This is a genomic window from Thiomonas sp. FB-6, assembly GCF_000377645.1.
In the GTDB taxonomy this organism is placed as follows: Bacteria; Pseudomonadota; Gammaproteobacteria; order Burkholderiales; family Burkholderiaceae_C; genus Thiomonas_A.
This window is the reverse complement of the sequence record NZ_KB898488.1, coordinates 1-55,162: the sequence shown is the minus strand read 5'-3', so window position 1 is coordinate 55,162 and position 55,162 is coordinate 1. Positions and strand designations below refer to the sequence as shown.

The following is a 55,162-nucleotide window of genomic DNA, read 5'->3' as shown; positions in this document are numbered from 1 at the left end:
GGCGATGGCCAGGTCCATGTCGCCGGCGAAGCTCCAGTAGCCCACGGCCCCGCCGTACAGGCCGCGGCGCGTGGGTTCGAGTTCGTCGATCACCTCCATGGCGCGGATTTTCGGCGCCCCCGACAGCGTGCCGGCGGGGAAGGTGGCGCGCATCACGTCCAGCGCGCCCAGGCCGGGTTGCAGCAGGCCCTCGACGTTGCTGACGATGTGCATGACATGGGAATAGCGCTCGATGGCGAAGGCCTCGGTCACCTGCACGGTGCCGATGCGCGCGATGCGCCCCAGGTCGTTGCGCGCCAGGTCGATGAGCATCAGGTGCTCGGCGCGCTCCTTGGGGTCGGCCAGAAGTTCGCGCTCGTTGGTCAGGTCCCGCTCGGCGGTTTCGCCGCGCGGGCGCGTGCCGGCCAGCGGGCGGATGGTCACCTTCTGCCCCTCGGGCGTGGCCTCCTGCCGCACCAGGATTTCCGGCGACGAACCCACCACCTGGAAGTCGCCGAAGTTGTACAGGTACATGTAGGGCGAGGGATTCAGCGTGCGCAGCGCCCGGTACAGCGACAGCGGCGACTGCCCGAAGCGCTTGCGCAGGCGCTGGCCGACCTGCACCTGCATGAAGTCCCCGGCGGCGATCAGTTCCTTGGCACGCTCCACCGCGCGCAGGTAGTCGGCGTGCTCGAACTCGTGCTCCACCGGCGTCACCTCGGCCGCGGGCATGGCCGGCGCCTTCACGCTGGCGCGCAGGCGTTCGCGCAACTCCAGCAGGCGGGCGCGGGCGCGCGCGTGGGCATCGGGCTGGGTCGGGTCGGCGTAGACGATGAAGCTCAGGCGGCCCGCCAGATTGTCGATGACCGCCAGTTCCTCGCATTGCAGCAGCAGGATGTCGGGAAGCTCCAGCGGGTCCGGGCGCGGGTTGCGCTGCGCCGAGGCCTGCAGGCGCGGCTCGATGTAGCGCGCCGCGTCATAGCCGAAGTAGCCGGCCAGGCCGCCGCAAAAACGCGGCATGCCCTGGGGCAGTGCCACCTTGTGGCGGGCGCGGAAGGCCTCGATGAAGGCCAGCGGCGGCTGCTCGGAACGCTCGACCTCGACGCCGTCGCGCAGCACGCGCGTGACGCCGGCCTTCACGCGCAGCTCGGTGCCGGCGGCCAGGCCGATGAAGGAGTAGCGTCCGAAGCGCTCGCCGCCGACCACGGATTCGAGCAGGAAGGTGTTGCGCGCCGCGCCGCCGTCGGTGAGCTTGAGATACAGCGACAGCGGGGTCTCGAGATCGGCGAAGGCCTGCGAGACCATCGCGATGCGGTTGTAGCCGGCGTCGGCCAGGGCCTGGAATTCGGTTTCGGTCATGGGTGGACTCACTGGCGGCCCCGGGGCCGCCGGATGTTCATGGGCCGCCCGCGACGGGCGGTCTCTCGGCTGCGGCGCGTGGCGCCGCCGGTCACGCCGCGCAGCGGCGCGAGCAGCAGCGGCGCCAGGGCCAGGCTCCCCGGTCCAGCGAACCCAAGGTGTGCTTGCGAGAGAGGAACATCGACGAGGACGAAGACAGGGCCCGCGGAAAACGGACAATACCCAAGCTGCGCGAACTTTAGCAAATCCCCACGGCGCGCAGCATGTGGGCGCGGGCCGATTGCCAAGCCGTCGCGATGCAGGCACACTGCCGCCCCATGCGAACGGTCGTTCGCTTTTCAACCGTCGAGGAGCCCCGATGCGTCTGCCCCGCCCGTCCAGACCGCCGCGCCGCGTGCCGCTGCCGCTGCTGAGCCTGCCCTCGTGCCTGGCACTGTGCCTGGCGCTGGCTCCAGGCGCCGGCGCCGCGCAGGCGTCCCAACCGGCCTCCGCACCCGCCGCCCCCGGCGCGTCGGCGCCGGCCGCGCAAGCGCCCGGCGCCTTGCGCCTGCACGGCGTCAGCGTGCCGCCGAGCGCGCAGGTGGGCAGCACCCGGCTCATGCTCAACGGCGCGGGAACACGCTACTTCCTGATCTTCAAGGTCTACGTGGCCGAGCTGTACCTGCCGCGGCCCGCGCACAGCGCCAGCGCCGCGCTGGGCATGCCCGGGCCCAAGCTGATGCGCCTGGTCATGCTGCGCGACGTCAGCGGCAAGGAACTGGGCGACAAGCTGACCGAGGACATCAAGAACAACGTGCCCGCGGCCGACTTCGCCACCATGATCACGGGCCTGGCGCGCATGGGCGGGCTGTTCGCCGACCGGCATGAGCTCCACGAGGGCGACGTGGTCGAGCTGGCCGACGTGCCGGGCCAGGGGATGCGCATCAGCATCAACGGGCAGGTCGAGGGCGCGCCCTACGCCGACGCGCACTTCTTCGACAACCTGCTGCGCGTGTGGCTGGGCCCGCGCCCCGCCGCGCAAGGCCTGAAGAAGGCCCTGCTGGGCGACTTCGACGACTCGAAGTGAGCGGGCGCGGCGCTCAGGCCAGGGGCAGCTGGTCCAGGCGGTCGAAATAGGCCAGCGCCGGCGTGGCGCGAATCGGCTCGCCGTGGTTGTAGCCGTAGGTGGCCAGCACCGCGGGGCAGCCGGCGGCCGCGGCGGCGGCGGCGTCGTTCTGGGAGTCCCCCACCATCAGGGTGCGCGCGGGTGCGTGCCCGAGGCGCTCGCAGGTGCGCAGCAGCGGAAGCGGATCGGGCTTCTTGCGCTCGTAGGCGTCACCGCCGGCGATCTCGGAAAAGAACTCCAGCAGGCCCTTGCGTTCGAGCAGTGCGCGCGCGTGCATCCCGGGCTTGTTGGTCACGCAGGCCAGTGCCAGGCCCGCGTCGCGCAGGCGCCGCAGGCCCTCGAGCACCCCGGGAAAGAGTGCGGAATGCCGGCCGTTGGCCTGCGTGTAGTGCTGCTGGTACACGCGCAGCGCCCGCGGGTGCAGCGCGTCGGCCTGCTGCGCCGGCAGGTGCAGGCGCAGCACCTGCGCGACCAGATGCTCCGAGCCCTTGCCCACGCGCTGCGCGACCTGCTCGGGCGTGATCTCGCCCAGGCCGAGTTCATGCAGCATGCCCCGCAGGGCCACCAGGAAGTCGCCCAGGGTGTCGACCATGGTTCCGTCGAGGTCGACGATGGCCGCGCGCACGGGCACGCCGGCCACCGAGACCGCGGCGGCCCCGGCGGGCGCCGCCGGGCTCACTGGACTGCCCTCCTCGCTACGCTCGACTCCCCGAGGGAGTGGAGCGCCGCTTCGGAGCGGCCGTGCACGGCGCTCATGGGACGACCCTCCTCGCTACGCTCGACTCCCCGAGGGAGTGGAGCGCCGCTTCGGAGCGGCCGTGCACGGCGCTCATGGGACGACCCTCCTCGCTACGCTCGACTCCCCGAGGGAGTGGAGCGCCGCTTCGGAGCGGCCGTGCACGGCGCTCATGCCACCCTGGCCAGTTCGCCGCGCATCGCGTCGATGACGGCGCGGTAGTCCTTGTGGCCGAAGATCGCGCTGCCGGCCACGAAGGTGTCGGCGCCGGCGGCGGCCACCGCGGCGATGTTGTCGGCCTTGATGCCGCCGTCGACCTCCAGCAGCACCTCGCGCCCGCTGTGCGCGCGGTAGGCGTCCAGGCGCTGGCGCACCATGGCGGTCTTGCGCAGCGCCTCGGGAATGAAGCTCTGCCCGCCGAAGCCGGGGTTCACGCTCATGATCAGCACCAGGTCGACCTTGTCCATCACGTGGTCGAGCACGTCCAGGCTGGAAGCCGGGTTGAACACCAGCCCGGCGCGGCAGCCGGCGTCGCGGATCAGCTGCAGCGTGCGGTCCACGTGGCGGGTGGCCTCGGGGTGGAAGCTGATGATGTCGGCCCCCGCCTTGGCGAACATCTGCGCCAGCGCGTCCACGGGCTCGACCATCAGGTGCACGTCCAGCGCCACCGGGGTGCCGTCGGCGCGCTTGCAATAGGGCTTGATGGCCTGCGCCACCAGCGGCCCCACCGTGAGGTTGGGGACGTAGTGGTTGTCCATCACGTCGAAGTGGATGAAATCGGCGCCGGCGTCGATGACGCTGCGGACCTCGTCGCCCAGGCGGGCGAAATCGGCCGACAGAATGCTGGGAGCGATGCGGTAGGTCGTCATGGTGCGCACATTCTAGGAGGGGGCCCCTTCCCCCGGAGCGCGGCGTGTCTACAATCGTCGCCACCATGGATGCGTATCAATTCTCGGTGTCGGTGGAGCCCGCGTTCCTGCCCGACGAGTCCGATGTCCAGCAGGGCATGTGGGCCTACAGCTACACCGTGCGCATCCGCAACAGCGGCAGCCGCGCGGCGCAACTGATCGCCCGGCACTGGATCATCGTCGACGAATCGGGCCGCACCGAGGAGGTGCGAGGGCTCGGCGTGGTGGGCCACCAGCCGCTGCTGCGCCCCGGCGAGGTGTTCGAGTACACCAGCTGGACGCGCCTGCGCACGCCCAGCGGAAGCATGCGCGGAAGCTACCTGTGCGTGGCCGAGGACGGATCGCAGTTCGACGCGCCCATCCCCGAATTCGCGCTGATCCCGCCGGGCGTGACCCTGCATTGAAGCCGCTGGCGCGCATGACCCGGCCCGCGCAGTCCCCGAGTGCCGCGCCCCGTGGGCGGCGCCTGGCCCGGCTGAGCGCGCTGCTGCCGGGCCTGCTGGGCGCCTGCGTGCTGCTGGGCTCCTGCGCGACCACCCCGCTGCCGGGCTCGGGCCAGGCGCCGGTGAGCGCCGGCTCGTCCGCGCCGGTGGCTTCGTCGCCGGCGGCGCCCGCCCTGCCCCCCGCCGCTGCTTCCGCGCCCGTGCCGCCCGCCGCCGCGAGCCCGCTGCCCATGCGCGCGACGAGCTTCGCGCAGCTGCCGGGCTGGAACGCCGACGACTTCCAGGACCTGTGGCGCGCCTGGCGCCGCGACTGCGGCGCCCGCGTGCCCTTGCTGGCGCGAGCCTGCGCGGCCTCCGCGGCGATCGGCGAGTCCGACCTCGCGGCGCAACGGACCTTTTTCGAGCAGTGGTTCCAGCCCTGGCAGCTGCTGTCGCCGGGCGGGGCCGACGATGGGCTGGTCACCGGCTATTACGAACCGGTGTTCGCGGGCTCGACCACGCGCGGCTGGCCCTACGTGGTGCCGCTGTGGGGCCTGCCGGACGACCTCGTGGACCTGCCCGCCAGCACCGCCGGCGAGGTGCGACGCGGCCGCACCGTGGACACCGGCGACGGGCCGCCGCGGGTGGAGCCCTTCTGGAGCCGCGCGCAGATCGAAGGCGACGCGCAGGCGCGGCGCCAGCTCGACCGCAACGTGGTCGCCTGGCTGAGCAGCCCGGTGGACGCGCTGTTCCTGCAGGTGCAGGGCTCGGGGCTGCTGCGCCTGCCCGACGGCTCGATGCTGCGCCTGAGCTACGCGGGGGACAACGGCTGGCCCTACAAGTCGGTGGGGCGCTGGCTGCTGGACCAGGGGGACCTGCGCGGCACCGTCACCATGCAGATCATCCGCGCCTGGGCGCAGTTGCACCCGGAGCGCGTGCAGCAGATGCTGGACGCCAACCCGCGCGTGGTGTTCTTCCACGCCGCGCCGCTGCAGCACGCCGGGCGCGGCCCGCTGGGAGCGCTGGGCGTTCCGCTGACGGCGCTGCGCAGCGTCGCGGTGGACAAGAAGCTGCTGGCGCTGGGCATGCCGCTGTGGCTGTCCACCCGGGTGGCCGGCCAGCCGCTGCGGCGCCTGGTGTTCGCCCAGGACGTGGGAGGGGCCATCCGCGGCCCGCTTCGCGCCGACCTGTTCTTCGGCACCGGCGACGCAGCCGGCGACGCGGCCGGGCGCATGCAGTCGCCCGGGCGCATGTGGATCCTGCTGCCTCGCGCGCAGCCCGACACTCCCGGCACCGCGCCCTGAGCGATCTGGTGTAATGCATGTCATCCGCAGCCAAGGAGTCCGCCTCGATGCCCGCCTCGACGTCCCCCATGCGAATGTCTGCTGCGCTGCGCGCCCATCTGCGACTGCCGCGCAGCGCCCTGGCGCTGGGCGCGGCGGCCGCGCTGGGCCTGCTCGGCGGCTGCGAGACCGTCTCGCTCAACGGCCCCGCGCCGGTGGTGGTGCTGCATCCGGCCGCGTCCGCGGCTTCCGCGCCGGCTCCCGCTGCCAGCGTGGCCGCGCAACCGGCGGCGCAGGCCCAGGGCCTGCAGCCCACGCCGGGCGTGGAAGTCCAGCCGCTGGCCCCGGCCAGCGCCGCCAGCCTGCCCGCGCAGCCGGGAGCCTCGGCTCCGGCGGCGGCCTCGGCTGCGTCCTCCGCGTCGGCCCCGGCGGGTGCCGCGGCTTCCGCTCCCGCCGCGGCTTCCGCCCCCTCGCCCATGGCTTCGGCGCCGGCCCCCTCGGCCTCGCAACCCCTTGCGCTGCCGCCCGGCGCCGTGCGCTACGTGTGCAACGACGGCACCTCCTTCCTGGCCAGCTTCGGCGACGTCAGCGTGACCATGAGCACCGCGCTGGGCGTGCTGCAACTCGAGCAGACGGTCGCCGCCGACGGCGCGCGCTATGCCAACGGCGAGGTCCAGGTGTGGTTCAAGGGCCGGCAGGCCACGATCTCCAACCTGCGCAACCCGGGCAGCGCGGTGCTGTGCCTGGAGCAACGCTGAGCACCGCTGAGCAGCGCCGGGCAGCGTCGTACGCGGCTCGCCGCGCATAGGTAGCCCTGCTGTTGGCAAGCGCCGGGCGCCCGACTAGGATGCCCGCTGAGAGACGACCGCAGGGCGGGCCCACGAAGCCCGCCCCGTGGCGGGCGCGGCATCACCCTGCCGTGCCGGTCGCGAACCACCTGCCACCACCGTGGCGGGGGACGGCCGTTGCGCATCGAGTCGCACATTGAGGAGATAGGCGCCATGAACGCAGCGCTGCCCGAAGCCGTCCGTCGGGCCCTGGAGACGATCCGTCTCGACGACAAGTACACCCTGGAATCCGGCCGCGCCTTCATGAGCGGCATTCACGCGCTGGTGCGCCTGCCCCTGCTGCAGCGCAAGCGCGACCAGCTGGAGGGGCTGCGCACCGCCGGCTTCATCAGCGGCTACCGCGGCTCCCCGCTGGGGGGCTACGACCAGGCGCTGTGGAAGGCGCGCAAGCTGCTGGCGGACAACGACGTCGTGTTCCAGCCGGGGGTCAACGAAGAACTCGCCGCCACCGCGCTGTGGGGCAGCCAGCAGCTCGACCTGTACCCGCAGAGCAAGCGCTTCGACGGCGTGTTCGGCATCTGGTACGGCAAGGGTCCGGGCGTGGACCGCTGCGGCGACGTGTTCAAGCACGCCAACATGGCCGGCACCGCACGCCACGGCGGGGTCATCGCGGTGGCCGGCGACGACCACGTGGCCAAGAGCTCCACCGCGGCGCACCAGAGCGACCACGTGTTCAAGGCCGTGGGCTTCCCGGTGTTCTTCCCCAGCAACGTGCAGGACATCCTGGACCTGGGGCTGCATGCGCTGGCCATGAGCCGCTACAGCGGCCTGTGGGCCGGCATGAAGACCATCCAGGAAGTGGTGGAATCCTCGGCCTCGGTGGACGTGTCGCCCGAGCGCGTGCGCATCCTGATGCCCGAGGACTTTCCCATGCCCGAGGGCGGCGTGCACATCCGCTGGCCCGACGATCCGCTGAGCCAGGAAGCCCGCCTGATGGACGTGAAGTGGTACGCGGCGCTGGCCTACGTGCGCGCGAACCGACTGAACCACACGGTCATCGACAGCCCCGACGCCCGCCTGGGACTGATGGCCTCGGGCAAGGCCTACAACGACACGCGCCAGGCGCTGGCCGATCTCGGGCTGGACGAACAGGCCTGCGCGCAACTGGGCCTGCGCGTGCACAAGGTGGCGGTGGTGTGGCCGCTGGAGGCGCACATCACCCGCGAGTTCGCCACGGGATTGCAAGAAATCCTGGTGATCGAAGAAAAGCGCCAGATCATCGAGTACCAGCTCAAGGAAGAGTTGTACAACTGGCGGGAAGACGTCCGCCCCAACGTGATCGGCAAGTTCAACGAGACGCCCGGCGACCGCAGCGGCGGCGAGTGGAGCCAGGCCAACCCGGGCGACAACTGGCTGCTGCCGGCCAAGGCCGACCTGAACCCCGCGGTGATCGCGCGCGCCATCGCCTCGCGCCTGGAGCGCCTGGGCCTGCTGGCGCGTGCGTCGCAGGACCTGCAGCGCCGCGTGCGCGAACGCGTGGCGCTGATCGAGGCCAAGGAGCGCGCGCTGGCCGAGGCGCCGCCCAGCGAGAAGCGCCCGCCGTGGTTCTGCTCGGGCTGCCCCCACAACACCAGCACCCGCGTGCCGGAGGGCTCGCGCGCGATGGCCGGCATCGGCTGCCACTACATGGTGGTGTGGATGGACCGCTCCACCTCCACCTTCAGCCAGATGGGCGGCGAAGGCGCCGCCTGGGTGGGCCAGGCGCCGTTCACCACCGACAAGCACGTGTTCGCCAACCTGGGCGACGGCACCTACTACCACTCCGGCCTGCTGGCCATCCGCCAGGCCATCGCCAGCGGCGCCAACATCACCTACAAGATCCTCTACAACGGCGCCGTGGCGATGACCGGCGGGCAGCCCGTCGAGGGCCAGCTCAGCGTGGGGCAGATCAGCCGCGAGCTGCACGCCGAAGGGGTGCGCGAGATCGTCGTGCTCAGCGACGAGCCGGACAAGTACCGCGAGGTGCGCGACCTCGCCCCCGGCGTGACCGTGCACCACCGCGACGAGCTGGACCCGGTGCAGCGCCGGCTGCGCGAAGTGCCCGGCACCACGGTGCTGATCTTCGACCAGACCTGCGCCACCGAGAAACGGCGCCGCCGCAAGCGCGGCACCCTGGCCGAGCCCGACCGCCGCGTGGCCATCAACCCGCTGGTGTGCGAGGGCTGCGGGGATTGCTCCGAGCAGAGCAACTGCCTGTCGGTGGAGCCGCTGGAGACCGAGTTCGGGCGCAAGCGCACCATCAACCAGAGCAGCTGCAACAAGGACTTCTCCTGCCTGAAGGGCTTCTGCCCGAGCTTCGTGTCGCTGGAGGGGGCCAAGCCTCGCAAGGCCGCCGCGGCCGCGGCGCCCAGCCTGGAGGCGCTGCCCGCGCTGGAGGAGCCGCAGGTGCCGGATCCGGTGAAGGCCGACCGCGCCGGCGGCGGCAACTACGGCATCCTGGTGGCCGGCATCGGCGGCACCGGGGTGATCACCATCGGACAGCTGCTGGGCGTGGCCGCGCACATCGAGGGCAAGGGCATCGTCACGCAGGACGCCGCCGGCCTGGCGCAAAAGGGCGGCGCGACCTGGAGCCACGTGCTCATCGCCGACGATCCGGCGCAGATCCACACCACGCGCATCGCGATGGCCGAGGCCGAGCTGGTGCTGGGCTGCGACCCCATCGTGGCGGCCGACCGCGAGACCCTGGCGCGCGTGCGCAAGGACCGCACCTTCGTCGCGCTGAACACCCACGGCGCGCCGACCGCCGCGCTGGTGCACCAGCCGCAATGGCAATTCCCGGAAGCGGCCTGCCACCAGGCGCTGGAACAGGCCGTGGGCGCCGGACAGATCGCCGGCTTCGACGCCGACGCGCTGGCCCGCCGCGTGCTCGGCGACAGCATCTACGCCAACCCGATGATGCTGGGCTTCGCGTGGCAGAAGGGCTGGATCCCGCTGCGCCGCGAATCGCTGCTGCGCGCCATCGAGCTCAACGAGGTGGCGGTGGCGCAGAACCGCGCCGCCTTCGAATGGGGCCGACATGCCGCCGCGCACCCGCAGCAGCTGGCCGCGCTGGGCGCGACCGAGCAGGTCATCGCCTTCGCGCGCCGGCCCGGGCTGGACGATCTGGTGCGCACGCGCAGCGAGTTCCTGAGCGGCTACCAGAACGCCGCCTACGCGAGCAGCTACCAGGAGCTGGTGACGCGCGTGGCGCAGGCGGAGTCGGCGCTGGGGAGCAAGCGCCTGAGCGAGGCGGTGGCGCGCACGCTGTTCAAGCTGATGGCCTACAAGGACGAATACGAAGTCGCGCGCCTGCACAGCGACCCCTCCTTCGCCAGGTCGCTGCGCGAACAGTTCGACGGCGACTTCAAGCTGCGCTACCACATGGCGCCGCCGCTGTTCAGCCGCCCCGGCCCCGACGGACGCCCGCGCAAGGTCGAGTTCGGCCCCTGGATGGGCACGGCGCTGCGCCTGCTGCGCCACGGCAAGGTGCTGCGCGGCAGCGCCTTCGACCCCTTCGGGCGCAGCGGGGAGCGGCGGGCCGAGCGCGCGCTGATCCAGCGCTACCGCGAGAGCGTCGAGAGCCTGCTGGCGGGCCTGCGCGCCGACAACCTGGATCTGGCGGTGCGCGTGGCCGAGATGCCCTCGCGCATCGCCGGCTACGGCCCGGTGAAGCAGCGCAGCATGGAGCAGGTGCTGCCCCAGTGGGAGGCGCTGCTGCAGCAATGGCGCGCGGCGGCGCAGCCCGCGCCGGCCGCCCCCGTCGCAGCCCGAGGCGCCACGCTCCCCCATTGAACATGGCCCAGGGCTTGCTCGGAGATTTCGCCCGCTGAGTCAGCGTACCGAGCGCAGCCCCTGCGCTCGGTACGGTCGTTCAGAACTCGGTGGGGTCGACGTCGATGGCCCAGCGCACGCCGCCGCGCAGGTCCTGCAGGGCCTGGCGCCAGCGTGCGAGGAAGGCGTGCAGCAGCGCGCGGCGGGGCGCCTCCACGAGCAGCTGCAGCCGATGCACGCCCGCCAGCCGGGCCAGGCTCGCCGGCACCGGCGGGTAGATGGTGGGCCCGGCGTCGGCGACGAGGCCGGCCGCCAGTTCGGCGGCCTGCTCGACGAACTCCTGCAGGCGCTGTTCGCGCGCATGCTCGGCGCGCAGCAGGGCCTGGAAGCTGAAGGGTGGCATGCCGGCGCGCCGGCGTTCGAGCAATTCGCGCTCGGCGAAGCCGGCGTAGTCGTTGCGCTGCAGCGCCTGGTACAGCGGGTGCTCCGGGTAGGCGGTCTGCACCAGCATCTGCGGCTCCAGCGTGGAGCCGCCGGCGCGGCCGGCGCGTCCGGCCGCCTGCACGAGTTGCGCGAACAGGCGCTCGGGCGCGCGCGGGTCGTGGCTGAACAGGCCCGCGTCGGGGTTGAGCGCGGCGACCAGGCTGACGCGCTGGAAGTCGTGCCCCTTGGTGACCATCTGGGTGCCCACCAGGATGTCCACCTCGCCGGCGTGCACCTGCGCGAAACCGGCCTCGGCCTGGCCCTTGCGCGAAGCGGTGTCGGCGTCGATGCGCGCGATGCGCGCCTGCGGGAACAGCTGCGCCAGCGCCTCCTGCACGCGCTGCGTGCCGCGGCCCAGGGGCTGCAGGTCCAGGCTGCCGCAGTCCGGACAGGCGCGGGGCACGGCGGCGCGGTGCCCGCAGTGGTGGCAGCGCAGGCTGCGGTCGTCGCGGTGGTAGACCAGGTGCGCGTCGCAATGCGGGCAATCCGACTTCCAGCCGCAATCGGGGCAGCACAGCACCGGCGCGTAACCGCGCCGGTTGAGAAACAGCAGGCTCTGCTCGCCTTGTTCCAGGCGCTGCGTGAGAGCGTCGAACAGGATCTGCCCGATCGGACCGCCGGCGCGCAGCAGGGGGTCGTGGTGGCTGGGCAGCAGGCGCACGCGGGGCAAGGCCCCGCTGGCACGCTGCTGCATGCGCAGCAGCCCGTAGCGCCCCTGGGTGGCGGCATGCCAGGACTCCAGCGACGGCGTGGCCGAGCCCAGCAGCACCGGAACGCCGCGCTGGCGCGCGCGCCACACCGCCAGGTCGCGGGCGGAGTAGCGTGCGCCTTCCTGTTGCTTGTAGGAAGGATCGTGTTCCTCGTCGACCACCACCAGCGCCAGGCCCGGCAGGCTGGACAGCACCGCCAGGCGCGTGCCCAGCACGATGCGCGCATGCCCGGCGTGCGCTGCGGCCCAATGGTCGAAGCGCTCGGCTTCCGCCAGGCCGCTGTGCAACAGGGCCAGGCGCTCGCCGGGGAAACGCTCGGCGAAGCGCCGCAGCAACTGGGGCGTGAGGTTGATCTCCGGCGTGAGCACCAGCGCCTGGGCCCTCGGGTCGCGTTCGAGCACCCGCTGCACGGCGCGCAGGTAGACCTCGGTCTTGCCGCTGCCGGTCACGCCGAACAACAAGTGCGCGCCGAATCCCTGCTGCTCGGCCAGAACGCGCAGGGCCTGTTCCTGTTCGGCGTGCAGGCTGAGCGCCTCGCCGGCCGCCGCGGGCGGCGCCTCGGGCGCCAGCGCGCACAACCAGCCCAGGCTCGCCCACTCCCGCAGCAGCGCCGCGCCGCGCGGATGCAGGCGCCGCGCGCCGGCCTCGTCCAGCGTGTGAAGCGCGCCGGCCTGCGCCGCGGCGGCAGCCGGCGGCTCGGCGGGCGGTTGTGCCGCGGGAGCCTGGGCACCCGATGCACGCGGCGCGGGCAGGCCGAGCGCCTCGGCCAGGCGCCACAGCGCGGTGCTGCGCGGCCCCAGGCTGCGCGCCAGCTGCTCGCGCCCCTGCGGGCTCAGCCGGTAGCGCATGCCGGCACGGCGCGCGGCCTGCAGCCGGCGCTCCACCGCCCGCGCCCCCTGTTCGCGCAGCCAGCCCGGCAACGCGGCCGCCATCAGTTCGCCCAGCGGGCGCTGGTAATAGTCGGCGGTGAAGCGCAGCAGCTCGATCCACTCGGCCCCCAGGGGCTGGAGCGCCTCGCAGGCCTCGTGCACCGCCTTGAGGCCCTCGGCGGCGCCGGGCTCCAGGACCAGCGCCTCCAGCACGACGCCGCAGACCGTCTGCCGCCCCAAGGGCACGCGGACCACGGTGCCTGGCGCCAGCTCGCGCTCGCCGCTGTAGTCCAGCGCGCCCCAGATCGGAGCGTCCACCGCCACGCGCAGGCGCCAGGCGCCGGCTCCCGCCGGCTCGCCCGGAAGCAGCCCGGCGGCCTGCGGGTTTACCACGAGCAGCGCCCCGCCCCGCCAGCGGAATGTGAGTAGCGGCTCGCCTCGCGCGCGGCCCCGCGGCGTGCTGCCCATCGGCCGATCAGGGGAATCCCCAATCTGTGGATAACTTTGTGCATAGAGCCCGCCCTGATCATGTCGAGATCTGTGGATAACTGCAGACACCAGTCATGCCGCTCTGCACAAAACGGCCATAAACCCTTGAAATTCAATGGGTTGAATGACCCATCCTGAAGTAAGGTCTGGGATCCCTGCGCTATGTCCTAAAATCGGGCGCGGTGTGTATAAATCGGTGCTTCGGGCTTGACAACGGGGCGGAATTGGGCGGCTCCCCCCGCCGCCGCGCACCGAAATCAGGCCCCGCGCTGGTGCAGCGCGCGGCTGTGCTCGTGCACGGTCCGCACCAGCACTCCCACATGCTCGGCCGGGGTGAATTGCGAAATCCCGTGCCCAAGGTTGAACACGTGCCCCGCGGCCTCGCCGGCGGCGATGGGGCCGAAGCTGTCGAGCACCGCGCGCACCTCGTGCTCGATGCGCTCGGGCGGCGCGAACAGCACCGTCGGGTCAAGGTTGCCCTGCAGCGCCACGCGCTGGCCCACCAGTTCGCGCGCGCGGCCCAGGTTGACGGTCCAGTCCACGCCCAGCGCGTCCGCGCCGGACTCGCTCATTTCACGCAGCCAGGGCCCGCCGCCCTTGGTGAACAGGATCGCGGGCACGCGCCGCCCCTCGTGCTCGCGGCGAAGCGCGCCCAGCACGAGCCGGCTGTACTGCAGCGAGAACTCCTGGAAGGCGCCGTCGGCCAGCGCGCCGCCCCAGGAATCGAACAGCATCACCGCCTGCGCGCCGGCCTCGATCTGGGCGTTCAGGTAGGCCGCCACCGACTGCGCGTTGACCCGCAGGATGTGGTGCATCAGGTCCGGGCGCGAGTACATCAGGGTCTTGGTCTGGCGCCAGTCGTCGCTGCCCTGCCCCTCGACCATGTAGCAGGCCAGGGTCCAGGGGCTGCCGGCGAAACCGATCAGGGGCACGCGCTGCACCCCGTCGCGGGTCAGCGCGCGGCGGATCTGCGAGACGGCGTCGAACACGTAGCGCAGCTTGTCCAGTTCCGGCACCTGCAAGGCGCGGATCTGCGCCTCGGTGCGCAGCGCATGCTCGAAGCGCGGTCCCTCGCCAGCGGCGAAACGCAGCCCCAGGCCCATGGCGTCGGGCACGGTGAGGATGTCGGAGAACAGGATGGCCGCGTCCAGATCCCAGCGCTCCAGCGGCTGCAGCGTGACCTCGGTGGCCAGGTCCGGGCTCGTGGCCAAGCCCAGGAAGCTGCCCGCGCGCGAGCGTGTCGCGTTGTATTCGGGCAAGTAGCGTCCGGCCTGGCGCATCAGCCACAAGGGGGTGAATTCGGTGGGCTGGCGCAGCAGCGCACGCAGGAAAGTGTCGTTGGCGATCGTGCTCATGTGGGTATTGTCGCAAAGCCTCCGCCCCTTACCGCCGAAACCTTTTATGCAATCGACTTGCATTATGATCGGCGCTTCCCATCCAGACCGATCCAGGCCCTCCTTCATGCCCACCGCGTCCGGCCCCGAGCACGCGACCGACAGCGCGACCGACACCACCGCCGCGGTGCTGGCGCGGGGCCTGCACCTGGCGCGCGGCGCGCGCGACGTGGTAGGCGACCTGGATCTGCGCATCGCGCAGGGCCAGGTGGTGGGCCTGTTCGGCAGCAACGGTGCCGGCAAGACCACGCTGCTGCAGGCGCTGGCCGGGCTGCTGCCGGTACGCCAGGGCGAGTTGCGCGTGTTCGGGGGCGCGGCCGCGCAAGCGCGACGCGCCATCGGCTACGTCGCGCAGGGCGTGCCCGACGGGGCCTGGTCGCGCCTGCGCGCCTGCGATTTCGTGGCCAGCGCCTGGCAGGGCGAGCGCTGGGGCATCGGCCTGTCGCCGGGCGGGCGGGCCCGGCGCGCTGCCGCGGTGCGCGAAGCCTTGCAGGCGACCGCCGCCGGGCATCTGGCGCAGCGCGGCATGGACACGCTGTCCGGCGGCGAACGCCAGCGCGTGTGCATCGCGCAGGCGCTGGTGAACCCGGTGCGCATGCTGCTGCTGGACGAGCCGCTGGCCAACCTGGATCCGCGCGCCCAGCTCGGCGTGCTCGAACTGGTGCGCGCGCTGCGCGACCGCCAGGGCCTGACGGTGCTGCTCAGCGCGCACGACATCAACCCCCTGCTGGGCCTGATGGACAGCGTGCTGTACCTGGCCGGCGGGCGCGGCCGGCAGGGCCGCGTCGACGAGGTCATCGAGCCCGGCGTGCTGAGTGCCTTGTACGGGCTGCCCATGCAGGTGGCGCGCCACGACGGCTACCTGTTCATCCACCCGGCGCGCGGCTTCATGGCCGAGGAAGGCGGGCCTTGCCACCACGGCAGCGCCGACGCGCCGGGCGCGCACGGTCCTGGAAACGGCCATGGGCACCACCATGCGCACGACCCTGCGCACGCTGCGTCGGAGGATCCGCCGTGATCCTGGGCCTCGAGTACGCCTTCATGCGCCAGGCGCTGCTGGCCTCCGGCGCCATCGGCGCGGCGGCCGCCGCGGTGGGCTATTTCGTCACGCTGCGGCGCCAGACCTTCGCCGCCCATGCGCTGTCGCACATCGGCTTCGCCGGCGCCGCGGGCGCCATCGTGCTGGGCCTGAGCGCCTACCTGGGGCTGTTCGCCTTCACGCTGGCGGCCGGTGTGGCGCTGGCCCTGGCCGGACGGCGCCTGCGCCAGCGCGACGTGGGCATCGGCATGGTGCTCATGTTCGCGCTGGGCCTGGGGGTGCTGTTCCTCAGCCTGTACACGCGCAACGCGCAATCGGCCATGAGCATGCTCTTCGGCAGCATCGTGGGCATCAGCGCCGCGCAGGCGCGGCTGTCGCTGCTGGTGGCGGCCGGCGCGCTGCTCGGCCTGGGCCTGATCTACCGCCCGCTGTGCCTGGCCAGCCTCAACCCGGACATGGCGCGCACCCGAGGCGTGCCGGTGAACCTGCTCGACCTGCTGTTCGCGCTGCTGCTGGCGGCCACGGTGGCGGTGGCGGTGCCGGTGATCGGCGCGCTGCTGATCTTCGCCTTCCTGGTCGGCCCGCCCGCGGCGGCGCAGGCGCTGACCCGGCGCCTGGGCCCGGGCGTGCTGCTGTCCATGCTGCTCGGCGTGGGCCTGGCCTGCGCGGGGCTGGAGGCTTCCTATGCCGTGGGCTGGCCCGCCAGCACCTGGATCGCCGCGCTGAGCTTCGCGCTGTACCTGGCCGCGCAGGGCTGGCGCTCCCTGCGCGACACCCTGCGTTGACGCAGCGCAGCATGGGTACAGCGCCCGCGAGTCGTCCGGCGCGCGCTGGTGTCTAATAATGGATTGGAACCTTCCGTGCCGAGGCTACCGCCGGGCCGGCACGGTGGCGCCGCGCCGGCGCCCCTTGGGACATGATCTGTCCCGATCATCGATGAACAAGCTGAAAAAAGCTGGAAACCCTGGAGATTCGCATGCAGCACCCTCAACTGCCGGCGGGCGTGACCATCACGGCGCCGCACAACCCTGAATTCGATTCCGTGCTCAGCGCCGAGGCGCTGGGCTTCGTCGCCAAGCTGCACCGCCAGTTCGAGGCGCGGCGCCAGCAACTGCTGGCCGCCCGTGTCGAGCGCGCCAAGCGCCTGGACGCCGGCGAGCGCCCCGACTTCCCGGCCGAGACCCGCTCGGTGCGCGAAGGCGACTGGCGCATCGCCCCGGTGCCGCCGGCGCTGCACACGCGGCGCGTGGAGATCACCGGCCCGGTCGACCGCAAGATGATCATCAACGCGTTCAACTCGGGGGCCGACAGCTACATGGCCGACTTCGAGGACGCCAACACCCCGAACTGGGACAACCAGATCCGCGGCCAGTTCAACCTGTCGCAGGCGGTGCGCCGCGAGATCTCGCTGGAGCAGAACGGCAAGACCTACCGCCTGGCCGACAAGATCGCCGTGCTGCAGGTGCGCCCGCGCGGCTGGCACCTGGACGAGAAGCACGTGCTGATCGACGGCCAGCGCGTCAGCGGCGGCCTGTTCGACTTCGGCCTGTTCCTGTTCCACAACGCTCGCGAGCAGCTGGCGCGCGGCGCGGGCCCCTACTTCTACCTCCCCAAGCTGGAGAGCCACCAGGAAGCGCGCCTGTGGAACGACGTGTTCGTGGCCGCGCAGGATGAGCTGGGCCTGCCGCGCGGCACCATCAAGGCCACCGTGCTGGTCGAGACCATCACCGCGGCCTTCGAGATGGACGAGATCCTGTACGAACTGCGCGAGCACAGCGCCGGGCTGAACGCCGGGCGCTGGGACTACATCTTCAGCGCCATCAAGAAGTTCAAGAGCAACCGCGACTTCTGCCTGGCCGACCGCGCGCTGATCACGATGACGGCGCCGTTCATGCGGGCCTACGCGCTGCTGCTGCTCAAGACCTGCCACCACCGCGGCGCGCCCGCCATCGGCGGCATGAGCGCGCTGATCCCGATCAAGAACGATCCGGAGAAGAACGCCAAGGCCATGGAAGGCATCCGCGCCGACAAGCGTCGCGACGCCACCGACGGCTACGACGGCGGCTGGGTGGCGCACCCCGGGCTGGTGGGGCCGGCGATGGAGGAGTTCGTCGCCGTGCTGGGCGACAAGCCGAACCAGTTCTCCAAGACCCGCGACGACGTGAAGGTCAGCGCGGCCGACCTGCTGGACTTCCGCCCGGAATCGCCGATCACCGAGGCCGGGCTGCGCAACAACGTCAACGTGGGCATCCATTACCTGGGTGCCTGGCTGGCCGGCAGCGGCGCGGTGCCCATCCACAACCTGATGGAAGACGCCGCCACGGCCGAAATCTCGCGCAGCCAGGTGTGGCAGTGGATCCACAGCCCCAAGGGCGTGCTCGACGACGGCCGCAAGGTCAGCGCCGACATGGTGCGCGCGCTGATCCCGGAGGAACTGGCGAAGGTCAAGGCCACCGGCGCCGAAGGCCACTTCGACAAGGCCGCGCGGATTTTCGAGCAGATGGCCACGGCCCAGGACTTCGTGGAATTCCTGACCCTGCCGCTGTACGAGGAACTCGGCTGAAGCCGACCGCGAGCGCTCAGGCAGCCGCCCTCCGGGGCGGCTTTTTTTGCGCCTTCGCCCGGGGGGGGGAGCGGCCCCGACGCGCGCGCCACGCGAGCAGGCGCAGGTCCGTTTCCGGCCAGACCGGCGCGCGGGCGGCGGCTACATTGCGGCTACGCGCTTCCCGCGCTCGCTGAAGGCCCGCAACCATGCCGCTGTTCGAACTCCTGCTGCTCGCCGCCATCTGGGGCGGCTCCTTCCTGTTCCTGCGCCTGTGCGCGCCGGTGCTGGGCGCGCTGCCGCTGATCGCGCTGCGCGTGAGCATCGCCGCGCTGGTGCTGCTGCCGGTGCTGCGCAACGCCAGCCGGCGCGCGCAGTTGCGGCGCCACTGGCGGGCGCTGGCCGTGGTGGGCCTGAGCAACTCGGCCCTGCCCTTCTCGCTGTTCGCGGCGGGGGCCCGGCATCTGGGCGCGGGCTATGAATCCATCCTCAACGCCACCACGCCGCTGTGGGCCGCACTGGTCGGCGCGCTGGCCTTCGGAGCCGCCGTCACCCGCACCCAGGGGGTCGGCCTCGTGGTGGGCCTGGGGGGCGTGGTGCTGCTGGTCGCCGGCCAGGCCGACACCGGGCCCGCGGGCTCGCTGGCGGCGGCCGGCCTGGTGCTGCTGGCCCCGATGTCCTACGGCTTCGCCGTGCACTACGCGCGCCGGCACCTGGCCCAGGTGGATCCCCTGCTCACGGCATTCGCCAGCCAGGGCTTCGCCGCGCTGATGCTGGCGCTTCCGGGCGCGGCGCTGTGGCCGAGCGCCCCGGTACCGCCGGTCGTCTGGGCCTACGTGCTGGCACTGGCCGTGCTGTGCACCGCCGTCGCCTACGTCCTGTACTTCCGCCTGCTGGCGAGGGTGGGCGCGGCCTATGCGGCCTCGGTCACCTTCCTCATCCCGGTATTCGGCATGCTGTGGGGGCGCCTGTTCCTGCACGAAGCGATCACGGCCCCGATGCTGCTGGGCTGCGCCGTCATCCTGGCGGGCACCGCGCTGGCCGCAGGCCAGTGGCGACGCCTGCTGCCGCAGCGCGCGAGCTGAAGCCGGCCGCGCCTCGGCGGCCGCTTCGAGCCATGACGGGAAGGAATCGCGCAGATGCACAAGAATGTCGGTTTCAGACCGATCAGGGACCCGACATGAACCAGGCACAAGACCGCGACGGCGGCGCGCTGCCGCTGCGCCGGCTGGGCAGCACCGACATGCACATCACCCGCGTGGGCTTCGGCTCCTGGGCCGCGGGCGGCCCGGACTGGGCCGTGGGCTGGGGCGCGCAGGACGACCGCGACTCCATCGCCGCGATCCGTCACGCCGTGGAGCGCGGCGTCAACTGGATCGACACCGCGGCCGTGTACGGGCTGGGACATTCTGAGGAGGTCGTACGCCAGGCTCTGGCCGGCCTACCCGCCGAGCACAGGCCCTACGTGTTCACCAAATGCGGCCTGCGCTGGGACCCCCAGGATCGCAAGGCCCCGGCGCGCGCCGTCGGCGCGGCCGCGAGCATACGCGCCGAGGTGGAGGAATCCCTGCGCCGCCTGGGCGTGGAGCGTATCGACCTGTACCAGATGCACTGGCCCGCCAAGGACGGCGCGCCGCTGGAGGAGTACTGGCAGGCCCTGCTCGATCTCAAGCGCGCGGGCAAGGTGCGCGCGGTCGGCCTGTCCAACCACGACGCCGCGCAGCTCGAGGCGGCCGAGCGCCTGGGCCACGTGGACACGCTGCAGCCGCCGTTTTCGGCGATCCGCCGCGACGTGGCCCTGAAGGAGCTGCCCTTGTGCGCCGCGCACCAGACCGGCGTGATCGTCTACAGCCCCATGCAGGCCGGCCTGCTCAGCGGACGTTTCAGCGCCGAGCGCGCGGCCGCGCTGCCCGCCGACGACTGGCGCTCGCGCAGCCCGGAGTTCACGGGCGAGCGCCTGCAGCGCAACCTGAGGCTGGCCGCCTTGCTGCAAGCGCTGGCCGAGCGCCATCGCAGCACCGTGGCCGCGGTGGCGATCGCGTGGACCCTCGCATGGCCCGGCGTGACCGGCGCCATCGTCGGCGCGCGCACGCCGCAGCAGGTCGACGGCTGGCTGGACGCGGCGACCCTGGAACTGGACGCCGCCGACCTGGCCGCGATCGCCTCGGCGATCGAGCAAAGCGGGGCCGGCTCGGGGCCGACGCGCGCGCAGCCGTAGTCCACAGGCTCGCGCCGCGGCGGCTTCAACGCGGCAATGCGATGGTCAGCAGCGCCGAGGCATCCTCGGTGGCGACCAGTCCGTGCAGGCAGCCGCCCTGCAGGTACATCAGCTGGCCCGCGAGCATCGGCTGCTCGGCACCGTCGACCGTGACCTTCAGCGCGCCCTCCAGACAGTGGATGGTGATGTCCCCCGCGACCTTGTGCGGCGCCATCTGCTCGCCCGTGCGCAGCACCAGCCGCACGACCTCCAGGTCGCGGGCCTTGAACAGCGCCTTGCTGCGCTCGGCCTGCACGCCCTGCCCGAGCGGTCTCACGTCGACGGCTTCGCCGGAACGTGCGTGATCGATGGCCATGATCATTTCCTTTCCTGGGACGCGCGCGGTCGCGCGAGACCGCCTCGAGGCAGCCGTGTCGCGAACGGCACGGTGCCGAGACGATGCCGTGGCTCCCACTGTAGCGCGGGCGGCGCGACGCCCCCGGCGCTACCGGACCGGGCCCGCGCGTGCAGCCTCACGGGCGCAGCGAAGCCCTGCCCGCCTGCCTGGCGAAGGCGAGCAGGAGCCTGGCCAGTTCAGCCGGGCGCTCCTGCTGGATCCAGTGGCCGGCGCCCTCGATCATCTCCGTGCCCGCCATGGCCGGCGCGGCCTGGGTCCTCATGCGCTCCAAGGCGCCCGGCGCCGCGTGGGTGCCCCAGTCGCGGCTTGCGCCGATGAACAGGGAGGGCACGTCGAGGGTCTTGCCCGAGAACAGGCGCAATTCGGCGTTGAGTTCGGGGTCGGCCAGCACGCGGTAGGCCTGCAACGCGCCCTGAAAGCCGGTGCGGGCGAATTCCTCCGCATACACGCCGAGTTCCGCCTCGGTGAGCCATGGGCAGTCCCGGATCCGGTCGGCGCAAGGCAGGAGGGGCGCGACGGTCTCGGGCATGGTCCTGCCGAGTTCCATCAGGTAATAGGCGGGCATTCGCGCGAATTCCGAGGCGGTCGGCGCCTTCAGGGGATGCGGCTGATTTCCCGGCCAGTCTCCGCTCTTGACGTGGAAGAAGGCCCGCAGGAAGGCATGCAGGCCTTGCGGGGGATGCCACATGTCCTCGTTCGCCGATCGGCTGCCCAGATACTGTTGATAGTGCACCCTCGGCGGATCCAGCGCCGCCAGCGCGGCCGCCAATTCCCGCTGCGCGTCCCTGGGTGATCCTGACGGCACCTCGCCTTGCGCGATGTCGAAGGCGAAGGCCGGCGGCCCGGGGAAGGGCGCGCTCATCAGCACCACCGAGGCGAAGACGTCGGGCCGGGCCAGCGCGCAATAGGCCGCCACCGGCGAGCCCAGGTCGTGCCCGACCAGCAAGGCCGTGCGCCGGTAGCCCAGGGCGCAAACCAGCCCGATCGCGTCGCGCGCAAGGTTCAGGAAGCCGAAGGGCGCCAGCGCAGTGTCGTAGGCGTTCACCCAGCCGGTGGTGCGGCCGTAGCCGCGCAGGTCGGGCGCCACCACGTGGTAGCCGGCCTCGGCCAGGATGGGCATCAGGCGGCGCCAGCCGTAGGCCAGATCCGGAAAACCGTGCAGGAGCAGCGCGAGCGGACGGTCGCGGCCCTCGTAGCCAGCCTCGAGCACATGGACGTCGAGGCCGTTGACTCCCTCAAGCATGCGCGAGCGGACACCCGGCGCAAGGGTTCCTGCGCCATAGGACGAAGTGGACAAGGCGGTTCCTTTCGGGGGATTGCGCGGGGTCGTCCCGGCGCGGGCGCGCCCGGAGTGGCACACCGGCGAACGACTATGGTGATTGCCATAGTATGTCGATCACCATAGCTCTGTCAAAGCCCGTCGCCGCGTCCCGTCCAGCCTCGTGGGGGCCGCCGAGCCGGCGTGCTACGTTCCTGCCATGACACGCAAGTCCGACGCCCGCGCCCGCGCCATCGCCGCCGCCGTGAAGCTGTTCCGCATCCAGGGCTACGCGGCGACCGGGTTGACCCAGATCCTTGAACAAAGCGGAGCCCCGAAGGGATCGTTCTACTTTCACTTTCCCCGCGGCAAGGCTCAACTCGCGGAAGAAGCCATCGATGACTACGTCGCCGGCCGAATGGCCGTGTTGCGCAGTCTGTCCGCCGGCACGGCGGGCGATGCCCCCGGATTCATCCGCCGGGTCTTCGGCGCCTTCGCGCAGGAAATGGTCGACTCGGATTTCCAGTACGGATGCCTGATGCAGAACCTGGCGAACGAACTGGCCGCCCTCGACCCCGCGCTGACCGCCCGCATCGCCCGCGGCTTCGCGGACTCGACGCGGATCATGGCCGAGCATTTCGGGGCCTGCGGCTTCGCGCCGGCGCGCGCCACCGCGACCGCGGCCGCATTGGCAGCCGCCCTCGAGGGCGCTCGAACCATCGCCCGCCTGGAACGCACACCCGCGGTGTTCGAGGCCCTGGCGGAGGTCTTCTGCCAGGGCTGCGCCGGCTCCGGGGGCTGAGCCGGCGCTACCGGCGCGCGGAGCGACGCCGGCTCCCTGCTAGAGAGCGATGCCACCGTCAAATCCGATCATCCCCGGGACTGAGTAGGAGTGCGTGTTAGGCAGATAGCAAGGCCGCATCGCGGTTGGAAACAACGCGTTGCCTTGCTCTACTCCTTATCCGCCCTGCCGAACTGAGCTGCGCTGCAGTCGATGCAGAGAGTGGCGGAGGTCTCGCTAGAACGCGACGGACGATCGAGCAACACGATGTCTCGGCGCAAGCCGGCTCAGCCGCTGCTCATTGTCCCGGGACGTGCCGCGAGCCGCGAGACGACTGCAGCGTGCATGGATCGCCAGGTCCTTCCCGTTTGCGCTACGACCTCGGGCCCGTAGCGCCAGGGGCTCAGACCCCCGCTTCGCGCGCCTGGGCGTCGGCGTGGTAGCTGGAGCGCACCATCGGGCCGACCGCGGCGTGGCTGAAGCCCAGGGCCTGGGCCTCGCGTTCCAGCGCCGCGAAGCCGTCCGGGTCGACGTAGCGCAGCACCGGCAGATGGTGGTTGCTGGGGGCCAGGTACTGGCCCACGGTGAGCATGTCCACCTGGTGCTCGCGCAGGTCGCGCATGACCTGCACGATTTCCTCGTCGGTCTCGCCCAGGCCGACCATCAGGCCGCTCTTGGTGGGCACCTGCGGATGCGCCTGCTTGAACTGCTGCAGCAGCTTGAGCGAATGCGCGTAGTCGGCGCCGGGACGGGCCTGACGGTACAGGCGCGGCACGGTTTCGAGGTTGTGGTTCATCACGTCGGGGGGCGCGGCCTCGAACACTTCCAGCGCACGCTCCAGGCGCCCGCGGAAATCCGGCACCAGCACCTCGATCTGCGTGGCCGGGGAGCGCTCGCGGATGGCGCGGATGCAGCCCACGAAATGCTGGGCGCCGCCGTCGCGCAGGTCGTCGCGGTCGACGCTGGTGACCACCACGTAGCGCAGGCGCAGCCGGGCGATGGTGTCGGCCAGGCGCTGCGGCTCCTGCGCATCCAGCGGATCGGGGCGGCCGTGGCCGACGTCGCAGAAGGGGCAGCGCCGGGTGCACTTGTCCCCCATGATCATGAAGGTCGCGGTGCCGTGCCCGAAGCACTCGCCGATGTTCGGGCAACTGGCTTCCTCGCACACGGTGACCAGCGACTGTTCGCGCAGGATGCCCTTGATCTCGTTGAAGCGCGACGATGCGGGCGGCGCCTTCACGCGGATCCACTGCGGCTTTTTCAGCGCCGGCGCGTCGGAGACGATCTTGATGGGAATGCGCGCGGTCTTGGATTCGCCTTTTTGCTTCTGGCGCGGATCGATGGCTTGGCTCATGAGCTTCGGGTAGGGGGTGGGCCGCCGGCGCAGGGGCCCGCGGCTTGCGCGTGCTCCAGGTCCTCGGCGAGCATCGCCAGTTCGGTGGCGAAACACATGGCCACCGCGTCGGGCAGCGCGTGCACGCCCAGCGTGGCCAGATCGACGCTTTCCAGGCCGCGGTAGCCGCAGGGGTTGATGCCCTGGAAGGGGCGCAGGTCCATGTCGACGTTGATGGACACGCCGTGGTAGGTGCAGCCGTTGCGCACCTTCAGGCCCAGCGCCGAGACCTTGGCGCCGGCACGCGCATGGGGGGCGCCGACGTACACGCCCGGTGCGCTGGGGCGGCGCAGGCCGACCACGCCGTGGCGGGCCAGCGTACGGATCACCGCCTCTTCCAGGCGCTGCACGGTCTCGCGCACCATCCAGCGGCGACGCCGCAGGTCGAACAGGCAATAGATCACCGCCTGGCCGGGGCCGTGGTAGCTGACCTGGCCGCCGCGATCGGTGGGCACCACGGGGATGGCGCCCGGGTCGAGCACGTGGGAGGGGTCGGCGGCCTGTCCGAGGGTGTACACGGGCAGGTGCTCGAGCAGCCAGATCTCGTCCGGCGTGTCGGGGCCGCGCGCATCGGTGAAGGCGCGCATCGCGCGCCACGTGGGCAGGTAGGACTGCAGGCCCAGGCTGCGCAGCAGGAAGCCGCCGGGGAGGGTCTGCGCCGGCCGGGCCAGCGCGCGCCGCATCGCCTGCTCGTCCGCGTGGGCGACACCGGCTGCGGCATCCCGCGCGAACAGCGCGGTGGACGATGCGCGCCCGGGACCCGGTGCGTCGGAAAGGCTTGCCTTGCCGTCGACCATGGGGGAGCCCGGATGGAAAGAGGCGACCATACCTTCCATCCTAGCGCGAGAATTCGGGTTTCCCCGGATTTCTGGCATGGGTCATGCGGTCTCTGTGCGGATCGGGCACGCGGCGGGGATTCACGATCGCGGCTCGGTGGTGCTCGCCGCGCAATCGCGCCTTCAGGCCTGTCGCTGCAACAACTGCCCGATCATCGCGTGCAGTTCGTCCATGTTCGGCGGGCCGACATATTGCTTGACGATGCGCCCGGAACGGTCGATGAGGAAACTGGTCGGGGTCAGGCGTACGTCGCCGAAGGCCTTGGCGACGTCGCCGGAGCGGTCCATCGCCACCGGGAAGGGCAACTTGCCCACCGGGCCGGAACGGGTGAAGTTCTCCACGTACTGCGGGTTGTCGTAGTACATCGACACCGCGACCAGGTCGAAGCCCTTGGGCGCGAAGGCGTCGTAGGTGCGCACCATGTTGCGCATGTCGGCCACGCAGGTGGTGCAGCTGGTGGCCCAGAACTCGACCAGCACGACCTTGCCGCGCAGGTTCGCGGAACTCAGCGTGTTGCCGCCGACCAGGTGGTAGTCGACGCTGGGGGCTTTCGGATCACGCCCGAAGGCGTTCCAGGCCAGCAGCGCGGCCGCCGCGACCAGCACCACGCCGGCGATCGCGCCCCACAGACTCTTGTTCGATGCTCGCATCGCAAACCCCTTGCCTTTGCGCCCACGTGCGCGAAGGCCGCGCCCGTGAGGCCGAGAGCGGGCATTTTACGCCGCCGCGCCGCCTTGCGCGGTGCGGGGGCGGCGCGCGGCGCCGGGCCGCGCGCGAGGCGCCCGGATTACTTCAGGTGGGCGTTGATCAGCTTGGTCATCTCGAACATGGTGACCTGCGCCTTGCCGAACACCGCGCGCAGCTTGTCGTCGGCGTTGATCATGCGCTTGTTGGCCGCGTCCTGCAGCTTGGCGGCCTTGATGTGCTCCCACACCTTCTTGACCACCTCGGTGCGGGGCAGCGGGGCCGCGCCGACCACCGCGGCGAGCTGCGGGCTGGGCGTCAGCGGCTTCATGAACGCCGCGTTCGGCGTCCGGGCGGGTTTGGCGGCGGCCTTTTTCGCGGGGGCCGGTTTTGCAGCAGTTGCCATGTCTTGTACTCCGTGAGATGCCTGAGGTGGTCGCCGCCCGCCGCCCGGATCGCGGTCCGGGCGCGCGCGGCGGCCCTGCTCGGCGCCCGCCCGCGAACAACCGCCCGGACAGGCCCCGTGCGCGCATCTTATAGCCCCTCGGGCGCCAGGCAAGTGCGCAGGCCCCCGGAGTGCGGCGCGGGCGCTGCAAAACCCCGCGGCGGCGCCCGCGCCTGACGGGCGCTTCATGCGGGCCTCATGGGATGCGGGCGCACCAGGGAAAGGCGGGGCGCGTCCCGCACCGTGGCAGGCTCGCGGGGTCGCCACGCTGCGGGCGCCTGCCCGCGCAGCAGTTGCGCCAGGCGCGCCGCGCAGGGCTCGGCCGCTCGCGGCGCCAAGGCGGCGAAACTCAGGCGCAGCGCGTGGCGCGTGGGCGCGGCCCCTTGCGGATCCTCGGCGAAGCGGCATTGGCTGCATTCGCCGAAACTGGCGCATCCGCCGGCGCCGGCGTCGAAGGCCCGGCCGGGCAGCAGCGGCAGGCCTTCGCGCCCGGCCGGCGCGAGCAGTTCGGCTGCGTCCACGCCATCAGGCAGGCGCAGCCAGAGGTGGGCGCCGCCCTGCGGGCGGGTCCACGCCACGCCTTCGGGCATGTGGCGCCGCAAGGCCTCGAGCACCGCGTCGCGGCGTTCGCGGCAGCGCTCGCGCAACGCGGGCAGGTGACGCTCGACGAAACCCTCGCGCAGCATTTCCAGCAGCACCCATTGGCTCAGGCTGCCCGGCTGCAGCTCGGCGGCGCGGCGTGCCTGGGCGAGCCTGGCGATCAGGCTCGGATGCCCGGCCACCCAGCCCAGGCGCAGCCCCGGGAACACGAGGGGGGAGAAGCTGCCGACGAGCACGCCGTGCTCCACGCCGCGTGCCAGCAGGCCCGGGGCCGGCGGCGTGTCCAGCCACAGCTCGCCGTAGGTCTGGTCTTCGACCAGCCAGCAACGCGAGCCGGCCAGCAAGTCCGCCAGTTCCCGCGCGCGAGCCTCGGGCACGGCCAGCCCGGTGGGGTCGGCGAAGCGCGTCTGCAGGTAGGCCATGCGCGCGCCCGGCAAGGCATCGGCCAGCGCCTCGGGCGCGGGACCCTGCTCGTCGCAGCGCAGGCCGACCAGGCGCGCGGCATAGGGCCGAAAGGCGCGCAAGGCACCCAGGCGGGTCGGGCGCTGCACCAGCAGCGGACTGGCGGGATCGAGCAGCACCCTGCCCAGCAGGTCGAGCGCGTGGCGGGAACCGGAACTGATCAGCACCTGCGAGGGCCGCAGGCGCAGGCCCTGCCCGGCCAGATGCGCGCACACCCACTCGCGCAGGCCTTCGAGGCCCTCGGCGGGGCCGTACTGCAAGGCCTCGCGCGCCCTGCGCGCCAGCACGCGGCGCATCGCCCGGCTCACGGCCTCCACGGGGAAGGCCTCGGCCTCGCCGGGCCACGCCGGCGACTCCCGGCCCTCGCCGGCCTCGAGCAGCGCCGCGCGCTGTGCCATCGGGGGAATGGGGGGGGACTGGAACATGCGGAACCTCCGGCTGGCTGCGCCCCCGCGGACGCGCCCGGAGAACCCGGACGCACCGTGTGGTCGCAATTTGACACAGGTTCAGCCTAGATCGGACACTGCGCCCCCACCAACACAGATGCCGGCCCGTCTCAGTTTGCTGTGCGGGTCCTTCCACCATGTCACACACCTGGCAGCGCGGCGCCGCGGCGCAGGCCCTGCACCTGCAGCTTGCCCAGCGCCTGCGCGAGCAGATCCGCCTGCAGGCCATGCCCCCGGGAACCCGCCTGGCCTCGGTGCGCGCCTGCGCGCGCGAACATGGCGTGAACCCGCAGACGGTGGTGGCCGCCTACGACCTGCTGCAGGCGCAAGGCCTGGTGGAGGCACGCGCGCGCCAGGGTTTTTTCGTGCGCGCCGCGCCCGGGTGCGCCACGCACTCGGGCGGCGAGGCCGGCGCCGCACGGCAGCCGGGCGATGCGCCGGCCCGGCGCGCGCCGCCGCCGACCCGTGCGGTCGCGCTGCTGCGCGCCGTGCTGGCCCGGGGGGACGAAGCCGCGGGCGCGCGCGCCATGCCCGGCTGCGGCAGCCTGCCCGCCGACTGGCTGCAGGCCACGCCGCTGGCGCAGGCCTTGCGCCGCCTGCTGCGCGAGGACGACTCCGTGCAGGCCTTCGGCTGCACCGAGGGCGATCCGCGCCTGCGCGCGCAACTGGCGCGCCTGCTCGCCGAGCAGGACGTGCCGGCCGCGCCCTCGCACCTGTTGCTGTGCAACGGCTCGACGCAGGCGCTGGACCTGGTGGCGCGCAGCCTGCTGCGCCCGGGCGATGCCGTGATGGTCGAGCGGCCCGGCCCGCCGCTGGCCTTCGCCCAACTGGCGCGCCAGGGCCTGTGCCTGCTGCCCGTTCCTCGCGGGCCGCAGGGGCCGGACCTGCAGCAGGTGCTGCACTGGGCGCGCACCCGCCGACCGCGCCTGATGCTGGTGTCCACCCGCCTGCACAACCCCACCGGCGGCGACATCGCCACCGGCTGCGCGCACCAGTTGCTGGAACTGGCGCGCGAGCATGATTTCCTGATCGCCGAGGACGACGTCTACGCCCCGCTGTGCGAGCGCGGCCCGCCGCTGCTGTCGGCCATGGACGGACTGCGGCGCACGCTGTTGTTGGGAAGCCTGTCCCAACTGCTGGCCCCCGGCTGGCGCGTGGGCTTCGTCGCCGCGCCGGACTTCCTGGCCGAGCGCCTGCGCGAATCCAAGCTGCTCGCCGGGCTGGCCTCGCCCACGCTCACGGAACGGGCGCTGGCGCTGCTGTTCGAGCGCGGCGCGGTGCCGCGCCAGGCCGCGGCGCTGCGCGAGCGCCTGGCCCGCGCCCGCCGCCAGGCCGTGCAGGCCGCGCGCCAGCATGGCTGCCGCTTCGATTTCCCGCCGCGCGGCTTGTTCGGCTGGGTCGACACCGGCGTCGACACCGAAGGGCTCGCGCTATGCCTGCACGACCGGGGCTATCTGATCGCGCCCGGGCGCCTGTTCGACCCGGAGGCAGGCCCCAGCACGCGCATGCGCCTGAACTTCGCCCATGCGCAGGACCCCGCCTTCTGGCGCGAGTACGCAAGAGCCCTTCGCGCGTGCGCGCCGCGGCCGGCCGCGCAGCCCTTGCGCGGGGTCAACACCTCCGAGCTCCCGCTTGCCTAGGCTGCTACCGCAGTCTGCGCGATTCCCGCGCGAGCCATGACACCAGGAGAAATGCGATGCAATCGGCGTGGACCACCCTGCTCACCACCGATTACGGATGGATGACCGTGGGCGTATTCGTCTTCATGCTCGGCATGGGCGTGTTCTTCGTGCTGTTCTTCCTGCGCAGGATCCGCGACGAGGAAAGCCGCGCGCCCGGCAAGGGCGCCGACACGATGAAGCAGCACCGCCCGGGTTGAAGGCTCAGGCCGCGGAAGCGGCCTGGGCCGTCGCCTGGGCCACCCAGCGCTCGCCCATGACGGAGCCCAGGTAGTCGACCAGCAGCGGATGCTGCTGCATGGGCACGTCGGGCTCGACCTCGTAGATGGCGATGCCGTACTCGCCCTGCCGGCGTGCGTGCTCGCTGCGCGCCAGGCGTTGCACGGACTCCAGGCTTCCCACCGCGACCACGTAGCTGTGGCGCTCGGGTTCGCCATGCTCGAAGGCCTGGGCCAAGTAGAGGTCTCGCACCGCGTTCATGTCGATCTCCAGGGTCGTGGCACGGCGCCAGGCCGCGGGCCGAAGCCCGCGGCCGGACTCAGATGGCCGTCCAGACGTAGACGTACAGACTGTTGTTCGAGCTGGCCCCTTGCGAGGATCCGGCGAACTTGTTGTACGTGGTGTACTGCACCCCAAGCCGCAGGTTCTTCTCCGGGTCCACCCAGCTCTTGCCGAAGGGATTCCAATCGAACTCCCAGGTCACGCCCGAAGTCTGCGCGTTGGTGTTGGGGTTGTAAAGGTTCGGATCGGTGCTGCCGGTGACGTTGAAGAACTGGATCGTGGCGCCGTAGGTGTTCTGGTACCAGTAGGCCGCGTTCACGTTCATCGCGTTGAGGGTGTCGCTGTTGTTCGACGTCGCCCCGGTCGAGTAGCTCTGCGTGAAGTCCTGGCGCTCGTGCATGTACAGCCCGTTGACCGACCAGATCCCGGTGTCGCCGAAGTACTGGTAGCTGGCGTCGACGCCAAGATCCTTGTAGGTCTCGTCGGGCCCGTTGCCGCTGATCGTGGGGTCGCCGTTGGGGTTCTGCGGATTCAGCTTGGTCTGCATTCCCAGCACGCCGAACTCATAGCTGTTCGAACCCACCGAGTTGGAGTAGTTGAAGCGCCAGTACGGGGCATAACCCGTGACCATGCCGCCGCCCGCGACCAGGTCCCCGTTCACGCCGGCCGCGTCGTTGAGCGGATCGGCCGAACCGCCCGCGTGCAACCGGTTGCCCCACCAGTTGGACATCTGGTGGTACAGGCCCAGTTCGCCGTACCAGTGGTTGTCGACCAGGGTGTAGACCGTAGCGCCGAGCACGTGCCCGCCCAGGTCCTCGATGATCGGGGTCTGCCCGTAGCCCGCGCCGAAGGGGCTGGTCATGAAGCCGAACTGCCAGGCCGGCACGGTGTTCCACACGTCGGACACCGTCGGGTTGTTGTTCAGCGAGACGCCGAAGATGCCGCTGGTGGAGCCAATCTTGTACTCGTTGGCGAAGCGCAGGTCGGAGTTGTCCAGCGCGATGTTCTGCGAGCCCGGATCCGAATAGGTGGCCTGGGCCAGCACGCCCACGTGGTCGCTCAGGCGCCCCGCCAGGAACACGGAAGCCTGTTGCAGCGCGGTGACGTTGTCGTTGGCGCTGAAACCGGCCGGCGGCGCGCTGTTGTCGGCCGTGGTGTGGGTGTAGGAGGCCACGAGCATCGCCGACAGCGGGATGTCGTGCTTGGCGCTGCCGCCCTTCAGGGTGTAGCCGCCGAGCTTGAAGGCGCGGCCGAAGGGCGTGAGCTGCGGGCCGAAGCCGCCGACGTGGCAGGCCACGCAGTCCTGGCCGGTCTGGCGCGCGAAGGCCGGCACGGCATGCGCCGGCGCGGCCGTCAGGCCGACGAAGGCCAGGGCGCCGAGACCCTGGAGCAGGCCGCGCACGCGGGTCAGCGACATGCGGGCCAGCGACAGGCGGGCCCGCGAGGTGGCAAGCGGTCCGCCGTGCGGCGGCCGCGGTGAAGCGAGAGCGAGATTTCTTGTCATGATGGCCCCCTTTGGGCACGAGCAGGGGAAAAACCCCCTTGCAACTCATGCTAGGGAACCACCCAGGTCCCGGCGCTTGACCAGGGTCAACAGACCCCGAGACGTCACGACTGGTTACAACCCCGCCCAGCGCACGATCTCTCGTGCGGGCATCGCGCCGCTGTGACGGCGTACTTCCTGACCGTTGCGAAAAAGCAGCAAGGTGGGAATGCTGCGGATCCGATGGCGCACCGAAGCCTGCGGGTTGTCGTCGGAATTCACCTTGGCCAGCACGGCGCGCCCCTGCAGCAACTGCGCGGCCTGCTCGAACTGCGGCGCCATCGTGCGGCAAGGGCCGCACCACGGCGCCCAGAAGTCCACCAGCAGCGGCAACTCGCTGCGCGCGACGAAACGCTCGAAATCGGCATCGCCCAGGGCCAGGGGCTCGGGCCCGAACAGCGCCTGGTGGCAGCTTCCGCATTGGGGGTGCTGCTGCAAGCGTTCCTCCGGAACGCGGTTGATGGCCGAGCAATGGGGGCAGACGACGTGCATGGTGACTCCCGCGAAACGAGGATGCCGGCGCCTGGGCCGGCGGCATGTACTCCGCTAGGTATATGGGGCGGCGCGGAGCCGGCTTCAAGCCCCCGGCTCGCGCGACGCGCGGCCCCCTCCGGTACTTCAACAGCCTGCCTAGCTACGGTACGCTGCGTGCGCCAACCTCCCTCCCCGTTCCAGGAGCCCCGACGACCATGCCGCGCATTCCCTACCTGCCCGCCGACCTGGCCGACCCCGCCGAGCTGGTGGCGGCGATCCGCCGGCGGCGCGGCGGGGACCTGCTCAAGCTCGACCGCATGCTGCTGTACAGCCCGGAATTCGCGGCGGGCTGGAACGCGCTGCTGGGGGCGGTGCGCACGCGCCTGCGGCTCGACGCGCGGCTGCGCGAGCTGGCCATCTGCGCGGTGGCCCGGCTCAACGGCGCCGCCTACGAGTTCGAGCAGCACGCTCCCGAGTTCCTCGCCGCGGGCGGCACGCAGCAGCAGCTCGACGCGCTGGACGACGTGGACGCCGCCAGCCGCGACGAGGCGCGCTTCGATGCGCGCGAACGCGCGGTGCTCGGCCTGACCCGGGGCATGACCCGCGACGTACGCCCCGCGCAGCCGGAATTCGCCGCCGCCGCCGCCCAGTTCCCGCGGCAGGAACTGGTGGAACTGGTGGGGGTCGTGGCCAGCTACAACATGGTCTCGCGCTTCCTGGTCGCGCTGGGCGTGCACAGCGAGCTCGACGAGATCGGCGAGACCGACAGAACCGACGCGGCCGGGCAGGCCGGCTGAGCCCGGCGGGCTCGGCGCAAGCTCAGGACGGATCGTCCTCCGGCGCGCGGCGCGGCTTGCGCCCCTGCAGGCGCGCCACGCGGTCCCACAAGGCGCGCGGCAGCACGTGCATCAGCTTGCTCAGCACGGCCATGGGCCAGGGGATGGTGGCGTAGGCGCGGCCGCGGTCGATGGCGCGCAGGGCACGCCGCGCGAAGGCGTGGGCGTCCAGCAGGAAGGGCATGGGGAAGGGGTTGCCGGCCGTCATCGGCGTGGCGATGAAGCCGGGGCTGACCGTGACCACGCGCACCCCGCTGCCGCGCAATTCCACGCGCAGGCTCTCCAGCGAATGGATCAGCGCCGCCTTGCTGGCGCTGTAGGCGGCATGCCCGGGCAGCCCGCGCACCCCGGCGACGCTGGCGATGGCCGCCAGCGTGCCCGAACCGCGCGCCCGCATCGGGGCGATGAACGGCGACAGCGTGGCCAGCGCCGCCAGCCAGTTGCTGTGCATGATCTCGCCGGCCACCTGCAGGTCCGGGCCGTGGGAGAGGTCGACGCCGTGGCTGATGCCGGCCGCGGCCACCACCACCTGCGGGCAGCCCCAGTCCTGCAGCAGGCGCACCGCGTGCTCGCACCAGGCCTGCCGGTCGCGCAGGTCGAGGCTGATCAGGCGCAGGCGCGCCGGGTCCACCACCTGCAGGCCCTGCGCCTGCGCGCAGGCCATGGCGGTGGCGTCCAGCGCGCTGCCGCGGCGTCCGACCAGCACCACGCGCCAGCCGCGCGCGGCGTAGGCCTGGGCCAGCGCCGCGCCGATGCCGCTGGAAGCGCCGGTGATCACCGCCACCGAGGCCTCGCCGCGCGCCGCGCCGGCGGCCGTCACGGCGCCGCCCCCTGGCGCAGGCTGCCGCGCACGGCGCCGTGCATGCTGAAGGTGCCGTCCAGACCGTTCATCTGCAGGTCACCGCCCGAGAACTCCGAGTCGCCCTGGCGCACGGTGCTGGGGCGGTTGGATCGGATGCGCCGCTCCTGCGGGAACACGTTGAGGAAGGTGCTGCGCACGGTGATGGTCTGCGCCTTCGGCGCCTCGCGCCGCAGCACGGCCTGGCCGTACAACTGCACGTTGCTGCCGTCGGCATTGCTCAGCCCCACGTCGGCGCTGGCCAGGGTCACCGCGCCCTGGGCGTCGTGCACGCGCAGGCGCGGCTGCACGATGCGCACCGTCTGGTTGCCGGGAATGTGTTCCATGGCGGCGCCGCTGAGTTCCGCGCTGGAATGCCCCAGGCTGTCGAAATTGCGGGTCTGGAAGTCCCGCAGGAAATAGTCGGGCTTCTGCGGGGCGGCGGCAGAGCTGCCGCCGCGGTGGATGGCCAGCAGCGCCTCGCGCGCCACCCAGGCGCTGAAGCCGGCCAGCAGCAGCATCATCGCCAGCGGCAGCATGCTGGACACGCGGCGCCACCACAGGAACAGGTCCGGGCGCGCGCGCCTGCCGCGCGGGGGCCTGGCCGGCCGCGGCGGCGTCATGGCGCTCACTCCCCGCGCACCGCCTGCTCCAGCAGGGCGGCGTAGGCGCCCTGCGCGCACAGCAGCAGGTCGCAGAGTTCGCGTACCGCGCCCTGCCCGCCGCCGGCGCGCGTGCGGTAATGCACCCGGGCCAGCACCTCGGGGTGGGACTGCGGCGGGCAGGCCGCCAGGCGCGCGCGCGCCAGCAGCGGCAGGTCGGGCCAGTCGTCGCCGATCACGGCCGCCTGCTCCCAGTCCACGCCCAGCTCGCGCAACACACCCTCGGCGCCCGGCAGCTTGTGGCTGCGCCCGAGCACGGCGTGCTCCAGCAGGCCGAGCTCGCGCAGGCGCGCGCGCAGGGCCGGGCTGTCGCGCCCCGACACCACCGCCGGGCGCACGCCGCAGGAGGCCAGCAGCTTCAGGCCGTGGCCGTCCAGGGTGCTGAAGCGCTTGAGCTGCTCGCCGTCGGCTCCCACCAGCAGGTCGCCGGGCGTGAGCACGCCGTCCACGTCCAGCAGCAGCACGCGCACCGGCTGGGCGCGCAGCAGGATGTCGGGGTCGAAGGCGGCCCGCGGGGCGACGTCGAAAGGAGCGGATTCGTTCACGGCCACTCAGACCACCTTGGCGTCGAACAGGTCGTGCATGTGCAGCGCGCCGATCACCTGCTCGTGTTCGTCGACCACCAGCATCTGGCTGATGCGGTGGCGCTCCATGCTCTGCACCGCCTCCACCGCCAGCGCCTGGGCGCCGATGGTGCGCGGCTTCGGGTGCATCGCCTCGCCGGCGCTGAGGCTGCGCAGGTCGACCCCGCGCTCGACCAGGCGGCGCAGGTCGCCGTCGGTGATCACGCCGCGCAGGCGCTGCTGCGCGTCGACCACGGCGGTCATGCCCAGGCCCTTGCGAGTCATCTCCAGCAAGGCCTCGGAGAAGGAAGCGCTCTCCCTCACGCGCGGCACGCGCTCGCCGACGCGCATGACGTCGGCCACGTGGGTCAGCAGCCGGCGCCCCAGCGCGCCGCCGGGATGGGTGCGCGCGAAGTCCTCGGCGCCGAAGCCGCGTGCGTCCAGCACCGCCACCGCCAGCGCGTCGCCCAGCGCGAGTTGCGCGGTGGTGCTGGTGGTGGGCGCCAGGCGCAGCGGGCAGGCCTCGCGCTCGACGGCGCAATCCAGGTGGATGTCCGCGTAGCGCGCCAGCGTGGAATCGGCCCGTCCGGTGATGGAGATCAGGCGCGTGCCCATGCGCTTGACCAGGGGCACGATGCGGGTGAGCTCCTCCACCTCGCCGGAGTTGGACATGGCGATGAACACGTCCTGCTCGGTGACCATGCCGAGGTCGCCGTGGCTGGCCTCGGCCGGATGCACGAAATACGCCGGGGTTCCGGTGGAAGCCAGCGTGGCGGCCAGCTTGCGCGCCACGTGCCCGCTCTTGCCCATGCCGGAGACGACCACCCGGCCCTTGCATTCCAGCAGGCTGCGCACGGCCTGCGCGAAGGCCGAGGCCAGGGGTTCGCGTTCGACGCGGTCGGCCAGCGCCTGCACCGCGGCGGCTTCGATCTGCAGGGTTTCGCGCGCCAGGCGCAAGGCCTTGTCGGGGGAGAAGTCCGATCTCATCGACCGCAGTATAGGCAGCGGGCGGGCGCCGCGCCGCCGCCGCGCGTGCCCGCAGATCAGGCGGCCGCGCCCGGTGGCTGGTCGCGCTGCTCGATCAGGCGGCGCAGCGCCAGCAGCATGAGCAGTCCGGGCGCCGCGCTGGCCACGCTGAACAGGTAGAAACCGGGCCAGCCCAGGTGCAGCGCCAGGTAGCCGCTCAGCGGGCCCACGTACACCCGCCCCACCGCCGACAGCGCCGACAGCAGCGCGAACTGCGTGGCCGAGTAGCGCGTGTCGCACAGCGCCGACAGGAAGGCCACGAAGGCCGCCGTGCCCATGCCCGCCGTGAAATTCTCCACCCCCACGGCGCCGGCCATCAGCGGCAGCGAGGCCGGAAGCACCGCCAGGCCCCAGTAGGCCAGGTTCGACAGGCCCTGGGCCAGCCCGAACACCATCAGCGAGCGCCACAGCCCCAGGCGCGCCAGCCAGGCGCCGCCCAGCAGCGCGCCGGCGATGGTGGCCAGCAGGCCCATGCTCTTGTAGACCAGTCCCACCTGCGCCGGGCTGTAGCCGGCGCCGCGGATCAGGAAGGTGGTCGACAAGGCCCCGGCGAAGGCGTCGCCGAGCTTGTAGAGCACGATGGCCACCAGCAGCGCCACCGCCTGCGGACGCCCGAAGAACTCCCGCGCCGGCTCCAGCACCGCCTCGCGCAGCGTGGACGGCGCCGGCAGCCCCGCCGGAGGCCGCGGCGCCCACAGCGTGGCCAGCATGCACAGGGCCATCACCGCGCCCATGGCCGCGTACATGCCGCGCCAGCCCAGCCACTCGGCGGCCAGCCACAGCGCCAGGCCGCCGGACACCACCATGCCCAGGCGGTAGCCCAGCACGATCACCGCCGCGCCGGCGCCGCGCTGCTCCGGCGGCAGCAGATCGGTGCGGTAGGCGTCGATGACCACGTCCTGCGAGGCCGACACGAAGGCCAGCGCCACCGCCAGCACCACCACCGGCAGCAGCCGGGCCTGCGCGGCGGGCAGGGTCCCGGTGAGTGCGCTCAGCCACGACGGCAACGCCGTGCCCTCCGGAATGCCCGACCAGGCCATGGCCCCCAGCAGCAAGGCCAGGCCCGCCTGCAGCGGCAGCAGCCAGGCACGCCGGCGCCCCAGGCGCCCGGCCAGGCCGGGCAGTTCCACGCGGTCCATCAGCGGCGCCCACAGGAACTTGAACACGTAGGCCTGGCCGATCAGCGTGGCCAGGCCGATGGCCTGCAGGCTGGCCCCGCGCACCGTCAGCCAGGCCTGCAGCGTGCCCGAGCTCAGGGCCAGCGGCAGCCCCGAAGAAAAGCCCAGGAACAGCATGGAAGCGACGCCGCGGTTGGCGAACACCGCGCGCAGCGTGGTGGCGGAAGGTGGCTGGCGTCGGGAGGCGGACACGGGCATGGGCATCGGGGACAGGCGCCACGGCCGATTCCCGCCGATGCGCGGGGTGGCGGGCAGGCCGTAGCATAGCGGGCGCTCGCGCCCGTGCAGGGGCGCTGCCGAGCCCGCGCGCGGCCCCGCTGCCGAGCCCGCCCTGCCCATCCACGCCCCCGCCCCCGCCCATCGCCGCCATGTCCGAACCCAGCAGCCTCGCCAAGGAATTCGTCCGTTTCGCCGTCGACAGCGGAGTCATCCGCTTCGGCTCCTTCGTCACCAAGGCCGGGCGCCAGACCCCGTATTTCTTCAACGCGGGCCTGTTCAACGACGGCGAGCGCCTGGGTCGCCTGGCCGGCTTCTACGCCGATGCGCTGCTGGCCAGCGGCATCGAGTTCGACATGCTGTTCGGCCCGGCCTACAAGGGCATCGCCCTGGCGGCGGCGCTGTCCGTGGAACTGGCGCGCCGCGGGCGCAACGTGGGCTTCGCCTACAACCGCAAGGAAGCCAAGGACCACGGCGAGGGCGGCAACCTGATCGGCGCGCCGGTGCAGGGGCGCGTGGTGATCGTCGACGACGTGATCTCCGCCGGCACCGCGGTGGGCGAATCGGTGCGCCTGCTGCGCGGCGCCGGCGCCCAGCCGGCCGCCGTGCTGATCGCGCTGGACCGCCAGGAGAAGGCCGCGGTGGCCGGCAGCACCCTGCCCCATTCGGCCGTGCAGCACGCGCAGAGCGAACACCACCTGCCGGTGGTGGCCATCGCCGACCTGGACGCGCTGCTGGCCGTGCTCGACGCCGCGCGCGACCCCGAACTGGCACGCTGGCTGCCCGAGGTGGCCGACTACCGGGCCCGCTACGGCGTCAGCCGCGGCTGAGCCGCGAGCCCCGGCCGGGGGCCGGTTTCCGGCTCTGTCGCCGCATGGCGACAGGGCGCCAGCTCGCGTTTGCGCGCTTCCGAGACAAGGCCGGGTCCACGCTGTCGCCGCAAAGCGACGAAATCGCGGCCCGCGTCATACGACGCAATGCCTGCCGCGCCGCGCGGACTCCGCTTCGGCGGGGATTTTTCCGTGCGGAATCGGACACTTGCGCAAGCATGCGGCGGCGCGCCCGGGCGCTAGCACGGGAATTGCTCAATGGATCGGGAAAGCCCGGCAGGACGCCGGCCCACCTGAGGAGACCGCCATGAGCACGAATTCACGCCCCGGACGCAGCAGCCGTGTCGACCACGACGCAATGTTCGCCCTCGCGCTGCAACGTGCCTGCGCGTGCGAACCGATCCATGTCTCGCAGGGCGCGAGCACGGCCAGCGCGCTGTTCGCCCGTGCCGGGCGCGTGCTGCCGATGCCCACGGCCGCGGCGCAGGCCGATCAGGTCCCGCCCACGTAGGGGTTGCTGCGCCGCTCGGCGCCGAAGCTCGACTCCGGCCCATGGCCGGGAATGAACACCGTGTCGTCACCCATGGGCCACAGCCGGGTGACGATGCTGTCGATCAGCTGCTGATGGTTGCCGCGCGGGAAATCGGTGCGCCCGATGGACCCCGCGAACAGCACGTCGCCCACCCAGCAACGCCGCGCCGGCGCGTGGTGGAACACCACGTGGCCCGGCGTGTGCCCCGGGCAGTGGCGCACCTCGAACTCCAGCTCGCCGAGCTCCAGCCGGTCGCCGTCGACCAGCCAGCGCGTCGGCGTGAAAGCCTGCGCGGGCGGAAAGCCGAACATCTGCGACTGCTGCGGCAGCATGTCGATCCAGAACTGGTCGTCGCGATGCGGCCCGACGATGGGCACGTCCAGGCGCTGCGCCAGCTCGCCGGCTGCGCCGGCATGGTCGATGTGCGCATGGGTCAGCCAGATCGCCCCCACGCGCAGCTCGCGCCGCGCGGCCTCGCCCAGCAGGCGCTCGACCTCGCCCCCCGGATCCGTGAACACCGCCTCGCCGGTGGCGTCGTCCCAGAGCAGGCAACAGTTCTGGGCGAAGGGGGTGACGGGGAGGATCTGGTAGCGGAGCATGGGGCCGGGAGGTGTCGGATAACAAAGTGTCAAAACCGAGAACAAAGTGTCAAACGCCTCTTCTTTTTCCGCCTGCGGGGAGGAAACAGAGTGTTGAAGCGCCTTGTTCGATAGGGAGATTTTGCCTGTCCGCTGCTGAGGATGCCGGGTCGCGCCGTTGACTCCGCATTCGAGACCGTCGAGTCTGGTCGGCGCAGGCACGCGCATCGAGCGACCCAAGCGCCATCGGCCGCGGGAATGGATTGAAAATGTGCGTGCACTGTGCGTAGGATGTGCACACTGGGAACCACCAAGGAGATCCCGATGCCAGCGCTTTCCGCGGATGTGCTTGAGTCCATGCGCGAGCCGGGCACCTCCCGGCTGTCCCCCTCCAGGCTCGCCGCGCTGCTCGAGATGCAGCAGCAAGAGCTGGCGGCTCTGGCAGGCGTTCATCGCAACACCTTGCGACTACATTCAGAATCGCCACGCCTGCAGGCCAGGCTGCGCGACCTCGTAACGGTGTTGTCGGCTGCGGCGGCCGTTCAAACCGATTGGCTGCGACTGGTCTTTTTCGTCAAAAACGAACCTGTTGCTGCGTTCCGCCACAAGACCTTGCTGCAAGTCGTCCAGGAAGGCCGAACGGACGACGCGATCGTATATCTCGAGTCCATCGCCGCCGGCTTCGCCGGATGAAAGCCCGCCAAGTTCGCTGGTTTGGGCGCCCCCTTCGCGCGGCCACCGGCAGCAACAACCCGGTCCAGTTCGCTCCGGTGCGAAATGCTTGGGTTGGTGGCCACCAAGCCGGCAGAAGCCCAGTTGCGCCAACTCAGCGGTGCACGACCACTGGAAGAGCTATTGAGGCCAGGGCCCACGCGCACGACTCTGGACGCGAAGCGTCATGGCCGCCGCCACCGCTCAAACTGCGAAGTGCTCCTTTGTCCGCCCTTTCGCCACTTCGGCGGCAAGCCAGCGCGGCATCTTCCCACGCCCCGTCCACGTCTCGCCCGTGGCCACATTGCGGTACTTGACGGCGACCGTTTGCCCCCGCCGAGAACTACGCACCGCACGGCCCATGTCGAGATCCGCGGCGGAGATGCCGAATTCGGCCATCTTGGCGCGAATGTCTCGAATCACCGTCGCCACCTCGGCCCGGCGCTGGGCCTCAGCTTGCTGCATGAGAGATGCAATCTGCGCGGAAAGTTCTTGGTATGTTGGCATCGATTTCTCCAGATGTTGGCGTTAAGCCCAAACAATACCTGAAATTTGCAAGGCAGACCTCCCCTGTAGCCGCAAAATGCCCCAACAGCAAAGTTCCGCCGGCCCGAATGGCTCGATGGAAGAGCGCCGGATCTGTCGTTCGACTGATGACTGTCGCGTCATCGACAGAATGCTTGTCAGAAAATCCACGGGACACACTTCTCCATGAACCCGGGCACGCCACATGTGAATCAGCCCCCCACTCAATCGATTCATCTTAGGCGCTCGACTTGCGGGATGTAATGATCTCAGGGCAATCGATGTTCACGTCCGGGCCCTAACCATTGACACCGTGGGGCAATGGATCATGGATCACACGACGCAGATGAACTTCATCCTGGACGAACGGGTCGGAATGCCAGTGCTGAACCTGTTGGAAGCCTTCCTGCACTGCCAACTACGGCCGGTGTTCGAGGGCTTCGACAGTCAACGCGCCGAGCCTGGACGTCCGCCGATACGCTGAGCGCTCCGCCATGTGCACAACGCCCGGTGGAATCCTGGTTGCGCTGCTGACCAGTTTCGCCCGAAAATCGCCTCCGCAGTTGAAGCTGACATTGACGCGCGGCTCTCGGTGAGAGCGAGCATGCCGTGCTTGTGCAGAAGCTCCACTCGCGGCTTGGAGGGCCGCGATCATTCCCTTGTCGAACGACAACCCTCGAAGTGCGCAGCGGCGCGTGATGGGCATGTTCATGGACACCATCGGCACCTTCGAAACTCTCCATGACCATGCGCCCCAGATTTACGGCGATCGAGCCGAGGCAATTCGGGCTGATCGTGGACGCTGTTTCAGCGTGATCGCGGTCGACGGGGGCCGTGCAAGCGATTCATTGAGCCGGCATAGGCTGGCCGCTTTTTGCGGCCGCGCCCATGCCCACGATCAGAAACACGATTCATCACACCGCAAGGAACCGAGAAACTAGGAGGATCAAATGGAACAAGGAAACGTGTCAACACTGATGAATCTACTCCCTCTTGTCATCATGACGATCCCACTGGGCTTCATCGCCCGCATGTTGGCAAGAGAGAAGGGGCGCAACGTCACGCTATGGACCGTGCTTGGCTTCGTTCCGTTGATCAACTACTTCTGCCTCGCTTTTTTCATTGGCGCAGTTAACCTTCGCCTTGAGAAGAAGCTTGACCAGCTTCTTGAACTGCAGGGCAAACGTTAACGGGCCCTCTCAAGCTGGACTGGGTGGTCGGACATGTTTTGGACCAGGCTGGTCCGACCGGTCACTGCATCGCCATGGCAGACATCGCGAACGCGCGGGGCAACAAGGGCGCAACCGCGGAGTTTGCTGTCCATGGCAAGGTTGAACAGGGCAAGTTCCCGGACGCGCGCTTCATTTGAAGGTTGACCCGTATTGCCCAGACGTCCTCCAACGTCAGCGGTGCTTTATGCCAGGAAGGCTTGAGCCCATCCGCCGCGCTCGAAGCCCCGGCCGATCAGGTCAGGGCAGCAGCAGCCTGATCTTCGCGCCCACGTCGAGCGTGCATTGGGTCGTGACGGATGCGAACTTGGAAGCGTTACACGAGCGCCAGTCAAGGCATCGGACTTGGTCGGCCAGCGCGACGCCCGTCACCTTGCCGGCCGATGGCGTTACCGCGACTTCGAAGGGGTGTCCCTTGACTTGGCTCGTCACGGGGCAACAAAGCATCAAGACGCTCTTGCCGTTGTAACTCGCGGGAGAGAGGACCAGCGCCGGACGGCGGCCAGCTTGCTCATGCCCAGCTTGAGGCGTGAGTCCAGCCACACCACATCGCCGCGTTCCGGCGCATCGTGCCCCGTCACCAAGCCTCATCTCCCACAGCGGGTCCTACGACGGCCAAATCGTGGCTATTCGCTGGGGTCATCTTCGCCAGCAAGTCTTCGAGGCTTTCGCGTGTCGGCTCAATGACCAGCTTACCCCCCTCGACCCGAAGGTCAAGGCTCTGCCCGACTTGCATGCCAGCGTCTTTCAGCGCAGGCGCAGGAATGCGCAATGCGGCGCTGTTGCCCCACTTTTGAATCTCGACACGCATGGGATTCTCCCGACTCCAAAGTAGCTACATTATAGATACTCTTGGGGGCGCAACGACACACACCCGGTGCCAGCTCGAGCGGACGATTAATCCGCACCGACTCGATGCACATGAAGTGGCGCCAGGCGCCGTGGGGCAGGTTGCCAAGCGCGCGGGCGCCGTCGGCAACCTTAGTATGTTGGCGCATCCAGCAGCGCGGGGCACCCCCCGCGCAAGCATCGCAGGAAGGGGCCAATGACCGATGTAGCCGTCGAGCAATCGCTTGATGGGTGCCGTGAATGGCAGGACCTCGGCCTTTGCGGTCTTCCGACTTCATCTGGTCCGGGGCAGGTTTCGACCCGTTGCTACCGTTGCGCTTTGAGAAAAGCTGTCGTCCAACGCTCGCCATAACCGGCGCGCAGAAGCGGAGCGCAGCGTAGCTTTTGCGCGTCCGAGTTGATGGCGTGGTTAGGCATCTGCTCGCCTCTTCACGCGCTCATTGCGCCAATGCTCTAGAAGCTCAGTGCTTCCTGATGCCACCTCAATGAGCATTTGCAGTGAGAGGACCGCACCGGGAACAATTCCCGCTTCATCAATCTCCTGTCCATCGAAGTCTGGATTGGTCGGGATTTCTACGTTCGCTACCCACCATACGCCAATCTTGCGCAACAGCCCCACTAGATCAGTGAACTGAGTTTCGTGGGCGGACTCGACTTGCCCAGTCACCACGGCGAAGAGCTGGTGAGCTAGTTGATTGCGGGTGCTCTTTATCTTTTCAAAGATGATCAAGTCTTCATCGTCAATGGCATCGTTCGCGCGTAGCCATTGAAGAGACGCATAGAGCGGGCTCTTGTTGTTGGACAGCACCTTGGAGTGGTACTCAGCCCCAACAGTGGGCCCATGCTCATCAAATCCGTTTGTATAAAAGCCGCGAACGTCGTCCACGATCGAGTCCTTGAGGATCTCGAATGTGGTGATAAACATCGTCGCCAGAAATAGCGACGGCCTGACTACCTCAGGATCAAGGAATCGATCCCACTTGTCAGCAGTGTTTGTCATTAGATGCCCAACGCCTGCGACAAACGGCGCGAGGAACGAGCGTCCGGCGACCAAAGGGAGCGAATTTGATTGCTTTGTTATATCCCATTCTCAAGATCTGAGATTAGGTCCAAGCATAGCGACTTGTAATTATTTACGACCTTCGGCTGAATTGCTATTGAATAATATTTTAGCAACGCAAGGGCGAATGAAGAAAAATACAGCCAGAACCAGTCATCATCCGATAAGTTGACATCCTTCACAGTCGCCGACCAACGCCCGTGAATCGGTGGATGAGTCTCTGAACCGGCGAGACGACCTTTTCCTGTTGCGAAAAGGATAAAGGCGGATGCTAGAGCGATCCCCATCATACGCTTCATCCTAACCTTTTCCTCGGGGTACCCACTGCTTGTGGCGTACTGATTGATTCTGGATATCATCATATCCTTCGCAAACTCATCACAGCAATATTCCTCGTCCTTCGGATCTTCCGGTGAATTGCCTTCAGCTGAGAAAATAATGTGCTTCAGTTCATGTAAAAACACAAAAGCCGTCGCCATGCACGTTAGATCATATATTGCAGCGCGCTCTGCATCTGATGGCCTACCCTTCTCTGGTTCTGGAATACCAACAGGCCATTCAAAGTCATCTTCATGAAATGCAGTACTAAGGTCTTTCACGGAACCAAGTATCGACTTGAAAGTTTCATCTTCTGCCGCCTGATCTGGAATTCTGCTTATTTCGTTGATATCGAGAGTGTCACCCCTTGATTTGAACAATACGATCAACGAAGCATAACAGTGTAGCGCCTGCCTTCCGGCATAACCGAAAAGCCACATTTGACGCGTTGATCTGCTGGTGTATTGGATCGCGGAGAACCCTCCAGCATCCAAGTTAAATCCTTCGCGGTCGCCAATCAGGCGAAACTGGGCATCATAATAATTAACGATAGACTCAATCTCTGATGCTCTCTCAGGAACAACACCGTCGAATAGTTTGCGGACAGTGTCTGTCGTTTCCACTACCCCTCCTATGGCATATAACGTGCGAGCTCAGCCGACTGCAGACAGCGTAGCTGGCTGACGGTCGGCTGGAGCGGACTGTTAGACCTCGTTCGCATTTAGCACCTCGCCGTTTTCTAAAGACTCAAGGTAGCACTCAAGGTTTCCCGCGATTTTCTCGAGTACGCGGGGTAGATACGGAACAAGGTCTTCAAAACGTTCGGCAGCAGGAGCGGGGCCACCATGGTAATAACGGCAGTGCTCCAAGATGTCCCTGCGTTCCTCGGTAGGTAGTTGTGACAACGGATCGCGGTCGTTGTAGTCGTGAAGGCCAGACAGATGGATGAACGCACACCCGAATTTGTACACGGACTGTGTCCAACCTTGAAGCGCCTGAGCAAGCTCAACCATTTCCTTATCTGTGACCTTCGCGCGCGAAGCTTCCTGTGACCATTTCTCGCCGCACACTGAAGCGTCGATTAGTAGTTCCCGGCGCTCTGGAGTTTGCGTGAGTAAGTAGATAACACGAACCATTGAATCCAGTTCTTGCCGCAACACAGAAACCATTTGCCCTGCAAGTCTGGCCCTGGCGAGAAGTTCCATTGCTCGCTGATGCTCCAGCGAACGGCTGCGGACTTGGCGGAGGAAGATGGCGAGATTCGACATGAGAGGTCTAACGTCTGACATAACCGGCGCTGCGCGACTTCATCGCGCAGCGCCCGTGTTGATGGATGAGTTGGGCCTCAGATGTCCCATATCTCACCCTTCTCCAAGTGCTCTTGAAGCTCGGGCGGATTCCGACGAACCTTGGGATGGTTTGCAAGAACAAGGCGCAGCGTACGGAGCGCGTCGTAGGCGTCAATCATAATTTTGCGCTGTTCCTTGAAGTAGGTCAGGTCGAAGATGTTTTCATTCACGGCATGGGCTGGCTTCTGCCGGAGACGGCGAACCGTTCGGAATGCCGTGAACATACTTTCGAAGGGCTTCGGGTCTGCCGGACGAAAGTACTTGCGGAGCCACTCCTCCAACAGTGCGAGAGTGCCTTTTTGCCTTACCTCAATCTTTCCATCGGGTCGCGTCTTATCCTCTTCAAGAGGTACATCGTTCTCGAAGAACGCCTTGTCGATGTTGTCCGATAACATCTTGTCCAGTAGCAAAACGAAGGCATTGAACTCTGCAAGCGTTGGGCGAAGCAGGAAGCCAAACTCTTTCGGCCTCTCAGACTGAAACACATTCCGGAATAGCGCTGGCTTTCCAATTAGCGCGGCCATTTGGTTGATGACCTTCAGCTCCAGTGTGAACGCCTCGAATATTGAGATTCGGGTGCCCCAATCACCGAGAATGCTGTTGCGGTAATAATCAGGGTGGAGTTTGTAGTCACCAGAAAGCATCTTGGCGTGCCACACACGCTGATGCTCTGGACTCAGATCTGCCAAGTAGCGCAGAAATACCGCGACTGCGCGGTTCAGGTCTTTGTCATATGCAAAGCCAAAGGATTGCATGAGCACTTGGTCATGCTTCGGCATCGACGGGTTCTCGAAGTACTCATCCTTGATCGAAATGGAGCCGTTAATAAAGTCGGTTTCGTAGTAGTACCGTGGATCATTCCGATAATGCTCTAATACGGAGAGATCAAATGCGCGGTACTCCAACTGCCCATAGCCCCGCGCGAGCTCCAATTCGAATGGGCGACCTTCGAATTGTGAATCTAAGGGGAGCTTTGCTAGGTGCTTCTTTCCTGGATACACACTGACAGAGTCAGTGAGGCCCAACTCCTTCAGGAACTCAAGCTGCTGCCCATGAGTGATGTGGGAGAATGCCTTGATGTGAGGGTTCGGGTGAGCGTTGCCAAAAAGCAGATCGATTTCTTCGGACTTGACCAATCTCTCAAGCAATTCACCTGTAGCGAGCATGTCGAGTCCGAGGTGCTTTCGAAGTGTCCTGACTGGCACACCGTTGAAGTCTCGCGAAGAGAGATAGAACTCGGTGATGTAGTCGAGAACGGCCGAGTCGGTCATGTTGCCTCTGAGGCCCAACGTAATGTATTCCGCAAGCTCTGTAAAATAAACTGGCCGGTGCGGGATATTCTGGCAAAAGCTTGCGCTGCGAAGTGACTTGCAGACTGGGTTTCGGATGAATAGACCGTGAAAAAACACAGGTCTAAATAAACCATAAAACCCGGCATGCCCGTGCGCACGCGGTTCGCCTGCTCGATCAGCTTCGCGAGCGCATCCGCTACATGCATTATAGCCTCAGCACCGAGAAGGCTTATGTGTATTGGGTTCGCTTTTTCATTCGGTGGAATGGGCGGGGCGGGGTTATGCGGCATCCGCGTGAGATGGGCGAGGCCGCAGTAGAAGCTTTCCTCACGATGCTGGCGACTGAACGCCATGTGTCGGCCTCCACGCACAATCGGGCGCTCAGCGCCTTGCTGTTTTTGTACCGCGAGGTGCTGGGCGTGAATCTGCCCTGGCTCGACGGTGTGAACCGCCCGGCGCAGAAGCGCCGCATTCCCAGTGTGCTGACCCAGGATGAGGTGGCGGCGCTGTTTCAATTTCTGGACGGCGAGATGGCCTTGCTGGCGAGACTGCTGTATGGCACGGGCATGCGTTTGTTGGAGGGATTGCGCCTGCGCGTCAAGGACGTGGATTTTGACCGCCATGCGATCATCGTGCGCGAAGCCAAGGGCAACAAGGGCCGGGTGGTCATGCTGCCGCAGTCGCTTGCGCCAGCCTTGCGGTAGCAGATGCGAGAGGCCCGTGCGCTGCGGGAACGCGACCGGAAAACCGGGCGCGGCGGGGTGCAGACGCGCCGCCTGCGCTGGATCAGAAGTATCCCAACGTGGGGCATCGCTGGGGATGGTTCTGGGTGTTTCCATCGCCAACCTTGTCGGTGGACCCGGCCACGGGTGTGGAGCGCCGCCACCATTTGTTTGAAGAACGGCTCCAGCGCGCCATCAAGAAGGCCGTCGCAGACGCAGGGATTGCCAAGCCCGTCTCCGTGCACACCTTGCGCCATTCCTTCGCGACGCATCTGCTGCAATCGGGCACGGACATCCGCACGGTGCAGGAATTGCTGGAGCACTCGGACGTGAGCACCACCATGATCCACACCCATGTGCTCAAGGTGGCGGCGGGCGGCACCGGCCAGCCCGCTGGATGCATTGGCGCTGGAGCGTTGAGTGACCGTTTTCCGGAATGTGTGCGACCGACTGCAACGGGTCGTGACCGGCCACTAGGTCGAATCCGGCGAGAGTCCGTTCAGGCCGAGGAGCGGTCTGGCGAGGCCATGTGACCCACACGGGAGCGGATCCCCAGAAATCGTCCGTTCCTCGCCCCGTTTCAGATGAGGGCCTGCCCTTCTCGCTTATCCTACCCGTCGCCCGCGGGCGAGCGTTGCGAGCAAGGAACCTGGAGGGGAGCCCCATGAAGCGGTCACTCATAAGTGCCATTGGCTATTGCGCCTTGACTGTGGCTGCGCACGCTGCTGACATTTCCGGCACGTACGTCGGCACCGCACCAAATTCATCCGTAATGCTCCAGTTGGTGCAAAGTCAAGGCGGCAACGTTCTGGGGCGATTCGAGCAGTTCTACGTCGCCCCCCGCGGGACCCAGGTCCAGATCATCAACGGTACCGTGAATGGCGCTGCCGGCGGCCACACCGTGGTGCTGCAAATCAAGCTTGCCGAGGCCTTCGGCGGGACGATTCCGGCATCTGGGGACCTCGATGGCAACACCATGGACCTGTCGGGCGGGCGCATGGGAGCCAACTTTGACTTCCACCTGGTGCGGTCGAGCGCGGCAGCCTTCCAGAGCCAGCTCCGGCGCCTCGACACGCTGGCCAGCGCGCAGGCTCAGATGCAAGCTGAAGCGGCGACGGCGAAGAAACAGTTGAAGCAAATGCAGGAACGACGCGACAACGTGGTATCCGCCACGCACGAACTGCGCCAGTTCGATGATCAGGTTCCTGCGATCATTGTGACCATACGCGCGATCACCAAGACCTTCTCGCAGTACACGACGATCATGCGCGGTAAGCTCGCGAAGGAAGGGGAGGTGTACAACGGCGCCGGATCGTTCCCAAGAAATCAGATCGCCTTCGAGATCAATGACATCGGCTTCCGTGCGCAAGATCAGCGCTATGCGCTAAATGATCAGGAAATGTCAATGCACTACGCCCATGGGCAGATCCCGCAACCGTCGACACAGGGCGAAGTTGGCCGGGCCACACGCTTTTGCACCGAACCGGCGCAAATGAGAACCGCCTCCTGCGCGGATTTCGCCGCGTCGCTCGCCAGCTACCGGGAGACCGTGGACAAGCTCGAAGACGTGTTTGCCAAGGCAGAGGCGGCGTGGTCGACGGAGCACGCTGCGCAGCGTGAGATCAAGGTACAGGCTTTCGACCTGGCTGGTCTGAGCCGATAGTCGCCTACTGGCCAGCACAGAATCTCTGCACCCACGCCGACCTCGGTTCTGGGTCGACACCAGCCTCTGGCGTTTGCGACGCGAGTGGCTGCAATGGCCGATGTGCCGTCGCCACGCTTCGCCCGCTCAGGCGGAAAGGCCCCTCACGCCACTCGCATGTCCATCGAGCACGCATTGAGCTCCTTCCATGCTCATGGACATGGGCGAGAGAGCACAATGACGAGGGGGTGCGAGGTCTTGTGATGAGTGACCGCTTGCGACCAACCAGAAGCGTTACGTGTGCATGAGGCGAAGGGCTGCAACGGGTCGAGAGTGCCCGTTGGCAGTCGCGTGAAGCCAACGCTCTGAAGAGCGATGCCTCCAGTGACTGCTGGCCGCTGCACACCGGTCATCGCGGCAGCATATGTCCAACGACTGTTCTGGCCGATAGGCGTTCGCTTGGACCGACACAGCAGCTACGAGGACGCAGTGCGCGCCGGCATCGAAGTGGCGAAGCGTGTGATCGACCATCAATTCGGAACGCCTGGCTTCCAGCGCACCGTCGATCGATAGAGCTGTCTCGCGGCCGGCCACAGAGGCAGCCCATCGCACGGTGACAGTTCGCTTTTTGTGGCTACGTCCTTGTCCGTTTTGCGACGAGACATGCGCCTGTGTTTTGTCGTCATGGAAGTCTCGCCTCCGCCGCCTATGTCCCAGCGCCGCCAGGCTCGCTCCGGCCAAATTGACATGTGGTGGCTTGCCTAGCGAAGTGTAGGAGCGGCATCGTGCCGGCGGCGCGTTCCATACATCTCGAGCTCGCACGCGATCCCGCAGAAGTGAGCCTGTTCCCAGCAACGCCTGCCAACGGGCACAACGGGGCGGGGTGATGCGCATCGACTAGCGTCGCCAACGCCGCCGAGACAGCCAACGAAGTGGGCCTGCGAAGCCCGCAGGTGCTTCCTTCGCGCCCCGCAGGAAGCCATGAAGAAGGTCTCGTAGTGCGTGCATGGTTTCAGTCGATCCGTGACGCGCTGTCCCCGGGGTTGCCCAAACCGTGGCGGTGCAGCCAGTCCCATCGAAGGCACATCGCGTCGTGCAATGCGTTGTGGGCGTACTCCCCCTCCCAATGACCAATCCAGTCAACGTCCGTCCGGACGTTGCGCCCCCGTACGCGCGCGGGCACCTGCTCAAGCAGCTCGGTGAAGAGCCCCCAATCGACGTCCGCCTCGTACAAGACTTCGATCTCGCCGGGAATGGTTCCGAGCCACGCGATCAATGCGTAGCGAAGCTCGAGGCCGTGCATTGCTCCGCCGGCCGCGATGCCACTGCCGGGCATCGGCTGATACAGCATGGGCAGCACCGCGCGACGCACAAAGTCGCTGCACGAAGCCAGATCGAAATCATCTCGAACGCCATAGAAGCGATGCGCGGCATCCTCGGACACGAGGCCAATGGAGATGAGCGATGGCGCCTCGAAGCTGGTGAACTCGCAATCCAGGAAAAGGCGTTGCATGGCCCTACCTTCCTCGTCCGCCTCGCCTTTGACCTTTCTGCACCATCGGCCGGGAATCGTCCGGATGACCGATCGCTGTTTGGCCAAGCGACTCGCCTTGCCTGCCGAGCCTGCGGTTCAAGCCCCAGACGACAACGGCCTGCAGCGCGCCAACGGCGGCGAGCAACACGTAGTAGCGCAGGTGCACATGCCGCACCACACACACGACAAGGAGAGCAAACATGGCCATCGCGCCCATGAATGCGTGACGTCGAACATAGCTTGCCATTTTCTACACCTTTGGATCCATAGGGCCGGAAGTCGAGCGCAGAAGGTCCAGCTGCCGGGGCCGGCGCTCGGGAATCGTTGCCAGCAGTTGCACAAGGTCCTCCTTCGCGTATCGACCCAGCCAGGCAACCGCTGCCTTGCAATCGCGATGAATCGCAGTTCGAGAGCACCCAGGATGCTGGGTCACGTACTGACGGATGGCCTCAAGCGCCTCGTGTCGCCGCTGGGATGCATGCGCCTCTGCAATGAACTGGCCGCCACGACATCCCTCGAGCTCCAGATGCCTGCGCAGCGTGACGACGGAGATCCCAAGGGCCTTGGCTGCGCACTTGAGCGACCCGTGGCTGAGGATCAGCTCCATGACGTTGGGCGGAAGCGCGAAGCGTGGGGCCGACCAAAAGCAGCCCTGGCCGCGCTCATCCCAGATTTCGGTGGACGCCGCCGGCGCGAGGAAGCCGCTCGTCAACGCGCCCAGCGAATGCTCGGGGTGGATGGCACACCACAGCATGAGCCACAGTACGGGGTGTTCCTCCCGGCGCCGTCGCAAGAGCGCATGCACCCAAAGCCCATCTGCGATGCGCGACTGCGACGGCTGCGCGTCACGCATCGCTCTCGCGAGATCGGTGCCACGGAACCATCGAGCCAACCGGGCCCCATCCACCGGGAACTGCCAGCTGGCGACACCGGCGGTTCGTAAGCCATGCAGCGCTGCCGACCGGACAAGATCCAGTTCGATGGCATCCACACCAATGCACGCCCAGGCAAGATGCGCGAGACGCTGCAGGATCCGTCCCACGACGGGTGACCAGGCGACTTCCTCGGTTGCGCCCATGGCAGCCTTGGCCGCTGGGGGAAGAAGCCAGGTCGAGGCCTTGACCTTCAGCGTCCGCAACGGATTTCCATGGTCGAGGCATACGTGGGCGCAAATGAGCTGGTGGGCCAGGCGCCAGCGCGCAATTCCGATCGCCGAGACATCCTTGAGCACGCACTCGTCGCAGTAGCGCAGATCCCTCGCGGCGATTGCGCTGGCCGGCATGCCGATCCGGGTCACCCATCCGCTGCCCGAGGTGCCCTCAAAATACGTCCGGATCTGCTCGCGTCGATGAGGGTGCAGGAACGGCCAATACAGGCCGGTCGCCGTGCGGGTGCGCAGGATCGACTCGACGGAGCCAAGGGCGCCATGCGTGGCATCGACAAAGTGCCGAAGATGCATCGGCGCGTCTCGCTCGCGCACGGCGTGCTCGCCTCCGAACAGAACGGACGAGGTCCTGCGGGCCGAGCCGTTGCCGCAAACCTGGTGGAAGCGCGCGCACCAGGAGTACAGGGTTTCATCACCCTGCCAGCTTGGGACGAACGCCAGGGACGACACGGCTGGAAGTCCTGCGCTACTGGGACTCCAGCCCGCTCGCGGTGCGCATGTTGGCAAGGAGGTTGCCCCTCCATTGCGGCGATCCAGGCTCGGTGGAGTTCACCTGTCCGCCAGGTTGGCGCTTGCCTCGCGACGAGGCTCCCTTGGCCTTGACCTTGGCCTTCGCGGGAGCCTCTTGCGGCTGGCCCTGTTCATCCCCCGCGGCCACCGGCCCGCTCCGCGGTGAAGCGGCCGCCGTGCTCGCCGCCGCAGGAGCCGCGTCAGCGGCCCATAGCGCCTTGTAGACGCCACTCGGAATGTCCACGTAGGCCCCGAGGGCGTTGGCGTCGCGACGAACGAACGCTTCGATCCGGGGACGTATGGGGATCATCATCTCGCTGGTCCGGTAGACGGCGTCGACCAGTTCTGCGGTGACGCGCCGAAGGCCACACCGAAGCGCATGCATCTGCACGGCGCGGCGAAGTCGGGAGACGTACCGAGGAAATCCCGCCGTGCGCCGCCAGATGAATCCCTCCAGTGTCTGGTCCAACGGGTGATCGGAAAACGGCCGATACGGCTCGTCCGGCTCCTCCAGGAGAGTGGGCAGCCACAGGGAGGGGATCCACTGGTTCTTCCAGGTCTCGCTTTCGTGGCTGAAGCTCGGCTGGGTCTCGAACCAGCCGCTCTCGGAGAAGCGGTCGACATCCTGGCTGAACGTACGAAGCACCTTGAAGGCCAGGGGATTGCCGATGAGCAGCGTCGGCACCCCCCAGTTCAGCAGACGAAGGAAGAAGGTCAGGAAGTCGGAACCGAATTCGTTGACGGCGAGGTTTCGCTCCTGCGCCTCCTCGATCACGAGCAGCCCGCAGCGGTGGACCGCGAGCAGGTGCAGAAACACCACCAGGCGCTTCTCCACAGTCCAGTTCGACCCCTTGTACTGCTCGGAATAGTTCTCCCCGAGCGCCTTGTCGAGTTCGAGGAAGGCCCCCTGCAGGAAGCCACCGCGCGTTCCATCGGATGGCATGTGGACTTTGAGCCAGACCAACTGCTTGAGCGATCGCCACCCCGCATCCTCGTTGGGCCCATGCTCGATGACCTGATGGTGCAAGCGCAAGAACGCATCGATGGCATGCGACTTGCCTGTTCCGGTGATACCTTGAATCACGGCGCCGTTGGCATAGGACGCCCACCAACGGGCCTCCTCGATCGTTTGTCCCTTCTGGCTTCCCGACTCGAAGATGAACCGCCGGTTCCGCTCCTCCCGCGGGTCGCGGTGGTGCAGCCCGGTGTAGAGCATGTCCTGGATGTGCGACGCGATCTTCAGGGTCTGGGGGGTCGGCACCAGGATCTGCTTGAAGACATGAACCAGGTCCTGGCGCATCGCGATCGGAATCTCTGCAACATTCTCCGGAGTGATCGGGCTCACGCGGAGCTTTTCGTAGAGCTGCGCATCGCTCATGCGCGGTGGGAGTCCCGCGACGAGAGGGTTGGATTGCATGGCTTGAAGCATCTGCTGAAGCACGTTCATGGGGCTACTCCTGGGAGACAGTGGGATCGGATCCCTGCCGCAGGGACTGGTGGACCAGGGCCTCGAAGGGATCGTGCATAGCCGCGTCGGACGGTCGTGGGACGGCCATGCTGGTGGCCTCCTGCGTGACTGCGCTCGCGCGAGCCTCGCTCTGGAGGGATTGGGTGAACCGCGGCATGCCGGTCATGGCCGCCAACTCCTCGGCCTTGTTCTTTCGGATGTCCTTGTTCAGGGAAGTCTTGCTGGGGACCTTCCCCGCCTCCTTCAGTTCGCGCAGTTCGGCCTTGCGTTCCTTGTCGGCGCGTGCGGTTGCACGTTGGGTCTCCTCGATGCGGTTGACCGCGGCTTGCGTACGCGCGGTGGCTCCGAGGTGCTTTTCCATCCGTTGGTCTTGCATCAGTCCGAGCCAGTCCAAGAGCGTCAGCTCGCGCCGTTCGGGGTCGTGGGTGACGAGGTCGACCTTCTGAAGGCCTTCGAGGTGAATCCACGCTTCGCTGGGATAGGAGGGGTTCAGATGCACCCTGACGTTCTTGGATGATTTGTAGGAAGACAGGACATGACTGTTCAGCCATTCGCTGCGGTAGACGAGGCCGGGAATCACGCGCCGGGTTTTCGTCATAGGATCGAGCAGATGCACGCCGTCCTGGTAAATCACGCCCTTCAGGGTGGGCAGGCAGCGCACGCGCAAGCTGTCGAGATTGCGGGGCGTCGAGGCGACGTAGCCGTTTTGCTGCATCCACAGAATGACGCCGCGACGTGTTGGCTCCACACCGGCCCGGCGCATCTCGAGGGTCGGAAGCTCGATGATTTCCTGGTTGTTGTGATACAGGATCTCGTTGATGAGCAGCGCCATGTACTCGGGAAAATTCAGTCGGGCGAGTTCCGCCCGCGAGGGCTCCCCGCGCTTCCTGACCCGCCCCATCGTCGAGCCCGGCGTGCGATGATCCACCCGGCCTTGCTTCTTTTTGTGGTCCGATTCCAGCGGTGACTTGTTCAGCGAGTTGTAGGCGGGCCCGAAGGACGCTCCAATTTCCGCTTCTTGCATGGCATCCATGGCATCGCGTCCCTTGGGCTCACCGTTGTCGCCAGGGTGTCGGTGGAAGGTCGTTGCCAGCCAATCGTTCTCCTCGATATGGATGCCGTAACGAGCGCAGAAGTCCACCTTGCTCTCGGCCGCGTGAAGAATGGCCAGGAGAGTCGTCATCGCGGACACGTTCTCAAACCCGGCGTGCAGCCCGAAGATGTAGTTCGAAGTGCCCTCCATGACCACCGTCCGCCACGGAGATCCGATGACCTTCAAACGCGAGACGCAGGACACCAGCGTCTGATCCGTGGCGGTGCTGTCGATGTAGGCCACCTCGTTGTAGGCCGACGACCTGCCCTTCATGCTGCCCATGCGCGCAGCGCGCCGGATCGCGTCGGGCGAAAGGCCCAACGGGCCTACCTTGGCTTTGAGAACCGCCTCGGCGCGCTCACCCCAGTACTTGAACTGCTCGACGGTGTATTGCTTGACCTCCTCCTTCAGCTTGACGTCAGCCTTGACGCCGTCGAACGCGACGCTTTCCACGAAGAAGTGATGCTTGGTCTTTTCGAACGCCTCTGTGATCGACACTCCAGGCTTGCGAAACTGTGTGCGCCGATGCAATTCTGAGCCACCGTGCCGACCCAATAGTGAGCCAGGGATGGGAGCCGGTCTGATGATGTCCGGCGGTGGATAAGTGTAGGTCGTGGCCTGGGTCGGTGATCTCCTGGTGGTCGGTTTGATCGAGGGGGAAGCCGTGGAGGGCGTAGCCCGGAACGGCTTCCCCCTCGGTGTCTTAGGTGGTCTGTGCTGGCGCCTTGCGAGCCTGTTCCCGGCTCTTGATCCGCGTCCTGGCGTCGGCACTGGAGCGCATGAAGCGGATCGACTCGTTGCC

53 protein-coding genes and 1 pseudogene (1 of these 54 cut by a window edge) are annotated in these 55,162 nt (G+C 68.5%); 21 read left to right on the top strand and 33 right to left on the bottom strand.

Translation table 11 applies throughout. The features are described from left to right. Window positions 1-1,338: the 5' portion of an anthranilate synthase component I gene (trpE, locus tag D466_RS0113505; RefSeq protein WP_018914245.1), read on the bottom strand. It extends 159 nt beyond the left edge of the window; the window shows 1,338 of its 1,497 coding nt (coding positions 1-1,338); its start codon is at window positions 1,336-1,338; its stop codon lies beyond the left edge, outside the window. Between the two features lie 358 nt (window positions 1,339-1,696). Here trpE and D466_RS24035 point away from each other — a divergent pair, with 358 nt between their 5' ends. Further along, on the top strand, window positions 1,697-2,404 hold the full coding sequence (locus D466_RS24035) for a chalcone isomerase family protein (protein ID WP_196803480.1): 708 nt from the start codon (window positions 1,697-1,699) through the stop codon (window positions 2,402-2,404). A 13-nt stretch (window positions 2,405-2,417) separates the two neighbouring features. Here D466_RS24035 and gph read toward each other — a convergent pair whose 3' ends face one another. Beyond that, entirely contained in the window at window positions 2,418-3,122 is a 705-nt protein-coding gene (gph, locus tag D466_RS0113495) for a phosphoglycolate phosphatase (RefSeq protein WP_018914243.1), read from the bottom strand. Window positions 3,123-3,349: 227 nt separating this feature from the next. Further along, window positions 3,350-4,048 (bottom strand): ribulose-phosphate 3-epimerase, encoded by a 699-nt coding sequence (gene rpe / locus D466_RS0113490; protein ID WP_018914242.1) that lies wholly within the window; start codon window positions 4,046-4,048, stop codon window positions 3,350-3,352. Window positions 4,049-4,113: 65 nt separating this feature from the next. Here rpe and apaG point away from each other — a divergent pair, with 65 nt between their 5' ends. From apaG to D466_RS0113470, 4 genes are all read left to right on the top strand, one after another. After that, window positions 4,114-4,491 (top strand): Co2+/Mg2+ efflux protein ApaG, encoded by a 378-nt coding sequence (gene apaG / locus D466_RS0113485; RefSeq protein WP_018914241.1) that lies wholly within the window; start codon window positions 4,114-4,116, stop codon window positions 4,489-4,491. A gap of 14 nt (window positions 4,492-4,505) precedes the next feature. Next, window positions 4,506-5,813: a murein transglycosylase A gene (locus tag D466_RS0113480; RefSeq protein ID WP_156004300.1), complete on the top strand. Its 1,308-nt coding sequence runs from the start codon at window positions 4,506-4,508 to the stop codon at window positions 5,811-5,813. A gap of 68 nt (window positions 5,814-5,881) precedes the next feature. Next, window positions 5,882-6,550, top strand: a complete 669-nt coding sequence (locus D466_RS0113475; RefSeq protein WP_051083756.1) for an MliC family protein — start codon at window positions 5,882-5,884, stop codon at window positions 6,548-6,550. Window positions 6,551-6,793: 243 nt separating this feature from the next. Next, on the top strand, window positions 6,794-10,411 hold the full coding sequence (locus D466_RS0113470; protein ID WP_018914239.1) for an indolepyruvate ferredoxin oxidoreductase family protein: 3,618 nt from the start codon (window positions 6,794-6,796) through the stop codon (window positions 10,409-10,411). 79 nt (window positions 10,412-10,490) lie between these two features. Here the strand turns inward: D466_RS0113470 and D466_RS0113465 are convergent, their stop codons facing one another. Together D466_RS0113465 and hemE are read right to left on the bottom strand one after the other, a co-directional pair. Then, complete coding sequence (locus D466_RS0113465) at window positions 10,491-12,845, bottom strand: primosomal protein N' (RefSeq protein ID WP_231385728.1); 2,355 nt, start codon at window positions 12,843-12,845, stop codon at window positions 10,491-10,493. 353 nt (window positions 12,846-13,198) lie between these two features. Further along, window positions 13,199-14,296, bottom strand: a complete 1,098-nt coding sequence (gene hemE / locus D466_RS0113460) for a uroporphyrinogen decarboxylase (RefSeq protein ID WP_018914237.1) — start codon at window positions 14,294-14,296, stop codon at window positions 13,199-13,201. Between the two features lie 106 nt (window positions 14,297-14,402). Here hemE and D466_RS0113455 point away from each other — a divergent pair, with 106 nt between their 5' ends. The 5 genes from D466_RS0113455 (at window position 14,403) to D466_RS0113435 (ending at window position 20,134) form a co-directional block, all read left to right on the top strand. Further along, the gene (locus tag D466_RS0113455; protein ID WP_018914236.1) at window positions 14,403-15,353 is read left to right on the top strand and encodes a metal ABC transporter ATP-binding protein; all 951 of its coding nucleotides are present in this window, start codon (window positions 14,403-14,405) and stop codon (window positions 15,351-15,353) included. Then, the gene (locus D466_RS0113450) at window positions 15,350-16,159 is read left to right on the top strand and encodes a metal ABC transporter permease (protein ID WP_018914235.1); all 810 of its coding nucleotides are present in this window, start codon (window positions 15,350-15,352) and stop codon (window positions 16,157-16,159) included. The genes D466_RS0113455 and D466_RS0113450 overlap by 4 nt, the downstream gene beginning before the upstream one ends. Before the next feature lie 191 nt (window positions 16,160-16,350). Beyond that, window positions 16,351-17,937, top strand: a complete 1,587-nt coding sequence (gene aceB / locus D466_RS0113445) for a malate synthase A (protein WP_018914234.1) — start codon at window positions 16,351-16,353, stop codon at window positions 17,935-17,937. A 188-nt stretch (window positions 17,938-18,125) separates the two neighbouring features. Next, complete coding sequence (locus D466_RS0113440) at window positions 18,126-19,001, top strand: DMT family transporter (RefSeq protein ID WP_018914233.1); 876 nt, start codon at window positions 18,126-18,128, stop codon at window positions 18,999-19,001. 158 nt (window positions 19,002-19,159) lie between these two features. Beyond that, window positions 19,160-20,134: an aldo/keto reductase gene (locus tag D466_RS0113435; RefSeq protein ID WP_156004306.1), complete on the top strand. Its 975-nt coding sequence runs from the start codon at window positions 19,160-19,162 to the stop codon at window positions 20,132-20,134. Window positions 20,135-20,159: 25 nt separating this feature from the next. Here D466_RS0113435 and D466_RS0113430 read toward each other — a convergent pair whose 3' ends face one another. Both D466_RS0113430 and D466_RS0113425 read right to left on the bottom strand, forming a co-directional pair. Next, window positions 20,160-20,489, bottom strand: coding sequence for a cupin domain-containing protein (locus tag D466_RS0113430; protein WP_026285249.1), 330 nt, complete (start codon window positions 20,487-20,489; stop codon window positions 20,160-20,162). A 157-nt stretch (window positions 20,490-20,646) separates the two neighbouring features. Continuing rightward, window positions 20,647-21,774 carry an alpha/beta fold hydrolase gene (locus tag D466_RS0113425; RefSeq protein WP_018914230.1) on the bottom strand — a complete coding sequence of 376 codons (1,128 nt, stop codon included), beginning with the start codon at window positions 21,772-21,774 and terminating at the stop codon, window positions 20,647-20,649. Window positions 21,775-22,009: 235 nt separating this feature from the next. On the opposite strand from D466_RS0113425, the gene D466_RS0113420 reads away from it, so the two are divergent. Further along, window positions 22,010-22,591: a TetR/AcrR family transcriptional regulator gene (locus D466_RS0113420; RefSeq protein ID WP_018914229.1), complete on the top strand. Its 582-nt coding sequence runs from the start codon at window positions 22,010-22,012 to the stop codon at window positions 22,589-22,591. A 382-nt stretch (window positions 22,592-22,973) separates the two neighbouring features. On the opposite strand, the gene lipA is transcribed toward D466_RS0113420, so the two are convergent. From lipA to D466_RS21785, 5 genes are all read right to left on the bottom strand, one after another. Further along, window positions 22,974-23,924 (bottom strand): lipoyl synthase, encoded by a 951-nt coding sequence (lipA, locus tag D466_RS0113415; RefSeq protein ID WP_018914228.1) that lies wholly within the window; start codon window positions 23,922-23,924, stop codon window positions 22,974-22,976. Then, window positions 23,921-24,646: a lipoyl(octanoyl) transferase LipB gene (lipB, locus tag D466_RS21790; protein ID WP_051083758.1), complete on the bottom strand. Its 726-nt coding sequence runs from the start codon at window positions 24,644-24,646 to the stop codon at window positions 23,921-23,923. The genes lipA and lipB overlap by 4 nt, the downstream gene beginning before the upstream one ends. A gap of 276 nt (window positions 24,647-24,922) precedes the next feature. After that, a complete protein-coding gene (locus D466_RS0113405; protein ID WP_018914226.1) occupies window positions 24,923-25,450 on the bottom strand; it encodes a peroxiredoxin in 528 nt (175 codons plus the stop codon). Between the two features lie 137 nt (window positions 25,451-25,587). Next, window positions 25,588-26,118 (bottom strand): SWIB/MDM2 domain-containing protein, encoded by a 531-nt coding sequence (locus D466_RS24810; protein ID WP_231385727.1) that lies wholly within the window; start codon window positions 26,116-26,118, stop codon window positions 25,588-25,590. After that, window positions 26,115-27,416, bottom strand: coding sequence for a PLP-dependent aminotransferase family protein (locus tag D466_RS21785; protein WP_081629955.1), 1,302 nt, complete (start codon window positions 27,414-27,416; stop codon window positions 26,115-26,117). The genes D466_RS24810 and D466_RS21785 overlap by 4 nt, the downstream gene beginning before the upstream one ends. Window positions 27,417-27,574: 158 nt before the next feature. Here D466_RS21785 and D466_RS21780 point away from each other — a divergent pair, with 158 nt between their 5' ends. Both D466_RS21780 and D466_RS0113385 read left to right on the top strand, forming a co-directional pair. Then, window positions 27,575-29,077, top strand: coding sequence for a PLP-dependent aminotransferase family protein (locus D466_RS21780; protein ID WP_018914223.1), 1,503 nt, complete (start codon window positions 27,575-27,577; stop codon window positions 29,075-29,077). Window positions 29,078-29,133: 56 nt separating this feature from the next. Then, window positions 29,134-29,316: a DUF3149 domain-containing protein gene (locus D466_RS0113385; RefSeq protein WP_018914222.1), complete on the top strand. Its 183-nt coding sequence runs from the start codon at window positions 29,134-29,136 to the stop codon at window positions 29,314-29,316. A gap of 4 nt (window positions 29,317-29,320) precedes the next feature. Here D466_RS0113385 and D466_RS21775 read toward each other — a convergent pair whose 3' ends face one another. The 3 genes from D466_RS21775 to trxC form a co-directional block, all read right to left on the bottom strand. Beyond that, entirely contained in the window at window positions 29,321-29,596 is a 276-nt protein-coding gene (locus D466_RS21775) for a hypothetical protein (protein ID WP_018914221.1), read from the bottom strand. A gap of 58 nt (window positions 29,597-29,654) precedes the next feature. After that, on the bottom strand, window positions 29,655-31,034 hold the full coding sequence (locus tag D466_RS0113375; protein WP_018914220.1) for a hypothetical protein: 1,380 nt from the start codon (window positions 31,032-31,034) through the stop codon (window positions 29,655-29,657). A 201-nt stretch (window positions 31,035-31,235) separates the two neighbouring features. Next, window positions 31,236-31,652 carry a thioredoxin TrxC gene (gene trxC / locus D466_RS0113370; RefSeq protein WP_018914219.1) on the bottom strand — a complete coding sequence of 139 codons (417 nt, stop codon included), beginning with the start codon at window positions 31,650-31,652 and terminating at the stop codon, window positions 31,236-31,238. Window positions 31,653-31,849: 197 nt separating this feature from the next. Here trxC and D466_RS21770 point away from each other — a divergent pair, with 197 nt between their 5' ends. Further along, window positions 31,850-32,431, top strand: a complete 582-nt coding sequence (locus D466_RS21770) for a carboxymuconolactone decarboxylase family protein (protein ID WP_018914218.1) — start codon at window positions 31,850-31,852, stop codon at window positions 32,429-32,431. A gap of 22 nt (window positions 32,432-32,453) precedes the next feature. Here the strand turns inward: D466_RS21770 and D466_RS0113360 are convergent, their stop codons facing one another. Genes D466_RS0113360 through D466_RS0113340 form a run of 5 tightly spaced genes read right to left on the bottom strand, consistent with a single transcriptional unit; the run spans window position 32,454 to window position 36,941 of the window. Continuing rightward, window positions 32,454-33,290, bottom strand: coding sequence for an SDR family oxidoreductase (locus tag D466_RS0113360; RefSeq protein WP_018914217.1), 837 nt, complete (start codon window positions 33,288-33,290; stop codon window positions 32,454-32,456). Then, window positions 33,287-33,931: an LPS export ABC transporter periplasmic protein LptC gene (gene lptC / locus D466_RS0113355; protein ID WP_018914216.1), complete on the bottom strand. Its 645-nt coding sequence runs from the start codon at window positions 33,929-33,931 to the stop codon at window positions 33,287-33,289. The genes D466_RS0113360 and lptC overlap by 4 nt, the downstream gene beginning before the upstream one ends. Window positions 33,932-33,936: 5 nt before the next feature. After that, on the bottom strand, window positions 33,937-34,521 hold the full coding sequence (locus D466_RS0113350) for a hypothetical protein (RefSeq protein WP_018914215.1): 585 nt from the start codon (window positions 34,519-34,521) through the stop codon (window positions 33,937-33,939). After that, complete coding sequence (locus tag D466_RS0113345) at window positions 34,522-35,520, bottom strand: SIS domain-containing protein (protein WP_026285245.1); 999 nt, start codon at window positions 35,518-35,520, stop codon at window positions 34,522-34,524. A gap of 56 nt (window positions 35,521-35,576) precedes the next feature. Further along, window positions 35,577-36,941: an MFS transporter gene (locus tag D466_RS0113340; protein WP_018914213.1), complete on the bottom strand. Its 1,365-nt coding sequence runs from the start codon at window positions 36,939-36,941 to the stop codon at window positions 35,577-35,579. Window positions 36,942-37,105: 164 nt separating this feature from the next. Between D466_RS0113340 and pyrE the strand changes: the two genes are divergently transcribed. Continuing rightward, on the top strand, window positions 37,106-37,783 hold the full coding sequence (gene pyrE, locus D466_RS0113335) for an orotate phosphoribosyltransferase (protein ID WP_018914212.1): 678 nt from the start codon (window positions 37,106-37,108) through the stop codon (window positions 37,781-37,783). Window positions 37,784-38,090: 307 nt separating this feature from the next. Next, window positions 38,091-38,294, top strand: a complete 204-nt coding sequence (locus D466_RS21765; RefSeq protein ID WP_018914211.1) for a hypothetical protein — start codon at window positions 38,091-38,093, stop codon at window positions 38,292-38,294. Here the strand turns inward: D466_RS21765 and D466_RS0113325 are convergent. Next, window positions 38,276-38,914, bottom strand: a complete 639-nt coding sequence (locus D466_RS0113325; RefSeq protein ID WP_018914210.1) for an MBL fold metallo-hydrolase — start codon at window positions 38,912-38,914, stop codon at window positions 38,276-38,278. The genes D466_RS21765 and D466_RS0113325 overlap by 19 nt on opposite strands. A gap of 303 nt (window positions 38,915-39,217) precedes the next feature. Here D466_RS0113325 and D466_RS0113320 point away from each other — a divergent pair, with 303 nt between their 5' ends. After that, complete coding sequence (locus tag D466_RS0113320; protein ID WP_018914209.1) at window positions 39,218-39,586, top strand: hypothetical protein; 369 nt, start codon at window positions 39,218-39,220, stop codon at window positions 39,584-39,586. Between the two features lie 222 nt (window positions 39,587-39,808). On the opposite strand, the gene D466_RS0113315 is transcribed toward D466_RS0113320, so the two are convergent. Continuing rightward, a complete protein-coding gene (locus D466_RS0113315) occupies window positions 39,809-40,111 on the bottom strand; it encodes an H-NS family nucleoid-associated regulatory protein (protein WP_026285243.1) in 303 nt (100 codons plus the stop codon). Window positions 40,112-40,457: 346 nt separating this feature from the next. Here D466_RS0113315 and D466_RS24030 point away from each other — a divergent pair, with 346 nt between their 5' ends. Next, on the top strand, window positions 40,458-40,613 hold the full coding sequence (locus tag D466_RS24030) for a hypothetical protein (RefSeq protein WP_018914207.1): 156 nt from the start codon (window positions 40,458-40,460) through the stop codon (window positions 40,611-40,613). A gap of 466 nt (window positions 40,614-41,079) precedes the next feature. Next, window positions 41,080-41,319: a hypothetical protein gene (locus tag D466_RS0113305; protein WP_156004298.1), complete on the top strand. Its 240-nt coding sequence runs from the start codon at window positions 41,080-41,082 to the stop codon at window positions 41,317-41,319. A gap of 279 nt (window positions 41,320-41,598) precedes the next feature. Here the strand turns inward: D466_RS0113305 and D466_RS23395 are convergent, their stop codons facing one another. From D466_RS23395 to D466_RS0113285, 6 genes are all read right to left on the bottom strand, one after another. Then, entirely contained in the window at window positions 41,599-41,949 is a 351-nt protein-coding gene (locus D466_RS23395; protein WP_231385725.1) for a type II toxin-antitoxin system PemK/MazF family toxin, read from the bottom strand. Then, window positions 41,936-42,169 carry an AbrB/MazE/SpoVT family DNA-binding domain-containing protein gene (locus D466_RS23390; protein ID WP_026285241.1) on the bottom strand — a complete coding sequence of 78 codons (234 nt, stop codon included), beginning with the start codon at window positions 42,167-42,169 and terminating at the stop codon, window positions 41,936-41,938. Before D466_RS23390 ends, D466_RS23395 begins: the two co-directional genes overlap by 14 nt. A 447-nt stretch (window positions 42,170-42,616) precedes the next feature. Then, the gene (locus tag D466_RS23385) at window positions 42,617-43,093 is read right to left on the bottom strand and encodes a hypothetical protein (protein ID WP_231385723.1); all 477 of its coding nucleotides are present in this window, start codon (window positions 43,091-43,093) and stop codon (window positions 42,617-42,619) included. Between the two features lie 191 nt (window positions 43,094-43,284). Beyond that, on the bottom strand, window positions 43,285-44,208 hold the full coding sequence (locus tag D466_RS23380) for a phage exclusion protein Lit family protein (protein WP_196803479.1): 924 nt from the start codon (window positions 44,206-44,208) through the stop codon (window positions 43,285-43,287). Window positions 44,209-44,289: 81 nt separating this feature from the next. After that, window positions 44,290-44,853, bottom strand: a complete 564-nt coding sequence (locus D466_RS23375; protein WP_081629952.1) for a hypothetical protein — start codon at window positions 44,851-44,853, stop codon at window positions 44,290-44,292. 77 nt (window positions 44,854-44,930) lie between these two features. Next, window positions 44,931-46,205 (bottom strand): hypothetical protein, encoded by a 1,275-nt coding sequence (locus D466_RS0113285; RefSeq protein WP_018914204.1) that lies wholly within the window; start codon window positions 46,203-46,205, stop codon window positions 44,931-44,933. 146 nt (window positions 46,206-46,351) lie between these two features. On the opposite strand from D466_RS0113285, the pseudogene D466_RS24020 reads away from it, so the two are divergent. After that, window positions 46,352-47,340: pseudogene (locus D466_RS24020) on the top strand (integron integrase); the annotation flags it as partial. Between the two features lie 272 nt (window positions 47,341-47,612). Beyond that, a complete protein-coding gene (locus D466_RS0113275) occupies window positions 47,613-48,611 on the top strand; it encodes a hypothetical protein (RefSeq protein WP_156004294.1) in 999 nt (332 codons plus the stop codon). 991 nt (window positions 48,612-49,602) lie between these two features. On the opposite strand, the gene D466_RS21750 is transcribed toward D466_RS0113275, so the two are convergent. Genes D466_RS21750 through D466_RS0113255 form a run of 5 tightly spaced genes read right to left on the bottom strand, consistent with a single transcriptional unit; the run spans window position 49,603 to window position 54,858 of the window. Further along, entirely contained in the window at window positions 49,603-50,103 is a 501-nt protein-coding gene (locus D466_RS21750) for a hypothetical protein (RefSeq protein ID WP_018914200.1), read from the bottom strand. Window positions 50,104-50,107: 4 nt separating this feature from the next. Next, window positions 50,108-50,371 (bottom strand): hypothetical protein, encoded by a 264-nt coding sequence (locus D466_RS24475; protein ID WP_196803478.1) that lies wholly within the window; start codon window positions 50,369-50,371, stop codon window positions 50,108-50,110. A 3-nt stretch (window positions 50,372-50,374) separates the two neighbouring features. After that, window positions 50,375-51,739 carry a TniQ family protein gene (locus D466_RS0113265; protein WP_018914199.1) on the bottom strand — a complete coding sequence of 455 codons (1,365 nt, stop codon included), beginning with the start codon at window positions 51,737-51,739 and terminating at the stop codon, window positions 50,375-50,377. Between the two features lie 16 nt (window positions 51,740-51,755). Then, the gene (locus D466_RS0113260) at window positions 51,756-53,246 is read right to left on the bottom strand and encodes an ATP-binding protein (RefSeq protein ID WP_018914198.1); all 1,491 of its coding nucleotides are present in this window, start codon (window positions 53,244-53,246) and stop codon (window positions 51,756-51,758) included. Between the two features lie 4 nt (window positions 53,247-53,250). Further along, a complete protein-coding gene (locus D466_RS0113255) occupies window positions 53,251-54,858 on the bottom strand; it encodes a hypothetical protein (protein WP_018914197.1) in 1,608 nt (535 codons plus the stop codon). Between the last annotated feature and the right edge of the window lie 304 nt (window positions 54,859-55,162).

What these genes read in the sequence shown, in the direction of transcription:
- D466_RS21785 (WP_081629955.1), bottom strand. Translation starts at nt 27,416, where the DNA reads ATGTTCCAGTCCCCCCCCATTCCCCCGATGGCACAGCGCGCGGCGCTG.
- D466_RS0113275 (WP_156004294.1), top strand. Translation starts at nt 47,613, where the DNA reads ATGAAGCGGTCACTCATAAGTGCCATTGGCTATTGCGCCTTGACTGTG.
- D466_RS0113420 (WP_018914229.1), top strand. Translation starts at nt 22,010, where the DNA reads ATGACACGCAAGTCCGACGCCCGCGCCCGCGCCATCGCCGCCGCCGTG.
- D466_RS23375 (WP_081629952.1), bottom strand. Translation starts at nt 44,853, where the DNA reads ATGTCGAATCTCGCCATCTTCCTCCGCCAAGTCCGCAGCCGTTCGCTG.
- D466_RS0113475 (WP_051083756.1), top strand. Translation starts at nt 5,882, where the DNA reads ATGCGAATGTCTGCTGCGCTGCGCGCCCATCTGCGACTGCCGCGCAGC.
- D466_RS0113385 (WP_018914222.1), top strand. Translation starts at nt 29,134, where the DNA reads ATGCAATCGGCGTGGACCACCCTGCTCACCACCGATTACGGATGGATG.
- aceB (WP_018914234.1), top strand. Translation starts at nt 16,351, where the DNA reads ATGCAGCACCCTCAACTGCCGGCGGGCGTGACCATCACGGCGCCGCAC.
- D466_RS24810 (WP_231385727.1), bottom strand. Translation starts at nt 26,118, where the DNA reads ATGAAGCGCCCGTCAGGCGCGGGCGCCGCCGCGGGGTTTTGCAGCGCC.
- apaG (WP_018914241.1), top strand. Translation starts at nt 4,114, where the DNA reads ATGGATGCGTATCAATTCTCGGTGTCGGTGGAGCCCGCGTTCCTGCCC.
- D466_RS0113345 (WP_026285245.1), bottom strand. Translation starts at nt 35,520, where the DNA reads ATGAGATCGGACTTCTCCCCCGACAAGGCCTTGCGCCTGGCGCGCGAA.
- D466_RS0113470 (WP_018914239.1), top strand. Translation starts at nt 6,794, where the DNA reads ATGAACGCAGCGCTGCCCGAAGCCGTCCGTCGGGCCCTGGAGACGATC.
- D466_RS0113315 (WP_026285243.1), bottom strand. Translation starts at nt 40,111, where the DNA reads ATGCCAACATACCAAGAACTTTCCGCGCAGATTGCATCTCTCATGCAG.
- D466_RS0113425 (WP_018914230.1), bottom strand. Translation starts at nt 21,774, where the DNA reads ATGCTTGAGGGAGTCAACGGCCTCGACGTCCATGTGCTCGAGGCTGGC.
- D466_RS21765 (WP_018914211.1), top strand. Translation starts at nt 38,091, where the DNA reads ATGAGCACGAATTCACGCCCCGGACGCAGCAGCCGTGTCGACCACGAC.
- D466_RS23395 (WP_231385725.1), bottom strand. Translation starts at nt 41,949, where the DNA reads ATGAGGCTTGGTGACGGGGCACGATGCGCCGGAACGCGGCGATGTGGT.
- lipB (WP_051083758.1), bottom strand. Translation starts at nt 24,646, where the DNA reads ATGCGGCGCGCGCTGGCCCGGCCGGCGCAGACCCTCCCCGGCGGCTTC.
- D466_RS0113340 (WP_018914213.1), bottom strand. Translation starts at nt 36,941, where the DNA reads ATGCCCATGCCCGTGTCCGCCTCCCGACGCCAGCCACCTTCCGCCACC.
- D466_RS24030 (WP_018914207.1), top strand. Translation starts at nt 40,458, where the DNA reads ATGGATCACACGACGCAGATGAACTTCATCCTGGACGAACGGGTCGGA.
- D466_RS24475 (WP_196803478.1), bottom strand. Translation starts at nt 50,371, where the DNA reads ATGGCAAGCTATGTTCGACGTCACGCATTCATGGGCGCGATGGCCATG.
- D466_RS21780 (WP_018914223.1), top strand. Translation starts at nt 27,575, where the DNA reads ATGTCACACACCTGGCAGCGCGGCGCCGCGGCGCAGGCCCTGCACCTG.
- pyrE (WP_018914212.1), top strand. Translation starts at nt 37,106, where the DNA reads ATGTCCGAACCCAGCAGCCTCGCCAAGGAATTCGTCCGTTTCGCCGTC.
- D466_RS0113325 (WP_018914210.1), bottom strand. Translation starts at nt 38,914, where the DNA reads ATGCTCCGCTACCAGATCCTCCCCGTCACCCCCTTCGCCCAGAACTGT.
- D466_RS23390 (WP_026285241.1), bottom strand. Translation starts at nt 42,169, where the DNA reads ATGCGTGTCGAGATTCAAAAGTGGGGCAACAGCGCCGCATTGCGCATT.
- D466_RS21770 (WP_018914218.1), top strand. Translation starts at nt 31,850, where the DNA reads ATGCCGCGCATTCCCTACCTGCCCGCCGACCTGGCCGACCCCGCCGAG.
- trxC (WP_018914219.1), bottom strand. Translation starts at nt 31,652, where the DNA reads ATGCACGTCGTCTGCCCCCATTGCTCGGCCATCAACCGCGTTCCGGAG.
- D466_RS0113320 (WP_018914209.1), top strand. Translation starts at nt 39,218, where the DNA reads ATGCCAGCGCTTTCCGCGGATGTGCTTGAGTCCATGCGCGAGCCGGGC.
- D466_RS21750 (WP_018914200.1), bottom strand. Translation starts at nt 50,103, where the DNA reads ATGCAACGCCTTTTCCTGGATTGCGAGTTCACCAGCTTCGAGGCGCCA.
- hemE (WP_018914237.1), bottom strand. Translation starts at nt 14,296, where the DNA reads ATGAGCACGATCGCCAACGACACTTTCCTGCGTGCGCTGCTGCGCCAG.
- rpe (WP_018914242.1), bottom strand. Translation starts at nt 4,048, where the DNA reads ATGACGACCTACCGCATCGCTCCCAGCATTCTGTCGGCCGATTTCGCC.
- D466_RS0113430 (WP_026285249.1), bottom strand. Translation starts at nt 20,489, where the DNA reads ATGGCCATCGATCACGCACGTTCCGGCGAAGCCGTCGACGTGAGACCG.
- D466_RS21775 (WP_018914221.1), bottom strand. Translation starts at nt 29,596, where the DNA reads ATGAACGCGGTGCGAGACCTCTACTTGGCCCAGGCCTTCGAGCATGGC.
- lipA (WP_018914228.1), bottom strand. Translation starts at nt 23,924, where the DNA reads ATGAGCCAAGCCATCGATCCGCGCCAGAAGCAAAAAGGCGAATCCAAG.
- D466_RS0113260 (WP_018914198.1), bottom strand. Translation starts at nt 53,246, where the DNA reads ATGAACGTGCTTCAGCAGATGCTTCAAGCCATGCAATCCAACCCTCTC.
- D466_RS0113285 (WP_018914204.1), bottom strand. Translation starts at nt 46,205, where the DNA reads ATGACCGACTCGGCCGTTCTCGACTACATCACCGAGTTCTATCTCTCT.
- D466_RS0113405 (WP_018914226.1), bottom strand. Translation starts at nt 25,450, where the DNA reads ATGCGAGCATCGAACAAGAGTCTGTGGGGCGCGATCGCCGGCGTGGTG.
- D466_RS0113440 (WP_018914233.1), top strand. Translation starts at nt 18,126, where the DNA reads ATGCCGCTGTTCGAACTCCTGCTGCTCGCCGCCATCTGGGGCGGCTCC.
- D466_RS0113455 (WP_018914236.1), top strand. Translation starts at nt 14,403, where the DNA reads ATGCCCACCGCGTCCGGCCCCGAGCACGCGACCGACAGCGCGACCGAC.
- D466_RS0113435 (WP_156004306.1), top strand. Translation starts at nt 19,160, where the DNA reads ATGCACATCACCCGCGTGGGCTTCGGCTCCTGGGCCGCGGGCGGCCCG.
- lptC (WP_018914216.1), bottom strand. Translation starts at nt 33,931, where the DNA reads ATGACGCCGCCGCGGCCGGCCAGGCCCCCGCGCGGCAGGCGCGCGCGC.
- D466_RS24035 (WP_196803480.1), top strand. Translation starts at nt 1,697, where the DNA reads ATGCGTCTGCCCCGCCCGTCCAGACCGCCGCGCCGCGTGCCGCTGCCG.
- D466_RS0113375 (WP_018914220.1), bottom strand. Translation starts at nt 31,034, where the DNA reads ATGTCGCTGACCCGCGTGCGCGGCCTGCTCCAGGGTCTCGGCGCCCTG.
- D466_RS0113480 (WP_156004300.1), top strand. Translation starts at nt 4,506, where the DNA reads ATGACCCGGCCCGCGCAGTCCCCGAGTGCCGCGCCCCGTGGGCGGCGC.
- D466_RS0113305 (WP_156004298.1), top strand. Translation starts at nt 41,080, where the DNA reads ATGGAACAAGGAAACGTGTCAACACTGATGAATCTACTCCCTCTTGTC.